Below are 57,671 nucleotides of genomic sequence, written 5' to 3' on the forward strand. Positions count from 1 at the left end.
CTTCTGAATCATCGCTTTAAATAATGCATCCAGAAAGTTATAATCTACATAAGGTTTTTCTGTAGTTGGTTCTGAAAATAAATTACATTTCACTTCTTTTTGTTTTTCTTTTGGTTTTGTTTTCTCTTTTTGCAATTTCTTTTGATAGGTAAGAAGTTGTGTCTCATTCATCTTCCCAATGTTTTTATCAATTGTATCCAAAACTTCTTTTTGTAAAGGTTGCAATTCCTTATCTTGTGTCAAACCTGTATACACTTGTCGTATATAAAAGTTTGTCGTGTTATACATATTTTTAGCATTTTGGCAAGATTCTTGAAAATAAGAATACATACGATGTCCTTTTTTAATCCAAATCTGAAGAGTTTTATAATTCATTTGATTTTCCGTTGTCATTTTTTCACCTCCTTGTTAAGGGTATTATACAAAAAAAGAACGTACGTTTCTATTTGTTTACTTGAAAATAAAATATTTTTTCGATTCACCTCACCACCTTCACATATGTTTAGAGGTGGGAGTCCTCTCATATGATAGAATTGACTTTTTCTAAAGATAATACAATAATCATGAAAGAGGTGATACGATGAAAAAGTTATGGACTGTTGTTATAAGCATGATGCTTATGATGATTCTTGTAGTAAGTGGATGTTCAAGTCAGGCGAAGCCGAAAGATAATCAGGCTACACCCACTATAAACGTTAGTGACAAAATTTTAGATGAAATGGAAGGACCACCGAAAAATGGTCATACGCTAGAGCGTCACGTTGGCAAAACAGATGAGCAGTTGAAAGAACGATTACGTACAGATAATGTATCTGCTGCAAGTACATATTATGACAAGGAAACAGCAACAAAAGCGGTAAAAGATACGATAAAGCAGCATGAAAAAGAAATTGAAAAGTGGTTAAAAGAGTCGAAGGAAAACCGTCTTGTATTGAATACGAAGCATAACTTTGCAGTTGGAAAAACGGTATTAAAAAAGAATATGCAAGTAAAGGATGGCCTTCGTAATACAGTGACTGTGTTGCAAAAAGATAAAGGAAGTCAGCTTGGCTTTAAAATTGTTACTTCTTATCCTTCTGAGAAATAAGAAAGGCGGGGAATTTATGTATTCAACATTTCAATATTTTCTTAGAGCGTACTGTACATTAAGTATATATGAAGAAGAAATGACTCATCTTATGCAACAATTTAAAGAGCAAGAAGAACAAGAAACGCAGGAAAAATTATTACAAGAATTTGTTCAAATAGAGCAAAGAGCAGATTGGAAGAAAGTACAGCAAGAAGTTGAACAGTATGGAAATCGTATGTGGAAAATAGAAGAAGTAAAAGGGCATATCAGTAATTTTATTTCTATATTACAAAACAAAAAGGCGTGAATTACGACGCCTTTTTGTATGTGCTTTTTGAAATTTGACCGCTCGAGAGCACTTGCCCATTTTGGGTTACCTTTTTATATGTTACAGCCACAATGCTTTTATCAGTTTCACTTATCACTTTCGAAGAAACCTCTACATTCTTTCCTGTATTTGTACCGAAAATACGAGTAGTTACACTACTGCCGTTTGTGACTGCTTGAATATAAATATATTTCCCCGTATTATTTTTAAATTTTAAATCAGGGCCGTAGTCAGCAACAGCTGCATCTTGGCCAAGAGGTAAGTAATGGACTGGTAAGGAATGATTACTTCGATCTACAACTCCTAAATCAGCGCGTAATACGGCACCGTATAATGTGCTACTTACTTGGCAAACACCACCCCCGGCACTTTGCTCTACTTTTCCGTTTACATATACAGCTGCCGATTTATAACCATGTGCTGCATCTGTTATACCAACGCGGCCGTTAAAACTAAATGTCTCATCAGGCTTAACAAATACTCCTGTTAATGTATTAACAGCACGCTGTACATTAAACGTTTGACTTGAGTTTCTTCCAGCTAGAGGAGTAGAGTATTCAGCAATTACTTCTTGAATCCCCATATTTTTTACATCTTCTGTTGAGCGTTCTGGTTTCACAGCTGTAATGGGAACTTGAATATCTTGTTTATTTGTTTTAACGGCTTCTGTTGTGAGAGTTTTTAATTTCTCCTTATCAACTTTTTCACCATCTTTACTTTCGCTAATAGCAATGGTTGTGCCAGAGATAGATAAGTCGGCATCAACAGGATCTACTAAAGAATCATTATATTTTTCCTTAATAAACGCATCATATTTTGCTGTATTTATAGAAGGCTCTAACTTATAGTCGCGCTTTACCTCACCTGTTTCAGCTTGTTTTCGCATGTTATAACGATTAGTAATATTGCCCTTTTGTTCTTTGAAAATTTTATTTGCAATATCTGTACTGTTATATTCAATTCCTAGCTCTTGCCAAGTATATGTATGTTTTTCGTCCTTTAAGACATAGTTCACAGATTTTTGATTTAACTCATCAATTTTTTGTTGAATGATTTTTTGAACATCTGCTTTCGTTTTTCCGTCTATGGAAACTCCTTCAAATGTTGTGTGGGGTAAAGCGTATGTATCTAACTGATGATTCAATTTGGACACATATTGATAAGCACTAACACTACCAGCACAAAGAAGGACTCCACCAGCAATTGCAGAACCAATAATCAAATTGCGTAATTTCATTCATTTCCCTCCGAAAAGAAGATTTTAAAATTAATATTATTTCTAACGTATAAATGATAAAAGTAGTAATTCTTATACATTAGTATACTATTAATTTTATTACATGTGTAACATTTCGATAAAAAACGTTACATTTTTGTAATATAATTACCTATAATTACATGTATATAGGTTAAAAACTAAAATCCCTTTTTTATCCCGTAAAATCCCGATTGGTGAGAGCTTTCCATCAGTGGAGATAAAAAGGCTCTCCACTGATGGAAGTTTCACTTTATAGGAGGGCAAGAGCATCTGGCTGTGCATAGGGGCGGTTATGAAGTATTCTGCATAGCAGCTACAGAAATTTTATCTGTATTATTAAAAACAAAAAAACAGCTGTGATAAACAGCTGTTTTTCTTCTTATAATTTCTTATGATCTAATTTACCTGTAACACCAAGATGGGTTTGTAGTTCCTTCGTAATATCATGAACGCTCTTTTCATCAGGAACGTAATAGTATATACCATCAACGTATTTGTCTTCGCCTTTTACTTGCAATTTATCAATCTTTAAGCTAGAATCCATTGAATTTTTCGTAATTGCCATCATATCGTCGAAAATTAAATTTGTTTTTAAATCATGATCGACTGCATCAAGTAAGTTGCCGAGTTTATTAATCGAATTTACAGATAATGCTTTTTTAGCAATTGCTTCTAAAACAAGTTGTTGACGTTGACCGCGCATATAATCACTATCAATATGACGTGTTCTTGCTAAGGCAAGCGATTGTTCACCATTTAAGTGTTGGTAACCTTTTTCAAGGTGAATAGCACCTTGATTGTCTTTACTGTCTTGTTCAGTAAATGCAACTGGTACGTCTACATCAATACCGCCAAGAGAATCAACAATTTTTATAAATGATTTAAAGTTAAATTTTACGTAATAATCAACAGGAACATCTAAAAAGCGTTCTACTGTATTAATTGTACTATCCACGCCACCAAATACGTGTGCGTGTGTAATTTTATCTTCTTTCTTTCTCGATGGAATATATACGCGAGAATCACGAGGAATGCTTAATAGTTTCACAGATTTATCGTTTTTATTAATCGTTGCAAGTAACAATGCATCTGTACGAGTTGCACCTCCGTATTCTTTTGCTCGTGTATCACTTTCATCGACACCCATAATTAAGACCGAAATATTATCATTCATCGGTTTTACTGCTTTTTCGCGTTTGTCTGATTTATCGCCGCGACCTAATTCTGAGTAAGCCCCATTAGCAACAGCCTGTGCTTTATTATATATATGGAAGCAATAGCTGCCTCCTCCAATAATCAAAAGGAATAAAGGAACGAGAACAAACCATAATACACGCTTTTTCTTAGAGCGTTTTTGTAATGCTCTATTTATCGTTTCTAAATCAGGTTTCATTAATATTTCTCCTTTAAACAATCAATTCATATATTTTCTTATAATTTAAAAAAACACACACTTTATATTTTACATAAATATAATGAGTTTTCACTATAAATTTTTAATTGACATGAAAATGAAATATATGAAACATATCGTTTTATAAAGATATTTTGAGTTTTTTTTACAAAAAAACAGATGCCTTTATGATGATAAGGCATCTGTTTAAGAATAATCGTATACAAAAAATAAACGAAAAAAAAGATTAAAATTTTTCCAAGTTTAAATCATAACACTAACAATAGTCGCGGATAGAATGCTGACTAAGGTTGCACCGTATAGGAGTTTTAAACCGAATCTGGCAACGACATTTCCTTGTTCCTCATGTAAACCTTTTACTGCGCCTGAAATAATTCCAATAGAAGAGAAGTTTGCAAAAGAGACAAGAAAGACGGAAATAATCCCGACAGTACGAGGGGAGAGTGTACTCGCAAGTTTACCTAAATCCATCATAGCTACAAATTCATTTGTAATAAGTTTTGTTGCCATAATACTACCGGCCGGGACAATTTCTGAGGCAGGTACACCAATAATGAAGGCGATTGGAGAAAAGACATATCCGAGCAGTTGTTGAAATGTAACACCAAAAACAATTGCAAATAAACCGTTAATAGCGCTTATAAGAGAAACGAAACCAATTAGCATTGCCCCAACGACGATCGCGACGCGAAATCCATCTAAAATGTACTCTCCTAGCATTTCAAAGAAAGTTTGCTTTTCTTCTTTAATTTCTAAAATATCTTCTTCATCTTTTACATCGTATGGATTAATAATTAATACAATAATAAACCCACTAAATAAATTTAAGACAAGCGCAGTAACAACATACTTTGGTTCAATCATCGTCATATAGGCGCCAACGATGGACATGGATACTGTTGACATTGCAGAAGCACACAGTGTGTACAGACGATGCTTTGGAATTTGTCCGAGTTGTTTTTTCAAGGTAATAAAAACCTCGGATTGTCCGACAATAGCTGAGGCAACAGCATTGTAGGATTCTAATTTACCAAGGCCATTTATTTTACTAAGGAAAAAACCGATCCAACGAATGATGAGTGGTAAAATTTTAAAGTGTTGTAAGATACCAATTAAGACAGAGATAAATACAATTGGCAGTAAAACACTTAAAAAGAAGGACATTTCGCCTTTGTTTAATAAGCCGCCGAATACAAAGGTTACACCTGCCGCAGCATATTTTAATAACTCATTAAATAAATTTGAAACGGCTGTAATGAGGATTAGACCGACCTGCGTATTTAATAGTAGAAACGTTAAAATTAATTGTACAATAAGCATGAGAATGATTGGTTTGAACTTAATGTGTTTTCGATTATTACTTGCTATAAAAGCAAGAAAAAATATAACAATGAGTCCAAGACCAAATGTGAAAAATTTCATAGTAACCCTCCTTATAGGTAACTTTGTATATAGGTTTTTCATTTCAAAGGAGAATATACAAGAAAGGGAAAGAGAAGATGAATATTACTGCTGTTCACCACGTTGCAATTATTTGTTCCAATTATGAAGTATCAAAAAAATTTTATACAGAAGTACTCGGTTTTCAAGTCTTGCGCGAAGTATATCGAGAAGAGAGAGCGTCCTATAAGTTGGATTTGTGTGTGGGGGATACATATCAAATTGAACTATTTTCATTTCCTAATCCGCCAAAGCGAGCAAGCTTTCCTGAAGCAGTTGGACTAAGACACTTAGCATTTTCTGTTTCATCTATAGAAGATGCTGCTTCATATTTGCAGCAGCACGGTATACAAACGGAAAGCATTCGAATTGATGAGATAACTGGAAAACGTTTTGTGTTTTTCCAAGATCCAGATGGCTTGCCTATTGAATTGTATGAGAAATAAAATAAAACTCCCATCAGTGGGAGTTTTTCTTTGTCCCAAGCAGGATAAAAATTTGTGAAATTTATACAGGTTTTCTTGTGAGAAAATGAGAGAAATTAAGGATAGCTAAACTTATCTTACGGGAGGTGTAACTTTAGCTGCCTACAGCTAAGGGAGATATTTGGAAATAGGGAATTTAATATTAGTTGTCGCTTTAATTGCATTAACAGGTTTTTTCGTTGCAATTGAATTTGCGATTGTGAAAGTACGCAGTAGCCGCATTGATCAACTTGTAGGAGAGAAAAAGCGGGGAGCGGTAGCGGCGAAAAAAGTGATTTCTCATTTGGATGAGTATTTGTCAGCGTGCCAGTTTGGGATTACCATTACAGCACTGGGACTGGGGTGGTTAGGTGAACCAACTGTAAAACATGTATTAGAGCCTATATTGATTACACTTCATATCTCTCCTCCAATTGCGAATACTGTATCTTTTATTATTGCATTTGCAGTTATTACGTTTTTTCATGTTGTAGTTGGAGAATTGGCACCAAAAACATTTGCAATTCAAAAAGCAGAGCAAGTCAGTCTCATGTTTTCAAAGCCACTGATTTATTTTTATCGCATTATGTATCCATTTATTTGGGCATTAAATCATGCAGCTCGTTTTGTAGCAGGTTTATTTGGTTTAGAACCGGCTTCTGAACATGAAGTAGCACATTCAGAGGAAGAGCTCCGCCTCATTTTATCAGAGAGTTATGAAAGCGGAGAAATTAATCAAGCAGAGTTTAAATATGTAAATAATATTTTTGAATTTGACAATCGCCTTGCCAAAGAAATTATGGTGCCGCGGACAGAGATTGTTGGATTATATGCAGAAGATGTATTTGAAACACATATTGAAATTATTCGGCAAGAAAAATATACAAGATATCCAGTATTTGGTGAAGATAAAGATGAAGTAATTGGAATGGTGAATGTGAAAGATTTCTTTATTCGCTATATGGATGGAGAGAGACAAGAAGCAAAATCAATCACGACATATACAAGGTCGGTTATTGAAGTAATGGAAAACATACCTATACATGATTTATTGCTCAGCATGCAAAAAAAACGGATTCCGCTTGCCATTTTATATGATGAATACGGCGGAACAGCAGGACTCGTTACGCTTGAAGATATTCTAGAAGAGATTGTGGGAGAAATTCGCGATGAATATGATGAGGATGAACATCCGCCTATTCAACATATTAGCGACAATTGTAAAATCGTTGACGGAAAAGTGTTAATAAGTGAGATTAATGATTTGTTCGGCTTACATTTAAATGAACAAGATGTTGACACAATTGGGGGATGGTTAATGATGCAAGGACAACCAATTGCAGAAGGAGATAGGACTGTTGTTGGTGAATGGACATTTACGATTCTTGAAAAAGATATGCATCAAATTAAGCGAGTAGAGATTAAAAAAATGGAGAAAAAAGGCTGATGAACGAGTCATCAGCCTTTTATATTAGAAAATATTAAACACTGCGTTAAGTTGAAGTAAGCTAATAATGAATAAGAAGATTAAGCTATATTTCATTGTTGTTTTAAATAGCTCTGATTCTTTACCAACGATTCCAACTGCTGCGCAAGCTACAGCAACTGATTGTGGTGATACCATTTTTGCCATTGTACCGCCTACTACGTTTAAGGCAACGAGAGTAGAAGGAACGATATCTAATTGAGCAGCTGTAACTGCTTGAAGGGGCGCAAATAGAGAGCCGCTTGATACGACTGAACCAGTTAAGAATACGCCGATCCAACCTAAGATTGGAGACAGAATTGGGAATGCATCTCCAGTAGATGATAAAGCTAATCCAAGAGTTGAAGACATACCAGAATAGTTTGTTACATATGCTAATGCAATTACACTACAGATTGTATAAATTGGTGTTTTTAACTCTTTTAATGTTTCAATAGCTAATTCTTTTATTAACTTACCGTTTACACGGAATACAAGTAAAGATACGATAATTGCAAGTACAATTGCAGTAGTTGTTGATGAGAATACATCTAATTTAAAGACTGCTGGAAATGGTGTATTTGCTTTAACGATTGGCGCTGTTTTCATTACGTGATTGTGCAGGCCAGGTACTTGAAGATTCCATACTAAGTTACTTAATGCACCATTTGGAGCGAATAAAGCTTTGATTGCTTTTAAGTTAAAAATTGTTACAAATGCAGTTAAGAATACAAATGGTGACCAAGCGTATAAAATTTGTTTCATAGTATAACTATGTTTTTCTTGTTTATTTGGTTTATCTTGTGCTGAAGATTTTGGTTGCCACACACGTAAGAATAATGCTAATGCAATCATGCTAACTACAGCTGCGAAAATATCAGTAAGTTCTGCACCAAGGAAATATGTTACAACGAACTGAGTAAGAGCGAAAGAACCGCCGCTTACAAGAATACCTTGCCAAGTTTCTTTAATTCCTTTGAAACCATCAACGATTGCAACAAGTAAGAATGGTAAGATGAAACTAATAAATGGTAAAATTCCAACTGCATGACGGCCAACAGTTAATGCGTCAAGTTGTGTTAATTGAGCGGGTACTGTAACTGGAATACCCATTGCACCCATCGCACCGCCGGCAATGTTAGCAACTAAGCAGATACCTGCTGCTTTTAATGGATCAAATCCCATACCTACAAGCAGTGCTGCTGTAATAGCAACTGGTACACCAAAACCTGCTGCACCTTCTAAGAAAGCTCCGAAAGAATAAGCAATCAATAATACTTGAAGACGAGGATCGCTTGTAATGCTAGAAATACTATCACGAATGACGTTAAATTGTTCAGTTTTTACAGTTAGTTTGTAAAGGAAAATTGCTGCGATAACAATTGTACAAATTGGGTAAAATCCAGCTACTACACCAAATGCAGCGGAGGATACCGCCATAGTTGCTGGCATTTTATAGACAAATATAGAAAGAATGATAGCTAAAATCACACTATAAAATCCAGATATGTATCCTTTCATCTTAAAGACTGTTAAGCATAGTACAAAAAATAAAATTGGAATTGCGGCTACAAGTGCTGATAGCCAAATATTGTGTAAGGGGTCATAAACTTGTGTCCATGTATTCATAATTGCGACATCTCCTATATATAATATGTGAATTTATTCACATTTAATGTGAAATGTTTCACAAATAAATTACATGTTTAGTATATCCTCGTTAAACACTATTGTCAATGTGAAAATAGTATTATTGTTTCGTAGAATCCGTAATTGTAAAAGTTCCGCAGAAATAAAGGGGGGATATATAGTAAAGAGTATGATGTTGTTTATCCCGCATTAACGGGCAGTAATACTCCCGCCTCAAAATTCAGCAAAAGCAAAGAAGTTAGGTGGGAGATAAACTGCCCGTAAAAGCCCGATTGGTTCAACTAATAATCAGTGGGGGATGAAGAAAACCCCCACTGATTAAAGTTTCACTTTATAAATCCTTGTATCATTTTTAGCTCGCTACTATAAATTTTTGGGATTTGAATAATTAATCATAAACATTATTATGGATACAAAAAAAATATAACAAAAATGTTGAGAAATTTATTTTCGAAAGGAAGGAATTCCCTAGCAGATACTTTGCTTTTTTTCTAAGCAGTATAGTATAATGTTCAAATATCCAAAGAGAGTTTTCTCTCTATAATAAAGGAGGAATGTGGTTTTTATTATAGGAAGTAATTGAATATAGAATGGGATAACGAAATAGAAATATAAAAAATAAATATGTATAAATATAAAAAAAATGAGGGGAAAATATGTGTCAAAATCAATTCGATTGTCGTATTTCAGAAGATGATGTACAAATGTTACGAGCACTAGCTCATCCGCTTCGTCTTCGTCTTGTAATGGAGCTGATGCAGCGTGGAATTTGTAATGTAACACAATTGCAGGAAGTATTAGAAATTCCGCAATCTACAGTATCGCAACATTTAACAAAATTAAAACAAAATAAAGTTGTACGTTTTGAAAGACGTGGCTTAGAAGTATATTATGAAGTAAACAATGAGAAAGTAAACGGGATTTTAAAAACGTTATTTTCTTAAAATTAAAATATTGTGAAAAAAATGGGTGTGTATGTATACATACCTATTTTTTTATCTTCAAATTGTGGAGAAATAAAGAGAAGAGGTTACATGGGATAAAATTCATCCAGACACGGCAATATAAAAAAGAATGTAATAAACAATAAGGAGGGAACAATGATGGATATAAAACGAGTAAAACAAATTTTATCATCATCAAGTAGAATTGACGTTACATATCAAGGTGTGCCTGTTTGGATCGAAAGCTGTGATGAGACAAGTAGGATTGCTAATGTACACGATATAAAAACACCAGATGAAACAGTTCAAGTAGATATCACTGCATTAGAGGAGCATTAAAAAAAGCGGAGAAATTTCTCCGCTTTTTTTCTTTATTCCATCATATGTGCAATTTTTTTAGAGAACATAAGAAGTACTACGCCTAATACAATAACGATAATACCGATGCTTGCAAATACTTCTAAGTAACCTAAAGATTGTGTGAAGGAAGCTAGTGCCCCAGCTAGGTAGTTTGCCATACCAGAACCTGCTAACCATACTCCCATTAATAGAGATGCTAATTTTACAGGAGCAATTGCACTTACCATTGATAGACCGATTGGTGATAAGAATAACTCACCAATTGTATGGAATAAATATGTGAAGACGATGAATAATAAATTCGCTTTCGTAGCAATATGTGCTTCATCGCTTCCAGTTTTCAGAACAGCTAATGTTAAAACAAGATAACCAATTCCTAGTAAAATCATACCAAGTGCCATTTTTGTTGGAACTTTTAAGTCGCCATTTTTTGTTTTAGATAATTTCATCCATAACATTGACACAAATGGTGCTAATATTACGATAAATGCTGGGTTAACGGATTGGAACCAAGATGTTGGAATTTCCCATCCGAAAATTGTACGATCAACAAAAGTATTTGTATATAGTGTTAACGAACTACCTGCTTGTTCAAAACCTGCCCAGAAGAAGACAACGAAGCAAGTTAAAATGACAATTGCCCAAGTACGGTTCTTTTCTTGTTTCGTTAAAGGTTTTTTCTCGATAGCTTGTGCATTTTTGTCTTTTGATTTTTTACCTACAACTGTTGTTCCCGCATCACCAAGGTAACGAGGAGCTAATAGATTAAAGAAAATCTGACCGATAATCATACCGATACAAGCAGCTAAGAATCCATATTTATAACCCATGACCATAACGCCATTAGAGCTTGTTTTAAAGAAATCTTCTGCTAGGAAACCACAAATAAGTGGTGCAAAGAAAGCTCCTACATTGATACCCATGTAGAAGATTGTGAAAGCACTGTCACGGCGCTTATCATTTTCACCGTAAAGTTCACCTAGTAGAGTAGAGATGTTTGGTTTGAAGAATCCATTACCAATAACTAATAATCCTAATCCTAAAAATAGTCCAGTTTTTGTATTCATTGAAAATAGAACAAAGTTACCAAGTGCCATGATAATACCGCCAATAGTAATGGCAAGGCGTCTTGGGATAAAGTGGTCAGTTAACCATCCACCAGCAATTGGTGTGAAATATACTAAAGCTGTGAAAATTCCATATAATTGTACTGCAAAAGCCTTATCAAATCCAAGACCTCCGCTTACAACAGTAGTTGTTAAATAAAGAACTAAAAGACCGCGCATTCCGTAGTAGCTAAATCTTTCCCACATTTCTGTCAAGAACAACAAATACAATCCCGGAGGATGTTTCTTTGGTGATTGTTGTTCTCCAGCTTTGTCTAACTTTACAGCTGCATCCATTTTCATTCCTCCTAATCTTGATCAACGGATATTTATGTAATCATTTTAATTTACAAAATATTTAGAAGTCAATAGTATTATATGGGAATAGAATAAAATAATTTTGTAAATTCTATAAAAACATCTTCCGTCATCGTATTTTTCCCCTGAAAAGATTAAAATAAGCGTTTTCAAGTGTATTATTTCTCGCTTAAATAGAATGTAAAATAATACAATAATCAGAAAATTTTAACTAAATAAATTTTTCTGATATACTGAACTCTTCTCGGAGATACTTTTAGAATATAACATATTATGAATAAGAATACAAAGTAAAAAACAACTCTATATTACGAGAGTTGTTTTTTATTAGGAAGAAATTGAGAGTTTAAAAGTACAATTTTAACTTTGCAAAGTGTTGTCCATACTTTGCAATATTAGGCTAGTAGCCATTATACCGTCAGCCGTACTCCAAATTTCGTCATCAATTTTATCTCGCTACTTTTGGGAGGTAATCCCCCCACTGATGGAAGTTTCTTTTTTGTATAAATTACCATTTTTTGTGTTGTTTATATTCTTAAATAAAGGATCGTTGATGTGCTTTTTCCATATAAATTCATTTTAATTTTTCGATATCACTTCTATGCACGGCCAGATACTCTCGTCTCCCTTCTAAAAAAAGGAGTTTTTGTGTCATTTTTAAAAACTGTAGTAACTATTCAGCTATATATTTCATTTAGAGGTTTGATAAGGGGGATAATTCCACTGAAAATACACTTACCTTATAGAAAGTTATTTTTATTTTTCAGCACATAGATTACTGCCATGAAGTTTCACTTTATTTTGTGCAAGAAAATAATAGAAACAAAGGAATGCGCAGTCTACGCGTATATTCTTCTTCGCTTTGAAAATTCAGAAGTTCTGGTGTTGCTTCGCGTAAACTAGTGATCGTAAAACCAGCTTTTTGTAAAGATAGGAAGTATTGTTCAATTGTTCGGTGGTATTTAACAACTTGTTCATGAATCCACGGCTCGACGCGTTTGCCAGTTTTAAAATAGTCATCAACAAGCCAGCTTGTTCGTTTTCCAGTGGCTTGTAAGCTTTCAAATGCAGAGGTGATAACTGGATGTTGAACACTAAAGGCAAAAGTCCCGCCAGGTTTTAGCGTTTGATAAATCTGTTTGAATGTATCATCAATATGTTCAATATAGTGAAGGACGAGTCTAGATGTAACGATGTCAAAAGTAGAAGGTGGATATGTATAGTCTTTGAGGTTTAAAAGATGGACAATGCCATTTGTATTTTGTAATTTCTTCTTAGCTTCTTCATACATACGATGTGAGCCTTCAATTCCAGTATAAGATTGACAGCCTTTCTGTAATAGCTCTACTCCAAATTGTGCATCACCGCAGCCAAGATCAAGAACACTTTTATCTTTTATGTGGCCAAGCAACTGTAAGAGAGCGGGCTTTTCAATCGTGTCGTTTGGGTTATCAGTTCGATGCCTACGTTTCATATATTGTTCAAAAAATAGGTCCTCATTGTAAACGTCAGATTCTGTATAAGACATTGTATCCTCTCCTTGAAAGCGTTTTTTTAAATTGTAACAAAATCCAAATAATAATAATAGATTTCTGTCATTATATAAGATATAATCTGTAGATGTAAGCGTTTACTTTAAGCTATTTCGCTATAACAATTTTCCAAAATGTGTTAAGCTGATAGAGGGAGTATTATGGTAATACTGTCTTTATATGAACGATAGGGAGGTTTCACGATGTCTAGCAAAACACTTGACAATTTTTTAGTAGAAAACCTAGAGGATTTAAAATCAAAGGGGCTTTATAACGTTATTGATCCGCTTGAAAGTTCGAATGGACCAATCATTACAATTGGCGGACAAGAATATATTAATCTATCTTCAAATAATTATCTTGGATTAGCAACAGACGAGCGTTTAAAAGAAGCGGCAATCGGTGCAATTCATAAATATGGTGTTGGTGCAGGGGCTGTTCGTACAATTAACGGTACACTTGATTTGCATATCAAATTAGAAGAAACTATTGCGAAATTTAAACATACAGAAGCAGCAATTGCATATCAGTCTGGCTTTAACTGTAATATGGCAGCGATTTCAGCTGTTATGGATAAAAATGATGCAATTCTCTCTGATGAATTAAACCATGCATCTATTATTGATGGTTCTCGTTTATCAAGAGCAAAAATTATTGTTTATAAACATTCCGATATGGAAGATTTACGTAAAAAAGCGATCGAAGCAAAAGAATCAGGTCTTTACAATAAATTAATGGTTATTACAGATGGTGTATTCTCAATGGATGGCGATATAGCAAAACTACCAGAAATCGTTGAAATTGCAGAAGAACTAGATTTAATGACGTATGTTGATGATGCACACGGTTCTGGCGTACTTGGAAAAGGTGCTGGTACGGTGAAACATTTTGGGCTATCTGATAAAGTCGATTTCCAAATTGGTACATTATCGAAAGCAATCGGTGTTATTGGTGGATATGTTGCTGGTAAGAAAAACTTAATCGATTGGTTAAAAGTGCGCTCGCGTCCATTCTTATTCTCAACAGCGTTAACACCAGCTGATGCAGCTGCTTGTATGAGATCAATTGAAATCTTAATGGAAAGCACTGAGCTGCATGACCGTTTATGGGAAAATGGTCGCTATTTGAAAAAAGGCTTAAAAGAGCTTGGTTTTAACATTGGAGAAAGTGAAACACCAATTACGCCTTGTATTATTGGTGATGAAGTCTTAACACAACAATTTAGTAAACGTCTAAACGAAGAGGGCGTATACGCAAAATCAATTGTGTTCCCAACTGTAGCAAAAGGAACAGGACGTGTTCGTAATATGCCAACAGCAGCACATACGAAAGAAATGCTTGATGAAGCAATTCGCACGTACGAAAAAGTTGGAAAAGAAATGGGCATTATTTAACACATGTACATCTAAGAAAGCTTACTAATGAGGAGTGGGGAAAATGAAAAAAATTCTAGTAACCGGTTCTTTAGGTCAAATTGGTTCTGAACTTGTAATGAAACTTCGTGATGTATACGGTGCATCAAACGTTGTTGCGACAGATATTCGTGAAACAGATAGCGAAGTTGTAAAGTCTGGCCCATTTGAAATTTTAGATGTAACTGACGGTCAAAAATTACATGATATTGCAAAGCGTAATGAAGTTGATACAATCATTCACTTGGCAGCGTTACTTTCTGCAACGGCAGAAAAAAATCCGCTATTTGCTTGGAACTTAAATATGGGTGGCCTTGTAAATGCATTAGAAGCGGCACGCGAATTAAACTGTAAGTTTTTCACGCCAAGCTCAATTGGTGCATTCGGTCCAACAACGCCAAAAGATAATACACCGCAAGACACCATTCAGCGTCCAACTACGATGTACGGGGTAAACAAAGTATCTGGAGAGCTATTATGTGATTACTACAATCATAAGTTTGGTGTAGATACGCGCGGCGTTCGCTTCCCAGGTTTAATTTCATACGTTGCACCTCCTGGAGGAGGAACAACTGACTATGCAGTTGAAATTTACTATGAAGCAATTAAAAAAGGTGCGTACACTTCTTACATTGGAGAAGGAACATACATGGATATGATGTACATGCCAGATGCATTACAAGCGATCGTTTCTTTAATGGAAGCAGATCCAAGTAAGTTGAAACATCGTAATGCATTTAACATTACAGCAATGAGCTTCGAGCCAGAACAAATTGCAGCATCTATTCGTAAACACATTCCAACATTTACGATGGATTACGCTGTTGATCCAGCTCGTCAAACAATCGCAGATAGCTGGCCAAACTCAATTGATGCAACAGCAGCAAAAGAAGAGTGGGGCTTCAAAGCAGACTACGATTTAGACAAAATGACAGCTGACATGCTTGAAAAATTAAAAAAAAAATTAGCAACTGAGCTAGTTATTAGCTAATAGAAAAAGAGTCGATTGGATCGGCTCTTTTTTTAGTTGACCTAACTTCATTCGGTTTCGGGGTATTGCCTTTCTGTTTCTTCAAATTGTTTTTCATATTCGTTGCTAAATGCTTTATGTGTTTTTTGATCTTTATCCCAAGGATTTGATTTTCCTAATTTTTTATTAGAGGCAGAACCGTAAGGCCCTTCAGGAAACTCCTCAGGAATGATATATTGATGTCTAGCCTCAGCAGTAGTAACATCCGTATATTGTTCATCCATTTTGGAAGAGAACCATCCTTTCACATCTACTTGATTCTTAATATGCCCAAAAAATTTTATTTTTTATCGGCGCTTTTTTAAATATATCGGCGACTTTTCATCATATATCGGCGTAAATGAAAATATATGGGCGCTTCGACACAGAATAAAGATTCTTCGGCACGAAACGACCAAAAAACCGGAGCTGCACCCAGCTCCGGTTTTTATTCAATCGTCTTCAGTAGTAATTTCTTCAATAACGGTTTAATCTTCAAGCGTAAATCTTCCGCATGATTCGCTACTAAAAAGTGGTGGTTATAAATATTTTTCATGAGCTGATACGTCGCTTCTTTAGCTTCGCCTTCTTCGATAAAGATTCCGATGACTTCCATGCCGCTTTTACGAGCTAGTTTTACAGCTTCGTGTGTATCTAAAATACCATCTTGTTGATAGTCTAATGCAGACGGTTCGCCATCTGTAAAGACGAGCAAAAATTTATGCTTTTCCGGACGTTTCGCCAGTTTTTCGGAAACGATACGAATAATATATCCATCACGGTTATCTTCTTCTTCACGAAGTTGCATGACTTCTGGACCAATGCTTGGCAGCGTTGAGTTTTGATAGGTTACGACTTCATGAATGAAGTTTGGTTTGTTTTCGGGTGTGGCGCTAGAAGCATCTTCCCAAAATCCGCTAATGGCGTGCGGGATTTTTAATGATTTTAAAGCTTCATGGAACAGAACAACGCTTTTTTTCGTTTCTTCCATTTTGTTATACATTGAGCCAGAACAGTCAACTAACAGGTGAAAGACAACGTCAAGCTCTTGTGATTCTTGGCCTTTTTTATAAAACATACGCGGTTGTTTTTCTGTATAAATACGTAAGAACTTTTTACGAAGTCTTCCATAGTATTTATCAGCGTTGGCGTTTGTTTTGTTTTCAATTGTTTTTTCGATAATTTTCTTTAGTTCTTTTACATCTTTATTTACGACAGATTTTATCGCTTGATAGTCTTTCTTCTCATCAGGCTGCGGCTTGCGAGCTTCTTTAAAAGTATGCGATGCGCCGGCGTTATACTTACCGTATGCACCTTCACTTTGGCTCGAAGCATGAGATGCTCTCGTATCTTCAGCGTCGGCACCGTCGAAATTCGACTGCGTACTTTTTTGGGAAGTACCTTGTACGGAACCGAGTGCTTGATCACCATCTTCAGACTCACGAGCTGTATCACCCATCATATTTGTTTTTGTACCGCTTTCTAATTCAAAGCGTAAGAAGTTCTCGTTTTCATTGTTTTTATTTTCACGATGCCATGTAGAGAAGCTCTCATCAATTTTATTTTTATTATCATCGTCATCTACGATTTGGGTATCATCGTTTGCTAATTCATCTACTCGTTCTTCAATTTTGTCAAAAATGACAGAAGTATTGAGCGGCGCCAGGCCAAAGTAGTTATTAATCATATCATGTTCTAAAAGCTCTTCTAAACGATAGCGAATTTTTTCAACAACATACATCGTATCTTCCGTTGCACTTGTTTGGAATGTTTCGTGTAAAATTGCTTCAATCTGTTCAAAGTAGTCGTTATTAAACATTTCGTATTTGTCGCTCGTTACTGTTAAGTAACATAAACAAATGAGCATATCAGCATGATAATTACGGATCCGGTTAATTTCGTATTGTGAACTGAAATAATTTCGATACATTTCTTTTCGGCGCGCAAAAATTGGTTTTGTACCAGGACGCTCGCGTTTCACAATTTCTTCCACTCGTAAATCTTCTAATAGAACGAAAAGCTGTGTTAAAAAATTTTTAAGCGGTGATTGCTGTAATTCTTTTGCATAGCTACGAATAAGTTGCATATCGGAATGATGCTTGTTGCCAAGCGCTTTTAAATATACTTCACTTTTTAAGCCGATTACTTTATCCGTTTCGCTTCGATCATCCCAAAAGTGACTGATGACAATTTTATTTTCGATCTCGTCATAATATGCTTTATATCCATATTCTAAATATGCATTTTCTTCTTTTAGAAGGGCGTACATTAAGTTTTCCATTTGCAGAAACAGAGACGCATCGATTTTTTTGTCACTAAAAATTTGTCTCATGAATTATCCCTCAAAGAAATAGCTTTCTGCTAATTCACGCACCGTCATTTGTTCCGTCTCATCGCTTAATTTTGCAATAATACTTCGTTCAATTGCACGCATTACTGGAATATATACACTTAAATCACAGGCATCGATAATACCACGAATACTTGCTGCTTCTTCACTGACACGACCATCGCGAGCAAGGGGCATTAAGTCACTTGCAAATGCGACAAACTTTTCGATTGTTGCTGCATTCTTTAATTTTGATTCAGCTAATAACAGTTCTTTTAATGTTTCACCTTGAATATAAGGAACTTCAATAATAACGAAACGGTTTTTTAACGCCTCATTTAGTTCGCTCGTTCCAACATACCCTTCGTTAATTGCAGCAATTACACGATATTCATCATTGCCATACACAACTTCTTGTGTGAAAGGGTTTGTAATCATTTTTCGGTAATCGAGTGCACCGTGAAGAAGTGGCAACGTTTCTGGCTTTGCCATGTTAATTTCATCGATATAAAGGAAGTGACCATTTTTCATTGCTTTCATCAATGGGCCATCCACGAAAGTAACTTCAGAGGCACCGTCTTTTGTTGTTAATGTGTTGTATCCTAAAATTCCTTCTACATCTAAATCAACAGAGCAGTTAATGCTATGCATTGGCTTTTGGAATAAATAAGATAGTGTTTCAGCAAGAACGGTTTTACCGCTTCCTGTAGGACCTTTTAATAGAACGTTTTTGCCAAGAAGTAATGCAGTAATTGCATCTTCAATAATGCTATTATCTGCTGCTTTATACATTTTTGTTCCAATTAAAGTAGCAGCATTGCCAGCTGCTTGTTTATTTGTTTCATGAATATTTACAAGTTGCTCTTTTAATCCATCATGTATATGAAATTGTTCTAACATGTATTTCCCACCTAACATTATTTTCATCAAGTAAACAATCCTTCTTATGATAACGTGTTTTCATAAGTGACGCAAAGAAAAAACATCTTCCAATTTGGGAGATGTTTCCTTATTTTGCTATTCGTGGGCAGTAAGACCCCCGCCTCAAAATTTAGAGAGAAGCAAAAGAAGATAGATGGGGGATAAAGCCCCCGCACTGATGGAAGTTTCCCTTTATAAAAGCGGTGAAATAAGTCGCATTAGTGATTCTAGCATTCTTTTTCGAAGGCTTCTATTTTGAAATACTTCCCAGCGAATTTCTGTAGAGTCTTTAAAATCTTGTTCGAAGTCACGTTTAATATCAAGGACAGCCTGGGAGTTATATAACATCGCGATTAATTCATAATTCAGTTCAAAACTACGAATGTCCATATTTGCTGTGCCAATTGTGGCGATCTCATCATCAATTAACACAATTTTGGCGTGCATAAACCCATCTTTATAGCGATAAATCGAAACACCAGCTTCTAATAACGGGGCAAAGTAAGATTGCGAAGCTTGATCACTTATCACGCTATCGCTTATGCCAGGATATAGAATACGGATATCAATTCCAGCGATCGCACTTAAACGTAGTAATGTTAATGTTTCTTGATCAGGAATAAAATAGGGCGTTGCAATCCAAATGGAACGTTTTGCTGATGTCATTGCCGCTAACAGGGCATTTCGAATCGTTTTGTCATTTGCACTTGGACCACTTGCGACAATTTGGACAGCACCTTCTGTCTGTACGGTCCATCCTGGGAAGTACTCTTTCTTCATAAACGGTTCCCAAGAATAGCTATTTAATCCACTGCGTGCGTATAACCAATCTTCTAGAAAGATTGCTTGTAGTTTGTACAATGCCTTCCCTTCAAGTTTTAAATGACTATCTCGCCAAATTGGAAATTTCTTCGAACGACCAAGATATTCATCTCCAACATTCAATCCACCTGTAAATCCAATTTTTCCGTCAACAATAACAATTTTTCGGTGATTTCGGTAATTGACCGTTTCGATTAACCATGGAGAAAGGACAGGGTCGAATTCTACTACTTCAATTCCTGCGTCCTTCATCGGTTGCAAAAAGGTGCTTCGTAACGGATAGCTTCCGAGGTCATCAAATAAAAAGCGGACAATGACACCTTCTTTCGCTTTTTCAATTAAAGCATCCCGGATCTTTGTTCCAATTTCATCAGCTCGATAAATGTAATATTGAATATGAATGTGATGTTTGGCTTCTTGAATGGAGGACAAAATCTCTGTAAATGTTTCATCGCCATTTGTTAGCAATGTTGCTCTAGTTTCATCAGCAATAGGTCCCCCGCCAAATTTTTGAATGATCGTAGTCAAATGGGCAGAGTGTTCATTTAGAGACGATGGGATTTCTTGTTCCAATCGTTTTCCTTCTAAAATTTCACGGAACAACTTTCTTTGCTCTTCAGCACGATGTAAATGTTTTACTCGGCGCCATCTGCTTCGGCCAAATAATGCATACAAAAATACGCCAAAAATAGGGAGAATCGCTAATACTAAAAACCAAGCTAACGTACTTTGCGGGGAGCGATTTTCAATAAAGATGACGAAAGCAATACCGACAGCTGTAATAAAGAATACTACTCCAGCGAAGGCATATAACGATATAGATGATCTGTTTAAAACAAATAGTAAAATAGTTGAAATTGCAACAACGAATAGAAATTGAAGAACACGGTTTTTCATTGGTCGGAATGTCACCTTTTTCTGATTAGTTATATCCTTATTATAAAATGTTTTCTTTACATTAAACAAATTAGAAATTGAGATTTTCTCCGCATAGGAGCAGACTGGTTTCCTGTTTTAGTTAGAAAAAAGAAATAGAATTCAAAAACACTAGCTCTGTAAAGAGCTAGTGTTTTTGAGTTTAACTGATTTTTGTATCTGGTTTATTATCAATCGTATTTTTCATAATCAGTGGATAAAGAATGAGTCCAACTACAAATAATCCGATTCCTAGTAAGAAAGTTTTCATATCAGATGTTCCTGTTTTAACAACCCAAATGGAATAGATAAGAGCAAGTACTGTGATGACTCCGTCCAATTTGCGAGAGCCTTGCATGTTGTTATATGTTTCACCAGTAATAATAAGTTTTAATTGATATAATGTTGAAACAAGATATGGAATTAAATAAGCAAGCGTAGCGACAACAATTGCAAAGGTATACGCTTCTGATACGCTCCCAGAAATAGTAGAGAATAAGAATACTTGTGTCATGATATTTGTTAATAACAATGAGTTTGTTGGACTTCCTTTTTTATTTGTTTTTCCAAAGAAAGCAGGGAATAGTCCGCTTTTCGCTGCTTGATATGGAACTTCTGCACTTACAACGATCCAACCTACTGTAGAACCGAATAGAGAGACAAGTGCTAGAAATGCCATAATGTATGCACCTTTATTACCAATAGCCATACTTAATGCATCAACCAATGGTTTTTGAGATCCTTTTAACACATCTTGCGGAAGAGCACCCATTGTTAACAATGTAATTGCTACATAAATAAGAAGAGCAATTACTAATCCGAAAATCGTTGCTTTTTTTACATCGCGCTGTGATTTTGCACGGTTTGAAAGCATAACAGCTGATTCAATACCAATAAACGCCCAAAGTGTTGAGATAGCAGCAGCATTGATTTGCCCGCCTAATGGAATAGATTTTCCAGCCTCATTCATAAACGTTTGCCCATCACCGAAATTCGCTGCATTAAAGATGAATAATGTAATGATAATAAACATCGTAAAGCCAATAATTTTTGCAACAGTTGCAAGTAAATTCATATTACCAGCACGATCAATGTTTTGAGAAAGAATATATTGAATACCCCATAGCATAATACTACATACAGCGAATGTTAAGGCTTTTCCTAGTTCTAACGAGAAACCATTTGTCGTGAACAAAATTTGTTTACTTTGCAGCACTGGGAAAAACGTAGATAAATATCCTGCAAATGAAATAATAACAGAAGCTGTTGCCGCCCAGTATCCCCACGCCATGCTATAACCAGCAACTTTACCATACTTTGGTGATTTGAACATTGCTTGCGCATAACTTTGCGGACCTGCTTTTAAATTTGGCTTTCGCATTGCTAAGTTTCCGAACACGAGCGCAATCATAAATACACCAAGCCCGGTAATTGTCCATGCAAGCGTGGACCCCATTGGTCCTGATACTTGTGCTAAATTTGCCGGAAGCATAAATACGCCGCCACCAACCATATTTCCAACAACGAATGCTGTTAAAACCCATAAACCCCATTTTTTTGTGTCCATGATGTCTAACTCCTTTTGATGATAGTTTTTTTGTTTTATCCCGCATTAACGGGCAGTAATACTCCCACCTCAAAATTCAGCGAAAGCAAAGAAGTTAGGTGGGAGATAAACTGCCCGTAAAAGCCCGATTGGTTCAACTAATAATCAGTGGGGGATGAAGAAAACCCCCACTGATTAAAGTTTCACTTTATGATTTTTTGTACCTAGTGTTTTTGGGAAATAAAAAAGAGCCATGTAGATAAAAAATACCTACATGGCTCTTTGCCTAACGTAGGTACAACGGGAATAACCCTTGTACCTACGCGTGAATTTTTCCGCTAGGTTTCAAGGGTTTACGTATGATGATGATGTTTTTGTGCAAATGTAACTACAGTTGTATAAGTAAGCATAGCTCTTTGCTCCCTCTCTCCTCTGATTTTGAAGTAAGTATACTACATGTTTTTTAGAAAGGGAAGAGAAAAAAGATATTTTTTATAAAGATTCATTTTTGTGATTAAATATCCATACTGGTTTGGGTGATTTACTGTGAGATATGAAAAATATTATTTAGAATTTTTTGTAAAAATATGTAGTAAAAAGGATAGATGTGGTAATCTTAGGGGGATGGTTTGTTAAAGGGAGTGGGAGCTTGCCGTATGTCGTACATATTTTAAGCATTATTATGATTTGCGTAGGGGGAATCAGTGTATATCGCTCCGTAAAATATAAAGGGTACGGAGCTTATTTTAAAATAAAAAAACTGAAAATTCCGTTTTGGATTATTACGTTAGGGGTAGCGCTTTTTGTGATGAGTATGGGCATTTATACACTCATATTGGAAGGGAAATGGTAAGAGGGATTAAGACATAAAAAACCTTTCTTTTAGGAGGGTGAGAGAGTCTAGTCACGCATAGAAACAATCAGGGCCTTTTCCTACCACGTGCAAGGTTTAAAACAAAAGGGGCAATCAGCAACTTATATAGTTGTATTTTTTCATTATTAGAATTGAAAAGAAGTAGAATGTTCTGCTTCTTTTTTTATTTTTCCGGCAGTGATTTTAAGAATCATGGCGAATTATGTAGAGAGGAAGGGAGTGCTCATATGGAATTAACAGTTGAAAAAGTGTTTACAAAAGAAATTTTACAAGAAGCAGCAAAGCGCTTCGGTGTAACTGTTGCGGAAGAACCATTAGGAGACTTTGAAAATTATATTTTTCGTGCCGAGGGAGAAGACCAAACACCGTATGTTTTACGTTTGACACATTCATCTCATCGTACATATAAGCAAATTGAGGCCGAATTAGATTTTCTAGCATATCTCGGGAAAAACGGTGCAAAGGTAGCAGCGCCGCATCAATCAAAAAACGCTCTATTTGTAGAAAGTCTACAAGCAACTGATGGAACTTCTTTTTATGTTTCACTTTTTGACTATGCAAATGGAGAAAGAGTGAAAGATGTAGATTCTACTGTTTGGAATGATACGCTATTTTACGCTTGGGCAAAAGCAATTGGTCAGTTACATCGACTTACGATGGATTATCCAAAGACGGAGAATCGCGTTACGTGGTTGGATGATGAAATTACCATTATTGATATGTTACAGGAAGACAAGGAATTGCAGGGAATTGCGTATGAAGTTGTAGCAGAAATTCAAAAATTACCTGTGACAAATCGTACATTTGGATTAATACACGGCGATATTCATCATGGGAATTTTCACTATGAAAATGGAGAGTTAACCATTTTTGATTTTGATGATGCCACGTACAATTATTTTGCACATGATCTTGCTATGGTTGTATATTATTCTGTCTTACGAAAAGATTGGACAGAAGAAGAAAAGGAAAAATTTTCTCGTCACCAGTTGCAAGTATTGAAAGAAGGATATGAGACAGAGCATACTCTTGATGATTCTGTATATGATTCGATACCGCTTTTCATGCGCCTTCGTGATGTTGCTTTATATGGAACGATCATGAAAAAGTTTAACGGTAAAGAAATGCCAGAGCATTTTCAAACATTAACAAATGCAATTTATAAGAGAATAATTGCGAAAAAAGCAATTGTTGAATGGTAAGGAAAATGTGAACTGACCTAAAACGCTATTTTAGTGTTTTAGGTCGTTTTTTTATCATATAAATATAAATCGAAAAACCCCTCTTTTTTGAGGTAGGCGAGAGCATCTGGCCGCGCATAGTAGCGGTCATGGATTTTTTTGCCACATGCAAGGTTTAAAACAAAAGGAGAAAGCAAGTAGCGGCTTAAATGTTGAAAGATCAAATTGAACTTGAGTACATATGCTCGTACTCTTTTTTTATCCAATATTATTTTGTGTTTTTATACAAAAATATGTTTATTTTCTCAAAATAATATTGTATTTCACAAGGTGTATATTTTATACTTTTTATATATTCTGAAAATTCTTTATAAAAGGAGGAGGATCTGTGGAAGCTTTCGTCAATTGGTTAAATGGTATTGTTTGGAGTCCTGCACTTGTTTATTTATGTTTAGGGGTAGGTTTATATTTCTCAGTTCGAACGAGATTTTTGCAAGTTCGATATGTAGGTGAAATGGTAAAGCTTACGTTTCAAGGGGAAAAGTCAGAAGCAGGTGTTTCTTCATTCCAGGCGTTAGCGCTTTCTTTATCGGGGCGAGTTGGAACAGGAAATATTGCCGGGGTGGCGACTGCGATTGCCTTCGGTGGACCAGGAGCCGTCTTTTGGATGTGGCTTGTGGCCTTTTTAGGAGCTGGTTCTGCTTATGTAGAATCAACACTTGCACAAATTTATAAGACAAAATATAAAGGACAATTCCGCGGCGGTCCGGCGTATTACATTGAAAAGGGACTGGGAATAAAATGGTATGCGATTATTTTCGTTATGGCGACAATTCTCGCGACAGGAATGTTGCTTCCTGGTGTACAGGCAAACAGTATTGCAGTGAGCTTGGAAACAGCTTTTGGTATTAATACGTCTGTATCGGGAGCAATATTAGTTGTTGTATTAGGCCTTATCATTTTTGGCGGTGTAAAGCGTATCGTTAATGTAGCGCAAGTTGTTGTACCGTTTATGGCGATTGGGTATATTCTCGTAGCTTGTTTAATTGTTGGGATGAACATTGAAAGGTTACCGGATGCTTTTATGCTTATTATAAAAAGTGCATTTGCATTAGAATCTGCATTTGGAGGAATTATTGGTTTAGCAATCTCTTGGGGTGTAAAACGCGGCATTTATTCAAATGAAGCGGGGCAAGGAACAGGCCCTCACGCAGCTGCAGCTGCAGAAGTATCTCACCCTGTAAAGCAAGGACTTGTACAGGCATTTTCTGTTTACATTGATACATTATTCGTGTGCTCCGCAACGGCATTTATGATGATTATCACGGGAATGTATAACGTATTTAATGTAAGCGGAAAAGGGTTTCTTGTGAATAATTTGAACGGTGCAGAACCAGGCCCTGGGTATACACAAGCAGCTGTTGAATCTGTGTTCCCTGGATTTGGAAGCGGTTTTGTTGCAATTTCTCTCTTCTTCTTTGCATTTACAACGATTATGGCATACTACTACATTGCGGAAACAAATATTGCCTATTTAAATCGTGAGAAAGATCGCCCTTGGATGATACTAATATTGAAGTTTATCTTCTTAGCGGTCGTATTTTACGGATGTGTGAAAACGGCAGCAACGGCATGGGCCCTTGGGGATATTGGTGTTGGTATTATGGCATGGGTAAATATTATTGCAATTATATTATTGCAAAAGCCAGCACTGTTAGCACTAAAAGACTATGAGAAGCAGAAGAAAGAAGGAAAAGATCCTGTATTTGATCCTCGGGAACTCGGTATTAAAAATGCTGATTTCTGGGAACATGAATATAGAAAAGATAAACAAGAAGAAGTTTCCTAAAAGGAATGGCCCGCTCTATGCAGTATATCGGCGCTTTTCACGATATATCGACCACTTTTTAGAATATATCGGCGCTTTTCACAATATATCGGCGCTTCGACACGATTTAAAGACACTTCGACGATATTCGACACACAAGTAGTCGATTCGCTGAGCTGAATCATACCAAAAATTGAAAAGAAGCTGTCCAAAAGTAAAACTTTTGGACAGCTTCTTTTTTTGTCTAAAAGATTACTAGTTATTTTTTTGGGTGTTTTCGAATATAAAAAACTATACAGGCCTTTTGATATGTAAAGGAGGGGAGTAGATTGATTGTTTTTCGTGATGTTAACAAGTATTACGGCAACTTTCAGGTTTTAAAAAATATTAATTTACAAATTGAAAAAGGAGAAGTTGTCGTGGTCGTTGGGCCGTCGGGGTCAGGGAAAAGTACGTTGCTGCGCTGCATGAATCAACTAGAGATGATCACGAATGGTGAATTGATTGTAAATGGCGTGAACATACATGAGGGAAAGAAAGATATAAATCAATTAAGACGAAGCATCGGTATGGTATTTCAACATTTTCATTTATATCCTCATAAAACGGTGCTTCAAAATATTACATTTGCCCCGATAAAAGTACTCAAAAAGCCGAAAGAAGAAGCAGAAAAAATTGCGATGTTTTATTTAGAAAAAGTAGGGATTACAGATAAAGCAAATGCCTATCCGCACCAACTATCAGGCGGGCAGCAACAGCGCGTTGCCATTGCAAGGGGACTAGCAATGAAGCCGGAGATTATGCTGTTTGATGAACCGACTTCAGCACTTGATCCTGAAATGATTGGTGAGGTACTTGATGTTATGAAAACATTAGCAAAAGAAGGCATGACGATGGTTGTTGTTACGCATGAGATGGGATTTGCCCGCGAGGTAGCTGATCGCATTTTATTTATGGACAAGGGTGAAATTGTGGAAGAGGCTTCGCCTGCTGATTTCTTTGTAAATCCAAAACAAGAACGAGCCCGATTATTTTTAAGTCGGGTGCTGAATCGTTAAAGGAGGAATTTGATGATTAAAATGAAAAAGTGGTTTACGCTTATTGTTTTTGCCTGTTTATTCGTATTGATTGTAGCTGGGTGCGAAAGTAAGAAAGAAAAAGAAGCTGTAAAAAATGAAAAAGAAACTGTTGTTGATCAAATTAAGAAACGTGGGAAGTTAGTTGTCGGTGTGAAGAATGATACGAATCTATTTGGATTAAAGAACCCGGCAACAGGAAAGGTAGAAGGATTTGATATTGATGTTGCGAGAGCGCTTGCGAAAAAAATTTTAGGTGATGAGAATAAATTAGAATTAAAAGAAGTTACTTCGAAAACGCGCATCCCAATGCTAAAAAATGGCGATATCGATGCGATTATAGCAACAATGACAATTACTGAGGAACGCAAAAAAGAAGTTGATTTCTCAGATGTGTATTTTAAAGCTGGGCAATCTTTACTTGTGAAAAAAGGAAGTGGAATTAAAGATATAGCTGATGTGAAAAAAGGGGTAAAGGTGTTAGCGGTAAAAGGTTCTACTTCTACGAATAATATTCGTGCTAAAGCACCGGAAGCGACTGTACTTGAATTTGAAAATTATAGCGAAGCATTTACGGCATTGAAGGCAGGGCAAGGTGATGTTTTAACAACAGATAATGCGATTTTATACGGTATGGAAAAGCAAGACGCAAACTATGAAGTAGTTGGGAAAAAATTCACGGACGAACCGTATGGCATTGCGGTGAGAAAAGGAGAAACGGAACTTACGAAAGTAATTAATGAGTTACTAAAAGAGATGCAAGCAAACGGTGAATACAATAAATTGTATGAAAAGTGGATTGGGAAAAAGCCTGAGTAAAACGACAAATATAGGATACAAGAGGATGAGAAATAATCATCCTCTTGCTATGAATAAAGAGGGGGAGAGTTTGTGCAAGGTTTTTCGATTCTCTCAAATAATCTAGATTTGTATTTAGAAGGATTTAAATATACGGTGCTGTCTAGTCTTATTGCGTTAATTGGTAGTTTTATTCTTGGCATTATCATCGCAGTGATGCGAATTGCGCCATTTCGGTTTCTAAATTGGATTGGGGCAACATATGTGGAGTTTATTCGGAATATCCCTTTAGTTTTAATTACATTTGCTTTTTATTTTGCTTTTCCAGTGATCGGCGTTACATTAAGTGGCTTTGTTGCTGGTACAACTGCACTTACGATATATACGGCGGCTTTTATTACAGAGGCAATTCGTGCGGGGATTTTATCAGTTCCGAAAGGGCAGATGGAAGCAGCTCGTTCTTCTGGTTTAACATATGTACAAGCGATGTATTATATTATTTTGCCACAAGCAATAAAAATTGTGATTCCGCCGCTAGGTAATCAATTTCTCAATTTAGTGAAGAACTCTTCTATATTAGGGATTATCGCTGGGGCGGATTTAATGTACCAAGGTGATTTAATCTCTACGAGAACATTTGTCACATTTGATGTATACATCTTTGTCGGGATGTTTTATTTACTTTTAACTGTTCCGATTAGCATGGGTGTTCGCTTTTTAGAGAAACACTTGGCGAAAGGAGCTGTGTAGATGGATTTTCGCGGTGCTTATACAGGAGATCACATTGTTTTTTTATTAAAAGGACTACTTGTTACGTTAGAAATCGCTCTTATTGCAATCTTCCTTAGTTTTATCATTGGTAGCGTTATCGGTACGCTCAGATATGCGAAAATACCAGTTGTATCCACAATACTTGCTTGTATTGTGGAAATCATTCGTAATTTACCGCTGCTATTAATTATTTTCTTTACATATTTTGCGCTCCCAGAAGCTGGATTGAAATTAGAAATTACAACAGCGGCCGTTGTGGCATTGACGATATTTGAAGCTGCGATGATATCAGAAATTGTTCGCAGTGGTTTATTCTCAATTGAGAAAGGGCAAATTGAAGCAGCGCGTGCGTCTGGATTATCGTATGTACAAACGCTTCAGCACATTATTTTACCGCAAGCGCTGCGGCGGATGGTGCCGCCGCTTGTCAGCCAATTTATATCCCTTTTAAAAGATACATCGTTAGCAGTCGTCATTTCATTGCCAGAATTAATGCATAATGCCCAAATTATTAATGGGCAAAATGTAAACTATATGATTCCTACAATTCTTCTCGTCGCCTGTATGTATTTCGTTGTGAATTATAGTTTGTCTCTTTTTTCGAGACGATTAGAAAGTAGATAACTCTTGCATTGTATTTTATGCAAGAGTTATTTTTTTAGAAAAGTTTTAATTTTATATAGAAATTGTAAACGCTTTATTGTATATTTTATATTATCAGAAATTTTAAAATATAGAGGGGTATGTTAGGGGAGGAAGAAGATGAATCAGACAACGAATGAGCAATTACATCGCACAATGAAGAGTAGACATTTATTTATGATTGCACTTGGGGGAGTAATCGGAACAGGTTTCTTTCTCGGATCAGGATATACAATTAATCAAGCAGGACCAGGAGGAGCGATCCTTTCTTATTTAGTCGGCGGTTTTATTATGTATTTAACGATGCTTTGCCTTGGTGAATTAACAGTTGCTATGCCCGTTTCGGGATCATTTCAAAAATATGCGACGAAATTTATCGGACCTGGAACAGGATTTATGATTGGCTGGCTATATTGGTTAGGCTGGGCTGTAACGGTAGGGTTAGAGTTAACGTCAATTGGTCTAATGATGAAAAGATGGTTCCCAGATGTAAACGTTTGGGTATGGTGCCTTGTGTTCGGAGGACTTTTATTCATTTCAAATGCAGTATCAGCAAAAAGCTATGCAGAATTAGAATTTTGGTTTTCGAGTATTAAAGTAATTACCATTATTGCATTTATTCTTCTTGGGGGAAGCGCATTGCTTGGATTTTTACCATACGATGGAAAAGCAGCAGCACCGCTTTTTTCTAATTTTGTACAAGATGGTGGGTTATTTCCACATGGAATTGGAGCTGTGTTGCTCACAATGATCACAGTAAACTTCTCTTTCCAAGGAACAGAGTTAATTGGGATTGCAGCAGGTGAAAGTAAGGAGCCGGAAAAAACAATTCCACGTGCGATTCGTAATACAGTATGGAGAATTATGCTGTTCTTTATTTTAACAATGACGATTTTAGTAGGATTAATCTCTTGGAAAGAAGCAGGAGTGATTGAAAGTCCGTTTGTTGTAGTCTTTGATAAAATTGGTATCCCATATGCAGCGGATATTATGAACTTTGTTATTATTACGGCTTTATTATCGGTAGCAAACTCTGGATTATATGCAGCAACACGTATTCTATGGTCACTATCAAATGAGGGAATGGCACCACTTTCTTTTAAGAAGGTGAATAAAAGAGGGGTTCCGATTACAGCATTAGTTGTGACGATGATTGTTGCAGCGTTATCGTTATTAACAAGTGTATTCGCGGAAAGTACTGTATACATGTATTTGCTATCGATTGCGGGATTATCAGCGGTATCAAGTTGGATTATTATCGCATTTTCACAAATTCGATTTAGACAACAATATGTAAAGAGCGGCGGCAAATTAGAAGATTTAAAATATAAGACACCATTATATCCAATTGTTCCAATTGCAGCGCTTGTTTTAAACAGCGTTGTTGTAGTTAGTTTAGCGTTCATCCCAGAACAACGCATGGCATTATATTGCGGCATTCCATTTATTATTTTTTGCTACATATATTATTATATAAATAAAAAAAGGCAGCAAAAGGTGCAAGTGGAAATGGGGAATACATATGCAACTAATAGTGAAGCGTGATGAAATTACAGCGGATCTTCCATATGGTGAATTGCGAATTGGAAAAGAGAATGGATATACACCATTAGAACTTTTAATTGCTTCGATTGCAGGGTGCAGCGCCATTGTATTTCGAACGATTTTAGAAAAAAAACGTATTACGTATCATGAATTTACAATGGAAACGGAAATTAAAAGAAGTGAGACAGTATCAAAACCAGTAGAGAGTGCTCACTTACACTATAAAATAAAAGCAGAAGGAATTACGCAAGAACAGTTAGAAAAGGCGTTAGAACTTGCGATGAAAAATTGTACAATTGTCCAATCTGTAAAAGGCAGCATCGAAATTATTGAAACAATTGAATTGATTTCATAAAGAAGTAAAGACTACCATTTCTGTGTTTTGTATATATAGAAATGGTAGTCTTTTTACATATATATTGCTAAGTATATCCAACATGATCTCCACTTGCTTGCTCCCTCTGTTTAAAACATGGCACGTGGCAGAAAAAGGCCCTGACCGCTCCAATGCACAGCCAGAAGCTCTCGCCCCCCTAAAAAAAAGAGGTTTTTATGTTATTTTTTGTATTGATATAACATGATTTTTCTCAATATTTTTATCAAAAAAAGAAAGAAACAAAATCATTGACATTATTAATTACAAAGTTTAATATTTAAAGATGTTAAATATTTAGTGGTTGAAATAAGGGGTGGAAAATATGCAAAATGATATGACTCATATAGATAAAATTCAAGCTCTTGCATTTTCTATTGGAAAGAAATTACAAACAGAATTATTAGAGAAATTACAGTCATCTGGATTAACACCACCGCAATTTTATATTTTAAAAATTTTAGATCGTTATGGTGCATCAAGAGCAACAACATTAGCGAAGAAAATGTATGTGAAACCGAGTGCAATTACAGTAATGATTGATCGTTTAATCGATCACGATTTGGTTTCGCGTTATCATGATGAAAATGATCGTCGCGTTGTTGTAATTGAGTTAACGTCAAAGGGGAAAGCTGTTCTAGAAGAGGCAATGATTGCTCGTAATCAACATATTGCTAAGTATTTTTCCGAATTAGAAGTACAAGAGAGAGAAGACTTGTTACGATTATTTGAAAAACTAGAAGCAATTATTTGTCAATCATCAGAGAAGAAAGAGACAAACTAAAGAGAGTTGAGGAGATTACATGGAACAACAAGAAAATCAAAATAGAACTTTGTTGTTAACTGGCTTAGTTATCGCTATGTTATTTGCTGCATTAGACGGAACAATCGTTGGTACAGCAATGCCGCGTATTGTCGGTGAACTTGGTGGATTAAGTTTAATGACATGGTTAACAACAGCATATATGTTATCATCAACAACGGTTGTACCAATCGCCGGTAAATTAGCCGATTTATTAGGTCGCCGCACTGTATATATGACAGGATTAATCGTCTTCATGATTGGTTCTGCGCTTTGTGGTATGGCAAATGGTATGACAGAACTAATTATTTTCCGTGGTATTCAAGGTCTTGGCGGCGGTATTATGATGCCGATGGCTATGATTATCATTGGGGATATGTTTACAGGAAAAGAACGTGCGAAATGGCAAGGGATTTTTGGAGCACTTTATGGTCTTGCTTCTGTCATTGGTCCGCAAGTTGGTGGCTGGATTGTTGATTCAATGAACTGGAGATGGGTATTCTACATTAACTTACCAGTTGGGATTTTAGCAACAATCCTTATCGCAATGGGCTTAAAAGGGAAGAAACAAACAGGGCCAATCCAAATTGACATCGCTGGTATTTTCACGATGATCGTCGGTGTTGTGAGCTTATTATTAGCATTAACATTTGGTGGAAAAGACTACGCTTGGGATTCTTGGCAAATCATTGGGTTATTTGCGCTTGCGGTGATTGGTCTTATAAGCTTTGTGAAGGTAGAGAAAAAAGCGAAAGAACCGATTTTACCTGTCCATTTCTTTAAAAATCGTACATTTACAGTATTAAATGCAATTGGTTTCTTTATGAGTATTGGAATGTTCGGAGCAATCATGTTTGTTCCATTCTTTATGCAAGGTATTGTCGGTGTAAGTGCCGCTGAATCAGGAACGATTATGACACCAATGATGATCACGATGATTATCACGAGTATTATTGGGGGTCAGCTTGTATTAAAAGTTGGAGTGAAACCACAAATTATTACTGGAATGCTGATTATGGCTGGCGGATTTGGGATGTTAACGACAATGGATATGCATACAAGTAAGCTTGTTGCAACGTCGTATATGATGATTATTGGCTTCGGAATGGGTCTTGTCATGCCAACTTTAACATTAGCATTACAAGAAAGCTTCCCGAAAAAAGATCTTGGAGTTGTAACTTCATCAAGTCAATTCTTCCGTCAAATCGGTGGTACATTTGGGATTACGATTTTAGGTTCCATTATGAATAACACATCTGGTACAGTATTAACAGATAAGTTAGTGCCTGTACTGAATACGTTCCCACCACAAGCAGGAGAAATGGTCACGAAGTTTAAAGATATGATTCACACAGATCCACAAGGGTTATATTCAATGTTATTTAGTCCAGAAGCATTGAAGAAAATCCCAGAACCAATTGCAAATAGCATTGTGCCTGTATTAAAGGCATCATTATTAGATTCTCTTCATCATGTATTTATAACTGGTTTAGTATTTATTCTAGTTGGTGCTGTATTTACATTGTTCTTGAAGAAAATTAAGCTTTCTGATCGTAAAAAGGCAGCAAAAGAACCGAAGAGTGAAACAGATGAGAAAGAAGCAATGGTATCTTAATCATTATAAAGAAGAGCATCGCCTGTAGAGGCGATGCTTTTTACATATAATCGCAATTTCTATTGGTGAGGGAGTGAGTTTTTATATTAAAAAAATAAAGAATTTAGGCGTTATCTTGTCAGTTGCAAATAATTGACGGATTTTCATGAATACGTTATATTATTTGTGTAAACGGTTACATATGATAGAAAAGGAAAAAAATGTACGATAAAGGTAAAACGAGCATGATTAGTCAAGTACGGTGGCGCGTTCTCTATAGAAAAAGTGTTCTTGTCTAATTATCTCTAACATCGTAACTCCATTCTTTCCAGAAGTAGCCCGATCGGTGGAAGCTGTAGCTCATAAAGTGAAACTTTAATCAGTGGGGGCTTGAAAAAAGCCCTGGTTGTCTAGCAGCGTTCTTTCGTAGACTCCGCTTGTAGGCTGCATATCCAAGAATGATTTACTCTGTAACAGTTCTGATTGGAAAGGAACGATCAACCACATGCCTTCTTATATAAGAAGTTGCTAATACCTACAAGCATTGGCGAAGGGAAACTACATCCTAATATGGATGGGTAAAACATGTGTGTATTTGCCAAGAGTTATTTAAGGCTATGCCTAAGCGAAAGAAGTCACCTTACCGCTGGGCTCTTGCCCGTCACGCACTTGAAGATGGGGACTTCTTTCGGAAATACGTTAAAAGTACCGGTTATAGCAATTGATCGTATTGTAGCATGGAATGAGTGGATTGCATTCGGTACAGTAAGGAGGAAAAGAGATTGCCGAATATTACAGTAGTTGGCAGCATTTCCATGGATTTAGTTGCCGTCTCAACAAAACGTCCCAAAGCTGGTGAAACAGTAATTGGGGAAGCATTTCATACTGCTCCAGGTGGAAAGGGCGCAAATCAAGCCGTAGCCGCCGCGCGCTTAGGTGCGAATGTTGCGATGGTTGGAGCAATTGGCGATGATAATTATGGAAAGCTTGTTCAAAGAAATTTAGAGAATGAGCATATTTTTATCAATCAAGTGAAAACGGTTACGGGTGAAACGACAGGTATTGCTCATATCGTACTGGCTGAGGATGATAATAGTATTGTTGTTGTACAAGGGGCAAATCGCCTTGTAGATGAGCAACTTGTAAATCGTGCAAAAGATTTTCTTGTAAAGGCGGATATGGTTGTATTACAATTAGAAATTCCACTTGAAACAGTAAAATATGTGCTAACGACTTGTGAAGAACATCAAATTCCAGTTATTTTAAATCCAGCTCCAGCGCAAAGATTGCCAGAGGAAGTGTTACAAAAAGCAACGTACATTACACCAAATGAGCATGAATGTCGAATTGTTCTAGATGACTTTACATCACCAATTGAATCATTGCTTGAAAAGTACCCCAATAAATTGTTAATGACTGAAGGGAAAAACGGTGTTCGATTCCATAATGGCACAGAAATTGTTCATGTACCGAGCATTTCTGTTGAAGTTGTCGATACGACAGGGGCTGGAGATACATTTAACGGTGCATTAGCAGTTGCGATTGTAGAAGGAGAAGAATTGCAAAAAGCGATTCATTTTGCAAACATTGCAGCCGGGATTTCTGTAACAAAATTAGGAGCTCAAGGTGGTATGCCATTAAGAGATAAATTACGAGAAGTGCAGATAATTGTAGGATGGTAAAGTTTCAATTATGGTATAGTGAACTGTCACATGTATTTGAAATTATGACTTTTAGCGTAATTTTAACTTAGAGGTATTGACTTATCAGTAGGTTCTATTTTAGCATTATGACGTACACTTATTGCTGGTATGAATTTATTGTTTGCAATAGGAGTGAGGTTGCTTGCTGATTCTATAATAATGATAGTAAACGGTGGCATCATTGAGGAGGAAAAGTAGCAATTTTATCGACAATGATGTTTTTAGGAGGATTACGTTCAATTTTATGGACAGACGTCTGACCACTTGTCTTAGTAATCATTTATGTTTTTATGGAATGTCAGAAGCGTTTGCGAATATTACCGTAAAATGAATAGTAGTAGATATACAAAATCTTGTTTAACAAGCAATATGTAATCGGTATCATTTGAACGGATTTCAATGCAGTTACATCGGTAGTAAGTGTGGCAAAGGAAAATAGTAAAAATTATTTTGTTTGAATTAGACAGTATTAAGAAAAGATAAAAACATACTTACATTTAGAAAGGAAGAAAAAACATGAAATTTTTTATTGATACAGCAAACATTAGCGAAATTAAAGAGGCAAACGACCTTGGCGTATTAGCAGGTGTGACAACGAATCCATCTCTTGTAGCAAAAGAAGGCGTAGATTTCCATGAGCGCATTCGCGAAATTTGCAGTGTAGTATCAGGACCTGTAAGTGCAGAGGTTATTAGCCTAGAAGCAGATAAAATGATTGAAGAAGGAAAAGAATTAGCAAAAATCGCACCAAACGTTGTTGTAAAAGTACCAATGACAACAGAAGGTTTAAAAGCGGTAAAAGCATTCTCTGATTTAGGAATTCGTACAAACGTAACATTAGTATTCTCAGCAGTACAAGCATTACTTGCAGCACGTGCTGGTGCAACGTATGTATCTCCATTCTTAGGTCGCTTAGATGATATCGGTCATAACGGCATGGACTTAATTCGTCAAATCGCTGATATCTTCGCGATTCATGGTATCCCAACAGAAATTATTGCAGCATCTGTACGTCACTCTGTTCACGTAACAGACGCAGCATTAAACGGTGCACATATCGCAACAATTCCAGCAAACGTTATCGCTTCATTAGTGAAGCACCCATTAACAGATCAAGGAATTGAGAAATTCTTAGCAGACTGGGAAAAAACACAAGGATAATAATATAAAAAAAGTGGTTCAACGGATACGTTGAACCACTTTTTTTTTTGTAAGTGCCACTGATATATCAGCTCCTCAACGATATTCGACATGTAGGATGTACTAGAGGGAGCTGACAAAAATCTATTTTGTATAAGTAGAGGGTTTATATATGGTGATTATTTGAATATAATAAATATTAAAATTAAAAAAGAATACGAAGTGGGAAAGAAAACACCGTTTCGAATTTTTTGCATTTGTAGGGACTACATTTCTATCGGGAAATTAAAATAGAGTTATAGCTTGGGGATAAATATTTTATCGAATTGTACAGAAAGAAAAAATATTTCCGGGGGAATTGTCGAAGGATATTCTGTTTATGAATAGTAACAACAGCTATCATTGTCAGCAAAGTGATTATCTCAATATGCTTTTTAAAATGAAAAACATAGAAGATAAATCACAATAAAAAGGTCTGCAACAGATCGTTGCAGACCTTTTTATTGTGATGCTACGATTCGTTTCTTACTATTTAATATTAGAATGAATTAAATTAATTACAGGAGGTACAAACATGAATATCGGAGAGAAGATAAAACATTTAAGACTAATAAATAAAATGACGCAAGAAGATGTAGCCAACCAATTATTTATTTCAAGACAAGTTATATCTAAATGGGAACTTGGAAATAGTCTTCCGAATTTAACCAATTTATTAGCCTTAAGCAAACTATTTAATGTTTCAATTGATTCTTTATTAAAGGAGGATTCAAATTTGCAAAATCAAATAATAAAACAAAGTAATTACAAAAGATATTTGATGATGACCTATGTATACATATATTCTTTATTAACTATTATTGTAATACTTTGTTGTTTTGTTTCTGTTTTACTTATAACAAAAGACATAAAAACATCAGATCTAAAAGTGATTCATTCACACTTTTATAAAGAAAGCGATAAAACAGAAACTCTATATATTTATAGTGAGTTAAAACCTTTTTTCTCTAATTATTCAGGGGATTATGGCTTCAAAATAAAAGAACATGAAATAGATATTCATGCTAATCGAAATTCAATTCCTTTTAAAAATAAAAATGTTTTATTTTCTATTAAAAAAGATATATCTCATGGAATAGATTGGGAAGAAAAGGATGTTTACATTGTAGACGAAAACAATAACAAAATACTTATATATAACCATAAAAATAAACAACTGTATTATCAAAAAAAAGTGACGGAGTAGGTGATTAAAATGAAAAACGTTTATAAGTATATTTTTATAGTAACTACATTTATTCTTAATGTAATTAGTTGTTTACTTATTGCAAATACCTTATTTACAAATGTAGTGTTTTCTACCGTATTTGTGTTTTTTGCTATTTTATTCCAATCAACTACAATTCTATTTATTATATATATGATTAGGAATGATAAGTCTAAAAAAATAAAAGTAATATTATATATTTTTTTAACACTAGATATACTTATCTTTTTATTCTTACTATTCACGGTATATATATTGGTAACATTTGGATTATTGAAACATTATTAATATCTTTCCTGATCTACCCAATTTTTCTATAGGGGCAGCATCACCTGCCTATTAACTTAAGGGATTCATTGTTCTAAAAACAAAAAAATCGATTTCTTCATAGTCAACTATGAAGAAATCGATTTTTCGTTTTGGGGATACTCCAAAATATTAGCTTGATGGCGATAGGGGCTATCCCATCATTGTCTTCTTTAATCTTCCTCGTACATAAATTGTTGAAGCAAAGGTAAACAAGAAAGCTGTTCCAATTATAAAGCTTACGCTTGGTGAGGCGCCGATTGCTCCAATTGTAAATGAACCGGCAACAACCCCTAATGAGAAGAATGCATAAAATAATCCAAATGCTTTTCCGCGATTATCTTCTGTTGTATTTTCAACAAGTAAGGCATTAATAGAAGGAAAGAGAATAGCAAATCCAATTCCGTAAATCATCATGACAATAAAAAGCATGCCCTTTGATGTAAATATACCAAGCAATGAAAGTGCAAATGCCATCACTGCAATACCGATAACCATCATTTTTTGACGATTAAAGAGATCGTATATACGATTTGTTGGTAGTAAGAAGAAAAGGATGGCAGTAATTCCAAAGCTACTCAGCATCATTCCTGTTGTTGATGTTTTTAGTCCTAATGCTTCTATTTTTACCGGCAACATATATGTGACAATTCCTTGTGAAAACATTAAGGTGAAGGCACCGATATATGCTTGTAATAATGGTTCAAATTTTAATAATTCAAGCAGATCTTCTTTGTTCATCATTTGCATCCGTGACGATTTTGTTCTTGTTATATGGTTTGGAAGCAAGAAAAGTGAGATTATTGCACCAAGTATCATTAAGATGGAAATTGTAATGAAGACCCAGTGTATACCAGCTTTCGCTTTCATAATCCCACTGAAAGCAGGACCGATAATAGCGGCTGTTCCAACAGCTGCACCAGATAAAGCCATTGCTTTCCCTTGTTTTTTTGATTTTGTCTGTTTGGATAAGAAAGTGAAAGCAGCTGGTATTAAAAAGCCATCACTAAAACCGTGCAGAAAACGAACGACAATCAGCTGTTCTCCACTTTGAACAAAGACATACAATAAAACTATGAGACTTGTAATACCCATGCTAATATAAAGAACTTTTTTTGCTCCATATTTATCAACAGATGCACCCGCAATAATATTGCCAATCATATTAGCAAACGAGTACATTCCAACGACAAGACCAATAATAAGAGGAGTTCCCCCAAGGTTTTGTGCATATGTACTCATAATGGGTAATTGTGAAAATGTATCGAAAAATGCGATGATAACAATAAAATAAATAAAGTATTTCAATTCTTTCACCTCTCTTGTGCTATTATGACATAATGATAATTTTCTCCGCAATGAAATTGATTGGTATGTTTGGAAATTTACGCATTGGATTATAGAGAAGGGAAGACATTAGAAGACAATAGATTTTACATGTCTTCACTATACTTATATCAATCTATTTAAATTTTTCAACATACAAGTCGCTGTTAGATCACTTCTATGTATGGCCAGATGCTCTAGCCCGCTAAAAAAAAGAGAGTTTTTAATTTGTATGTAAGGAGATTATCTCATGAGTTATTTACAAATTGGAGGTGGGGAATATTTGCCGCTTACAATAATAAAACAGAAGCCATTCGTAAAAATGACTTCTGTCGTTCAAAACTTTTTGTGGAATACCATTATCAAACGGTTGAATTCGTTTCATAATTTAAATTCAAAAAAGTTTTTTGCTAAAAACTCAAGTTTATCAACAATTTTTATTTATTTTTTGATAAAATGTTGCGTCCAAATATGTTCCTGTTCCACATAGCCAACACCTATATAAGTAAAATCACCATTTAAAATATTCGCACGATGCCCCGAGCTGTGCATCCAAGCGTCCATAACTTCTTCTGGTGTTTGTTGCCTTTTAGCAATATTTTCACCTGCTGCGGAATAAGAAATACCAAAACGTGTCATCATGTCAAATGGCGAATTATAAACTGGACTATTATGATCAAAATAATTATTTTTCAACATATCCTCTGATTTTATACGTGCTACTTTACTAAGCTCTGTATCTATCTGTAATGGAGATAATCCCGCTTTCGCTCGTTCCACATTAACTAGCTCCGCAACACGTTTTTCAAACGCATTTAGTACATGACTTTTATTCTCTTGTTTTTTAGCTTCTTCTTGCTTTCTAGCTTCTTCTTGCTTTCTAGCTTCTTCTTGCTTTCTAGCTTCTTCTTGCTTTCTAGCCTCTTCTTGCTTTCTAGCCTCTTCTTGCTTTCTAGCCTCTTCTTGCTTTTTAGCCTCTTCTTGCTTTCTAGCTTCTTCTTGCTTTCTAGCTTCTTCTTGCTTTCTAGCTTCTTCTTGCTTTCTAGCTTCTTCTTGCTTTCTAGCTTCGTCCTGCTTATCAGCGTCGTTCTGCTTATCAGCGTCGTTCTGCTTATCAGCGTCGTTCTGCTTATCGGCGTCGCTCTGCTTATCGGCGTCGCTCTGCTTATCAGCTTCATTCTGCTTATCAGCGTCGTTCTGCTTATCAGCTTCATTCTGCTTTTTAGCTTCTTCCTGCTTTTTAGCTTCTTCCTGCTTTTCAGCTTCTTCCCGCTTTTCGGCTTCCAGCTTTTCGGCTTCCAGCTCTTTGGCTTCCAGCTCTTTAGCTTCCAGCTCTTTGGCTTCCAGCTCTTCGGCTTTCAGCTTTTCGGCTTTCAGCTTTTCGGCTTCCCACTTTTCGGTTTCTAGCCTTTCAGCTTCTTCTTGCTTTCTAGCTTCTTCTTGCTTTCTAGCTTCTTCCTGCTTTTTAGCGTCGTTCTGCTTATCAGCTTCATTCTGCTTATCAGCTTCATTCTGCTTTCTAGCTTCTTCCTGCTTTCTAGCTTCTTCCTGCTTTCTAGCTTCTTCTTGCTTTTTAGCTTCGTCTTGCTTTTCAGCTTCCTGCTTTTCAGCTTCCTGCTTTTCAGCTTCCTGCTTTTCAGCTTCCCGCTTTTCAGCTTCCCGCTTTTCAGCTTCCCGCTTTTCGGCTTCCAGCTTATTAGCTTCGTCTTGCTTTTCTTTTTCCTGTGCCTCACTAACTTCTGCTGGTTGTATTAAATTATTCATGTTGTTTAAATCGCGATTGTTGTCCGTTTGTTCTAGCTTAACGAAAGTAGATTCCTTCTGTACTTCGGTAGAAAAAACTTCTTCATCTGAATCGCTATCGTCCTCATTTTGAGGTGAATCACTAGTGTGATCTGTCTCAATTGATTGTTTCGGAATATTACTTTCATTTTCTGAATTCGGAGGATTCTCATTTTGTGATTGGTTAGAAATATTATTTTTAACGTCTACTTTAGAAGAATCACTCTTACTTGGTTGTTCAGAATCTTTATTCTCATGTACATCCGCTACATCATCATGAGACTTTTTCGAACTTGTTTTCTTGTTTTGACAACTAACGCATAGGAATACTGCAACCAACACAACAGTTAGCAAGAATATTAAGCGTTTTTGTTGTTTATTTACTGACATAAACTACTCCCAACACTCAAATTTGAGCTTTCCTTTTTGTGCACAATATTTAACATAATAAAATCGTCAAAAAAAGTCTAGCATTTTCAAAAAGAAAGGAAAACTTACGTGATTTCACTAAAAATAAAGTGAAACTTTAATCAGTAAAGGTCTTGCTGCCCGCGAATTAAGAAAGAAATATGTATATAAATGTAATTTCAGTTCTTTTCAAAAAAGAAAACTTTCCACCAAGGTCTTTTCTTTGATTTTGCTATTTCTCTTTTTACATTTTGCATCTCTCTAAGTAATTGTGTTAATGTACGATCTCTTTCTGCTATTGCGATACGTTCTTTTTGTTCTAAATGTTCATTTAATTTTTGCTGTAGCTTACTTATCTCGTTGCTTTGTTTTTGAAGCATCCTCATAAGATCTTGATGAGCATTATTTTCTTTTTTCAAATTTTGGTGTATTTCTAATAATAGAGGGTCATCATTACATGTATTCCTCTTAACTACCATTGTCGTGGGATTGCTATAAGCTTTGGTCAAAATCATTTTGATTTCTTCTTTATTCTTTCCTTTTTTATACCATTGTCTAATCTCTTGTAGTGTAGAAATACATGTTTCATGAAAAAGATAAACTTCTTCTTCTTTACGCATAATTAAACATGATTGATAATCCTCTACATAGCGTTTTGCCGTTTGAATAGGTATAGATGTATTTCGAGCAATTTCTCGAAGTGTAAGCCATTTCTCCATGCCTTCTCACCTTTTCAATTAATTTATTACATAACATAAGTATAGATTATATCATTTATTCATAATGTTAGTAATAAACGAATGGGGAGTTACAGCACTCTTTATAAAATATGTGGAAAAAGGAAACTACTCAGTCACTCTATGAAAAACCGACAGAAAAGCCTTTTTTTAATGGTCAAGAGGGACTGGCTATGTATAGGAGCGGTCAGGGCCTTTTTCTGCTACGTGCAAAGTTTTAAAACAAAGAAAGGCAGAAAGGTGTAGGTCCGTTTTGATCTTCATGATAGCAATCTATATGTTGAAAAATGAAAGTAACTTTCTATAGGTAATAAGGGCGTATTTTCACTAGAATAATACCTCTTATCAAACTTCTAAATGAAATGTATGGCTGAGTAGTTACGAAAAAAGTTTCTTCGGTGAGAAGGAACTTTTTTCTTTAGAAGAGGAAATTTTTATTTTCTTTCCAATATATATAGGAAATATATGGGAGGGGGAAGCGATGTGGATCGTAGAACGTTTCAAGGACTTTCAATGCCATGCGCATTTCTTAATGAAGATGCATTAGAGAGAAATATTCAATCTATTATTCAGCTTCATAAAGGAAAACGTATTAGAATTGCGAGCAAATCATTACGTTCTGTTTCAGTGATGAAGAAAATTTTACAATCACATTCTTGTTTTCAAGGAATTATGTGTTACTCACCAGCGGAGGTTCTGTTTTTAATTGAACAGGGATTTGATGATTTATTGCTCGGATATCCAGTTTGGGATGAAGAGGCTTTGAAGAAAATAAGTATACTTACAAAACAAGGGTACAAGATTACTTGCATGGTAGATTGCGAAGAGCATATTTTGTATTTGGAGCATATTGCTTTGCAAGTAGAGGGAATGTTTCGTATTTGTTTTGATATTGATATGAGCAGTCGTTTTCTTGGCTTTCATTTTGGAGTAAAACGGTCTCCGTTGCGCATTGCAGAACAAGTATTACAAGTGGCTAATAGAGTTTTACAATCATCCTGTTTGAAAATAGATGGTGTTATGGGTTATGAAGCACAGATAGCAGGTGTAGGGGATCATGTACCAAAACAAACATTACAAAACAAAGTAGTTTCTTATTTAAAAAGACGGTCTGTAAGAGAAGTTACAAAAAGACGAGGGTTCATTGTACAAGCATTAGAGCAAAAAGGAATTTCATTACGCTTTGTAAATGGCGGAGGAACAGGGAGTATAAAGACAACCGTTCAAGATGAGTCTGTTACGGAAATTACGGTTGGGTCTGCTTTTTATTCTCCAGTGCTTTTTGATTATTATAAAGACATTGCATTTGAGCCAGCAGTTGGATTTGTATTACCGATTGTCCGCCAGCCAGAACCTCATGTTTATACCTGTTTAGGTGGAGGGTATATTGCATCGGGAATGACTGGAAAGGATAAGCAACCGCAGCCGTATATGCCAAACGGAGCAAAATTACTTCCATTAGAAGGAGCAGGTGAAGTGCAAACACCTGTTTACTATGATGGAACAGAACAATTAAGAATTGGCGAGGGGATTGTGTTTCGGCATAGTAAAGCAGGGGAGCTATGTGAAAGGTTTTCTTCTTTATATCGCATTTCTGCTGGTGAAGTAGTAGGAGAATATCAAACATATCGGGGGGACGGACAATGCTTTCTATAAGGGGCCAGAAGTGGCGGAATTGGACAGGGAATGTACAAGGAGTGCCGCAGTATACGATGTATCCGAAAAGCATTGAAGAGGTTGCTGAGGCTGTGAAATTTGCAAAAGAAGTTGGAAAGCGTATTCGTGTGGTTGGTTCAGGTCATTCATTCACATCACTTGTTCAGACAGATGAGATTTTAATTTCTTTGGATGAATTACAAGGGATGATCGAGATTAATTCACAGACATTAATCGTAGAAGTGTGGGCAGGTACAAAGTTATATCAGTTAGGTGAAATATTACAAGAGAACGGATATGCACAAGAGAATTTAGGGGATATTGATGCACAGTCTATTGCTGGGGCAATTAGTACAGGAACGCATGGAACGGGGATTTCATTTGGCAATTTAGCAACACAAGTTGTGGAAGTAACAGCTGTCCTTGCATCAGGAGAAGTGATTACGTGTTCTGAAAAAGAATATCCACAATATTGGAAGGGGTTTCAATTGTCACTTGGCATGCTGGGGATTATTGTGAAAGTTAAATTAAAAGTCATTCCAGCATATTCACTTGCTTATGAAAGTAAAAAAGAATCATTTGCTACTGTTATGAGTAAATTGGAAGAATATAAGAAAAATCGTCATTTTGAGTTTTTTATCTTTCCGTATGCTGACGATGTTCAAGTGAAAATTACAAACGTAACGGAGGAAATAGGAGGAGAACTAAAGTGGCATAAACTCAAAACAGCTTTAATAGAAAATATGGCTTTTTCATTGTTATCAGAGAGTTGCCGCTTTTTTCCTTCTATTAGTAAGAGTGTTAGTCAATTATCCGCAAAGGGAGTACCCAATACGAAAATCATAGGTCCGAGTTATAAGGTGTTTGCAACTGCTCGCAATGTCCGTTTCTATGAGATGGAGTATAGTATTCCGGCAGAATCTATGAAAGAGGCAGTAGAAGAAATTTATGATCTCATTTACGAAAAAAATTTTCAAGTACATTTTCCCATTGAATGTCGCTATGCAAAAGAAGATGATATTTGGTTGAGTCCGTCATATGGAAGAAATTCTGCGTATATTGCAGTTCATATGTACAGAGGGATGCAATACACATCTTATTTTCAAGAAGTCGAACGTATTTTTCAAAAGTATGAAGGGCGTCCGCATTGGGGGAAAATGCATACAATGACATATGATATGTTGCAACAAGTATATCCTAAATTGCATCATTTTTTAGAGGCGAGGCAAACAGTAGATCCTACAGCAATGTTTTTAAATCCGTATTTAGCGAAAGTATTTTCGTTACATATGGAATAAAGCCATACAAACTCCTTTCTTTTAGGGGAGAAGAGAGCATCTGACCGCGTATAGAAACGGTCAGTTTTTTTTTTCGCCTTAAAATAAAAGGAGAAGGCATATATAAATGGTTTAATAATGTAGCTGAGCTGCATTGGATTTGGAAGAAAGAATATACGGTTGAATTTGCTGCTGCCATGTAATTGCAGTAGCTTTCTTTTTATAAGTTAGCCATTCCTGGTAGTCCTCTTGCGTTTTCCATAACGTGCGAATGAAGAATTCTGTATGATCTCTATCATGTTTTGTATAGGAGACTTCTATATTAATAAAACCTAGCGTATTAGGCGATGGGTAATATTGTTGTAATGCTGTAAGTACTTGTTTTTCACAATTTCTTTTTATATAAAGCATGTTTGTCACAATAAACATAGCGGCCACCTCTTTTTTAAGATAATAAAGTAATAAGGTAAGTATCGTTTTTCTTTAGTCATAACATCTTAAAGATTCACCCCTAGTAAGTCATTGCTTACATGAATGGCTCCTCCGTTCCAAATGGATTCAGCAAAAAGTGTTTATATAAAATATAATACTATTCAGAAAAGTTTGCGTAAATGTAAGGAAGACGACAATTTTTTACAAAAAATAAATAGGGATGCAAAATGATAAAAAATATGAACTTATCAATTCAGTTTTTTTATATTAAAATTAAAACACTATTTTTAAATATATTAATAAAAAATGGAATATCTAATATATTTATTACAAGTTTTCTGTTAATAGTAATATTTTTCCACTAAAAATAAACTGTATTTAATACGTTTGTAAACAAACTGTAAAATAAATCATGTATAAATGTAAGAGAAGGGAGTCGGATTATGAACTATTTTAAGCGTATCAGTAGTCTTGTATTAGCTGGATTTATTTGTTTCACTAGTACAGTTGCTGTAAAAGCTGAGTCAAACGACGAGAAATTAAACAACATGCAGCAGCAATTGCAAAATAATAACAATGACATTCAGCAAAAGGAACAAGAAAAACAGGCTGTAATGAAAGACATTGAAGGAATTCAAAAAGAATTATCAGATTTAAATAATACAATTACAAAAAATAAACAAGAACAAGATGCGATTCAGCGTAAAATTGATGAAACGCATAAACAAATTGAGCAAAAAGTGAAAGAGATTATTAGTTTAGAAAACAAAGTACTTATGCGTAAAGATATTATGAGAAAGCGTATAATCTCTGTTCAAGACAGCCCAAATGTAAGTTTAGTAGTAGAAGTAATTGTAGATTCAAAGAACATTGCAGATTTCTTGCAACGTATGACTGCAGTTTCTACAATTATGGATGCAGATAAAGAGATTCTTCGTTTACAAGAACAAGATCTTCGTCAAATTGAAGCCGATAAAAAGATAGTTGATGAAAAAGAAAAATCTTTAGAAGGCGATAAACAAAAATTGGCAAAAGTACAAGCTGATTTACAAGACAATTTAAAGAAACGTCAAGAACACCTACAATCTGTACAAGCGAAGTATAATCAAATTTCTAGTCAGCTTACACTTGCTGCACAAGAAAAAGCAAAGATTGAAGCAGATATGAAGGGTGTACAAGATACAATTGCTCGTGAACAACAAGCAGCTGCAGAGCGTGAAAGAGCTGCAAAAGAAGCACAAGCATCGCAAGCACCACAAGCACCACAAGTAAGTGACAAGCCTTCAGATAGACGAGATACACCAGATGTGCCTACTAAAGGCGGTCGTGAAATTTTTGTAGAGGCTACGGCTTACACAAATGACCCAAGTGAAAATGGGGCAAAGCCAGGAGAACATGTATACACTAGATGGGGACACTATGATTTAACTGCTAATCCAAATTTAAAAGTAATTGCTGTTGATCCAAAGGTTATTCCATTAGGCTCACGTGTACGGGTTCAAGGATATGGAGAAGCTATTGCTGCTGATACTGGTGGTGCAATTCAAGGATATCGTATTGATGTTTTCGTACCGGATAAAGGGGCTTCTAGCGCTTGGGGTAGAAGACAAGTTCGTGTTACTATTTTAGATTAAAGTAAAAATCTACTTTGCAAAAGCAAAGTAGATTTTTTTTATAATTAAATGTTAAGTTAGTTTTACATTTTGTAAAGCTTAGCATACAATAATGGTAAGAGGTGGTAAAAATGACCATTTACAATCGAGTAAAAGAATTACGAGCCCGTTTTCATTTTTCACAAAGTATATTGGCTGAAAAGGTGGGGGTAACGAGACAAACGATCGCTGCTATTGAAAAGGGGGATTATGTCCCGTCATTATTATTAGCGCTTATGATTTGTGATGTATTTGGTATGCAGATGGAAGAGGTATTTGTACTGCAAAAGGGGGCGGAAGAAAATGAATAGAATTGGTCTTTCTTATGTAATAAATATGGGTATACTTGTTCTAGTGGGTTGGTGGGGAATTGAATATTTCCATATGGCTACCGGCTTTGCAAACTCTATACGTAACGAAAAGCAAACGTTGAATGTGGTGATGGATCTAACGCCCACTGTATTAATCTGCATTGTGGGGATAGGATTATTAATTGGTTACAAAATACAAAAAAAGAAATATAAGAAATTATCATTTTGGACATTTCCGTTATTAGTTCCAAGTGAAGATGAGAGAGAAGAATTATTGACTGCAAAAGCGTGTCTCAATACACTTCTTTCATTATGGTGTATTATACCTTTCGCAGTTGTCGCGTTAGCTTTTTATCCACTATTCAATCAAAACATTCCAGAATATCCACTATACGTATTATTTTTCATTTCGCTAATTACAACTACAGTATTTCATATTTCTTTATATCGTAATAAGGTTGTGTAAAAGGTGTGCCAAAGAGCACATCTTTTTTTTGAGAATATAGGGGATTTTTCTGTGTTTTTACAAAAGTTTAATGAAATGCTATAGGGAGAGTTTACAAATCCTTTTTACAATAGAAGAAGTATTGAAATTGGGGGGATTAGAGAATGAGAAAGGCTTTGCTCTGTGGAGGAATTATAGCAAGTGTATTATGGACAGGCAATCATGTAAACGCAGAAAAAATCAATCAAGAAACGAAACAATTTGCCGATAAAATAGAAAGTTTACCAAAAGGGAGTATTTCAAATCCAGCATTTCGTGGGCAAATAGAGGAAATGGTAAATAAATTTATTCGTAATAAGCATAAGAATACAAAAATAGAAAGAACGGCTATTTTTTCAATGCCAAGCAAAAAAGCAGAAATCGCGGTATCTTCACCAGATGGTAAGACGTTAGTTGTAACAGAAGCAGACTTAGGACAAATTAGCATCCTTTCAATTGAAAATTTACAAGATATTCAACTGAAAGGGACAGTGAGTTTGAAAGGAATTCATTCCGAAGCAGAGGTGACGAGTACAACAGTTACACCAGATGGTAAGTATGCATTCGTTGCTTTTCGTACCGGGGATAACTTGTATAATGCGCATAGAGGAAAGATAGCAGTTATAGAATTATCATCCAAAAATATTGTGAAAATATACGAGGTGGGTGTAGGGCCAGATTCTATTGCTTTATCAAAAGATGGGACAAAGCTTGTAGTTTGTAATGAGGATGAAGAAGGAGATCCAAATGACGGAAATGAAGTCAATATGAAAAAAACAAAGCGACCGGGTACAATTTCTATCATCACGTTCCCTAATGGAGATGTATTGAAAGGAATTCACCATGAGCTATCAATTGATATAAGTCAGATTGGAAATGGAACAGTGTACAAGCATGATCCGCAGCCAGAGTATGTGGCAATTAGTCCAAATGGAGAAAAAGCGGCTGTTACATTACAGGAAAATAATGCAGTTGCTATTGTTAATTTGCAAGGACAAAACATTGAAACGATATTTGGCCTTGGAACAACAAAGCATAAAGCAGACTTGCAAAATGATGGTGTTGTTTCTTTTCAAGATGAACTGATTGCAAGACCAGAACCAGATGGTATAACGTGGGATCAATCGGGGCGTTTTGTAATTACTGCTAATGAAGGAGACCTAGGGAAAAATGAATTTAAAGATGGTGTGAAATCAGGTGGACGCAATATATCTGTATGGAGTCAAAACGGTTCGCTTGTATATGATAGTATGAATCTTATTGATGAAAAAGTGGCAGCTAAAGGTTTATATTCAGATAGTCGTAGTAATAGCCGAGGTAGTGAAGTAGAAAATGTTGCGACAGGAATAATACAAGAAAGTCCGATTATGGCTGTGGCTGCTGAAAGGGCAAATGCAGTACTCTTTTTTGATATAACAATCCCGATGTTCCCTGTTTATATTGGTCTTGTTCCTTCAGGAGGAAAAGCACCGGAAGGGATTCATAAGATTAGCAACCGTAATATATTTGTAAGTGCAGATGAAGCAGATGGAACATTGAGCTTTTATTGTTTGCAAAAATGATAATCATGGCACTTCCTAATAAGGAGTGCCATTTCCTTTGTCTTGTACATGTCACTTGTATATCTAGCATTCTTACTTTATCATTTTATATAAGGAAAATTTTGTGAAGGAAAGGAACTGGAGTATGAATAAGAAAAAGATTTATAGTATATTAGCACTTCTTTTATTTATTGTGGGTGGCGTTTTAATTGCCAAACCATTTTATGATGGTTACAAAGCTGGAAAGATGCAAGACGAAAACATACAAGCTATTAAGAAAATGAAGTATGAAAAACAAGAAACGAAATTTGTTGATGCTTCTAAAATAAATCAACCGGACTTAGAGGATGTGGCAAATGCTACATTAGATAAGAAACAAGTGATTGGGCGTATGTCGATTCCGAGTATTGGATTAGAACTACCAATTTTAAATGGTTCAACAGAGAGAAATTTATTATCAGGCGCAACAACAGTAAAAGAGAAACAAGAGATGGGAAAAGGGAACTATGCATTAGCAGGACATAACATGTCGAAAAAAGGTGTGTTATTTAGCGATATTTCGAAACTGAAAAAGAATGATAAAGTATATTTATATGATAGTGAAAATGAATATGAATATGCGGTAGAACAAGTAACGGAAGTCACACCGGATAAATGGGAAGTCGTTGAAGATCAAGGAAAAAATGAAGTAACTCTTATTACATGTACATCTGTACTTGATAATTCCAAGCGATATGTAGTATCTGGGAATTTGGTGCAAACGAAAAAAATAAATAATTAAAAAAAGATGAGGGGCATCCCCTCATCTTTTTTAGTCCATCCATTTTGCTAATTTTTTGGAAAGTAATAGTAAGATACATCCTAAGAAAATAGCGACAGCTCCAATAATAGCAAATACTTCTGAATAACCTAATGAAGTTGTAAAGTTTGCTAACTGTCCACCTAAAATATTCGCGACACCTGTACTTGCTAACCAAACGCCCATTAATAAAGATGCGAGTTTGATAGGAGCAAGTGCACTTACCATTGAAAGTCCGACTGGAGATAAGAATAATTCCCCTAATGTATGGAATAGGTAAGTAAAGACGATAAAGAGTAAGTTTGCTTTTTCTGTAATTTGTTGTTCATTACTTCCTGTTTTTAACGTAGCAACAACAAGAACCATATAACCAATTCCAAGTAAGATCATCCCAAGAGCCATTTTTGTTGGGACTTTTAAATCACCACGTTTTGTAGAAGCAAGCTTTGTCCAAAATGCAGAAACAATCGGTGCTAATAAAATAATGAACAATGGGTTTACAGACTGAAACCAAGATGTTGGAATTTCCCAACCGAATATAGAACGGTCTACAAAGCTATTTGTATATAATGTTAAAGAACTACCAGCTTGTTCAAATCCAGCCCAGAAGAAAACAACAAAACACGTTATAATGATAATCACAGCTGTATGCTGTTTCTCTTTTTTCGTTAATGGTGTATTGCCAGCTGTTTTGTTTCCTGTTCCTGTTTGTAACGCTGCTGTCGGTTTTTTACCAATATCACCAAGAAAACGATTTGATAATGTTACAAATAAAATTTGTCCGATAATCATCCCGATAGATGCAGCCAAAAATCCATAGCGGAAACCGTAATGCATAACGCCATCTACTGTTGTTTTAAACAAATCTTCTGATAAATATCCGCAAACGAGTGGAGCGAGGAATGAACCGACGTTAATTCCCATATAGAAAATTGTAAAAGCACCATCGCGGCGCGAATCGTTTTCTGCATATAATTCTCCGACAAGAGTGGAGATATTTGGTTTGAAGAAACCGTTCCCGATAATAATGAACGCTAATCCGAGGTATAGTCCTAATTGGCTTTGCAGTGCAAATAACGTAATGTTACCAATTGCAATTGTTATACCGCCAAGTGTAATTGCTAATCGTCTACCAAGATAACGATCGGTTAAAAATCCGCCAATTAATGGGGTGAAATAACAAGCCCCTGTATAAAATCCGTAAATTGTAAGTGCCCAGCTCTTACTAAAACCAAGCCCACCGTTTATTAAGGCAGTTGTTAAATATAATGTTAATAATCCTCGTAATCCGTAATAGCTAAATCGTTCCCACATTTCTGTGAAAAAGAGTAAGTACAAACCTGGAGGATGCTTCTTTTTTGGCTGTTGTTTTTTATCTAACTGTAGCGCAGATTCCATATGTAATTCCTCCTAACATAAAAAACAAAGTAAATAGTTTTAGATGATTAATAGTTTACTTTATTAACTTTTTAAAGTCAATAAAGGTCTATTTTTTGTAAAAAATTATTCACAGATAATGTGGGGGAGAATAAACTTTGAAACAGTGCTTTCTTCCGTTATCGCCCGTTCTTTGCAATATATCGGTGATTCGACACAATTTAAAGACAATTCGACAATAATTAACATACAAGTAGTCGATCTACTGAGCTGAATCATACTAAAAAATGAAAGGAGCTATCCAAAAAGTTTCACTTTTTGGATAGCTCCTTAATATATAAGAATAATACTTTTGGGCAGCCCTATTCTTTTTATTTAATAGCAGATGTTCCAACTACAACCGTTTCACTTGCTTTTACAGTCGTGTTTTGACGAAGGCGTAATGTAGCTTGCCCTGTTGTATAAGGAGCAATTTGTACATTTACTACCTTTTCAGCGACACCTTGGCTATTTGTCGTAAAGGAAAATGCATTACTATAACCGTAAGAAGAAGGCCATAGGCCGTTTTCATTTTGAACTTTTGCTACTTGTGTGCCACCACTTGTATAAATACCTAAAGAGTAATTATTGTAAGTAGTGTTTGGTAATAAATGATTTGCTTGTATTTTTATTTGAAATACACCGCTGTTTGGAAGAATGCTAGGGTGAATAAAGTTATAATCTTTTGTTGAGACGTTTCCATCATTATTATTATTGCTATTATTATAGCCGTAAGAGCCAGACTTAAATGTACTTGAATTAAACCATTGATATCCTTGGTTAGGGGCACCCCATGGTTCTGGTTGCGGCTCAGTTGATGCACTTGGTTGTTCAAATGTTTTTAATGCTGTTGGTGTGTCTAGCTGTAATCCGCTTACTTGGTTTAAACTAGTATATGTTTCTTTTGTAGAGAGCCATTTTACAACATTTGTTAATAAAGTAGCGTCGCTTTCTTCTTTATATCCATCATATGTTTTTTTAGACTGTCCCGTATCTTCACGAACATATTTTGGCGTTGCGTCTTCAACTGGCGAAGAGTCACCGATAAAGGCTGCTTTTCCTAAACCAACTTTTGCGACTGCAACGAAAGGACCTTCAGCGATGCCGCCGCCGTTATATACACCGCTATCAACAGCGTTATTCCACTTAGGTAAACTTTCTGGTAAGTAGACAATTCCTTTTGCTACATTTGGGTTTACAATTGCAATTGTAGATCCCGCATGCATGGCAACAGATGAAACACCCGTAGTAATTCCGAATGATTGATCAGGTGCTACAATTTTATTTGCAGAAACATCACCAATTGCATTGTAGCGAAAGCGTACGCCAAAGTTGTTTGCTAGCCAGTCAGAACTTTCTACACCTTGCATAGCTTGTGAAGATGTTTCTTCAGAAGACATCCCTTTTGCTGGATTTTCCCATGCTCCGCGGCGATACCCGTTGAAAACTTCTGAGGAATCCCAGCGATTTTTATTGCGGTCTGCATTATAATGATCGGCTATAAAAAAGATACTTCCGCCATTTTTCACATATTGCAGCATCGCATCTTGTTCTGATTTTTTATACGGAATATTTGCTTCTGGAACGATAAATACGTTGTAATCTTTTAAGTCATCATACGTAATAGGTGTTGATTTACGTAGCTCCTTTACAAAGTAGCCTTTGTTTGCAATGCCATTTCCGAAATCAGAAAATCCGCCATCAATAACCCAATCAGCTGTTCCTGCCGTTTGAGCATGTGTATTATCAAATAATACTTTTTTCCCAGCGTTTTCGTTCACAATTTTTGCAGCAATTTGCGGAGCTGGATCTAAAGCGCTTTCAGCAAAAGTCGTCGAACTAAATACGGTAGCCATACTTAATGTCAATCCTGTTGCGAGTGTGAGTTTCAGCCATTTTTCTTTCTTCATAATGAATCCCCCTAAAGTAAGTTAGTTTAAGTAAGAATGCGATTCGTTCAGCTAACTATCAGCTAATCATACGGATAAAAATGCCCCCTATATTAATTTAACTAAATATAACGAAAGAAAAAAGAGGGAATTAATAAATTTTTGTAAACTTATCGTGAATTTTGTTGAGAAATATTTTTACATACAGAAATAATGGAAAAAAATCCCTCCCTCAGATGAGGAAGGGATCAACATTATCCAATTTGCGAAGATGATTTCGATGATTTATCTGTTGTATGAAATCCTTTTGCATAATAAACAACTACTAAAGCGATGAGCCAAATTGGTCCAACAATTAATGCGATGCGTGTATCAGTAGAATATGCCATAATGCCTAATACTAAAGCAAGGAAAGCGAGCGTCACATAGGAGCTAAGTGGATACAATGGCATTTTATAAGTTAATTTATTTTGCGCTTCCTGTGATAATCCTTTGCGGAAACGAAGCTGCGCAACTACAATGACACCCCAAGTCCAAATTGCTCCGAACGTGGAAATACTCGTTAACCATGTAAATACTTTTGCAGGAACAACGTAGTTTAATACAACGCCTATTAACAATACGAAAGCTGTTGCTAAAATTCCTTTACTTGGGATTCCATTTTTATTTAACTGCCCAAATTTTTCTGGTGCTTGTTTTTGCTGCGCTAATGTAAATAGCATACGGCCTGTACTAAAGAGACCACCATTACAAGAAGAAAGAGCAGCTGTTAAGACAACAAAGTTAATAATTCCTGCTGCTTTCGCAATACCGATTTGTTCAAACGTTAGTACAAATGGACTTCCTTTGTCACCAATTTCATTCCATGGATAGATTGCCATCATAACGAATAAGGCACCTACATAGAAGATTAAAATGCGCCAAAAAACGTTATCAATCGCTTTAGACAATGTTTTTTTCGGATTTTCTGCTTCACCGGCTGTTACACCAATTAGTTCTACTCCTAAGTAAGCAAATAGTACCATTTGTAATGATAGAAGCAGGCCAGAAAAACCATTTGGGAACCAACCGCCGTGTGACCAAAGGTTTGAAATTCCAGTCGCTACGCCGCCGTTTCCAAAACCGAATAAAATAATGCCAGCGCCAATTATTATCATACAGATAATTGTGACAATTTTAATTAAAGCAAACCAAAACTCAAGTTCTCCATACACTTTAACCGATAAAAAGTTTAATGCGCTCATTAATACAAGAGCAATTAACGCCCAAACCCACCGCGGTGTTCCTGGGAACCAATATTCCATATAAATTCCTGCCGCTGTAATTTCAGCCATACAAGTTACAACCCATAAGAACCAATAGTTCCAACCAGTGATATAACCTGCTAGTGGGCCTAAATAGTCATGTGCATATTTACTGAATGAACCAGCAACAGGTTGTTCAATTGCCATTTCTCCAAGCGCCCGCATAATGAAAAAGATCGCAAGGCCAGCAATGATATAACCGAATAAAATGGACGGTCCTGCTAGTTTAATAGCGGAAGCTGATCCTAAAAATAGTCCAACTCCAATAGCAGACCCAAGTGACATAAGGGTAATATGACGTTGTTTTAATCCGCGGTTTAAATTATCTGCTTTGTTTGTGTGCTGCATAATAAACCTCCTGTATTTAGTAAGAAAAATATTGTATCCGCTTACAAATTTATTCAACTATTTAAAATTATAAAACATTTCTATCTGTTATGCTACAAAAATAGACAATGTTTTCTGTACTATAAAAATTGGTTTTCGTATTTTGATATCTAAGTCACTGTTACGAAAAAAACACAATGCCCAGCACTCGCTCACTCCTTGTGTTTTAAAAACATAAAAAGTGGCAGAAAAGGGCCCTGAGCGCTTCCGTAGATTTGAAATAAAGTCATACGGTTGTATCTCTTTTTATTCTACTATCACGTTTAAAAGTATTTAGTTGCAATAAAAATTTAATCGTGTTAGTGTCTTTATGGGTTAAAACCTATACATCTACAAAGGAGTTAATCTCATGATCATTCAATTCATTCGATATAGATAGTGATAGGTATAGACTACTTTAAAATCCGACTCATATTTTTTTGAAAATATGATGAGGGTTTATTTGTCTATGCCTTTTTCATTTATCTAAAAATGAATGAGGTGGCTTCTTTGTATAAAATGAACAAAAGAATGCAGAGCGCAGAATATTTAAGTAAATTTGAACATATTTTCAAGTGTCCTATTTGCGACTCAACAATGAAGGTTTTTGAGTTAAAGAGTTTAATCTGCTCAAATAACCATACATTTGATTTTACTAAACAAGGATATATCAACTTGACAACTCAACTAGTAAAAACTAAATACACTAAGGAACTTTTTGAAGCGCGAAGAAAAATTATTGCAGAGGATGGTTTTTTTGCACTATTAAGTCAGGTAATTGTTGAAAGCATAAATAAGCATGTCGCTGTTAAAAAAGAATCAATATCTGTAATTGATATGGGATGTGGCGAAGGTTCTCACCTAACTAGCATTTGTGAAATCGCTAGTTCTGCTTATAAAAAAATAGTTACAGGAGTAGGGATTGATCTTTCTAAAGAAGGTGTTTTGGTAGCCGCTAAGAACTACACTAATAAGATTTGGACTGTTGCCGACCTAGCAAATACACCATTTCAAGATAAGCAATTTGATATTATTCTGAATATCTTATCACCTTCCAATTATGCAGAATTTAATAGATTGTTAAAAGCTGATGGTTTAGTAATTAAAGTCGTTCCTGGAAGTGAATACTTAAAAGAATTAAGAGAAATTATATTCGATGGATCTGAAAAACAATCTTATTCTAATGTTGATACTGTTGAACGATTTAATGAGAACTTCCAATTGATAGATAGTTCAAGATTATGTTATACCGTGACACTTGATAATCTATCAATGCAATCGTTAGTTCAAATGACTCCTTTATTATGGGCGACCACAAAAAAACAAGTTAAATCATTCTTGGAAGGGAGTTCAGCTCAAATCACTGTTGATTTAGAAATATTAATCGGTAAGAACTAACTTTATAAAAATTTCATCCTTAACTAAAAAGAAAAACTCCATTTTGATCAATCTTTTTTTCAAAATGGAGTTTTTATATTTGTTGTTAAATAATGATTGAAGGGAAAGTTCTATTCAAACTTTATTCTCACCCTACATCTACACATGGTCAGACGCTCTTGACATCCCGAAAAGAAAGAGGGACGTCTATATATATAAATTCATTTTCATGTTTCAACATCCAAATCGTTGCTACGAAAAATATCCCATGCCTAGCACTCGCTTACTCCTTTTGTTTTAAAACATGGCAAGTAGCAGAAAAGGGCCCTGACCGCATCTACGCATGGCCAGTTTATCTCGCTCTCCCCAAAAAAAGAAAGGTTTTTGATCTTATATATATTGTCCAATAAAAAACAAAAAGCTATCAAAATCGATAGCTTTCACTTTGTTGAAAAAGTCGTTTGTCAATAAATAAACGACTTTTTCTATAAACTTTACTTCTCTATATTTGGGCTTTTTATGGTTAAAAATTACTTATTTCTGAATAAAACACCATGTTTTAACCCGAAAAATCAGTTGAACTTACAACAAGATTGTTAAAGATTCACTTGACGGATTTGTTTTTCAACAGTATGAAAGCTATCAAAATCGATAGCTTTCTTTCCATCATTACAAAATAGTAATAGCTTGTTTTCCCATTTGCTCCCATGCT

At 35.5% G+C, this 57,671-nt stretch carries 49 protein-coding genes and 2 pseudogenes (1 of these 51 running past the window's edge); 31 read left to right on the top strand and 20 right to left on the bottom strand.

Annotated elements, in window-relative coordinates:
- Window positions 1–393 (bottom strand): annotated as a pseudogene (locus BR72_RS12140) (RNA-guided endonuclease InsQ/TnpB family protein); the annotation flags it as partial.
- Window positions 394–580: 187 nt separating this feature from the next.
- Here BR72_RS12140 and BR72_RS12145 point away from each other — a divergent pair.
- Complete coding sequence (locus tag BR72_RS12145) at window positions 581–1,087, top strand: RNase A-like domain-containing lipoprotein (RefSeq protein WP_035433376.1); 507 nt, start codon at window positions 581–583, stop codon at window positions 1,085–1,087.
- Window positions 1,088–1,103: 16 nt separating this feature from the next.
- Window positions 1,104–1,376, top strand: a complete 273-nt coding sequence (locus BR72_RS12150; protein WP_035433377.1) for a hypothetical protein — start codon at window positions 1,104–1,106, stop codon at window positions 1,374–1,376.
- Window position 1,377: 1 nt separating this feature from the next.
- On the opposite strand, the gene BR72_RS12155 is transcribed toward BR72_RS12150, so the two are convergent.
- The 3 genes from BR72_RS12155 to BR72_RS12165 form a co-directional block, all read right to left on the bottom strand.
- Window positions 1,378–2,634 (bottom strand): VanW family protein, encoded by a 1,257-nt coding sequence (locus BR72_RS12155; protein WP_035433378.1) that lies wholly within the window; start codon window positions 2,632–2,634, stop codon window positions 1,378–1,380.
- A 400-nt stretch (window positions 2,635–3,034) separates the two neighbouring features.
- On the bottom strand, window positions 3,035–4,048 hold the full coding sequence (locus BR72_RS12160) for an LCP family glycopolymer transferase (RefSeq protein ID WP_035433379.1): 1,014 nt from the start codon (window positions 4,046–4,048) through the stop codon (window positions 3,035–3,037).
- 264 nt (window positions 4,049–4,312) lie between these two features.
- Window positions 4,313–5,491 carry a NupC/NupG family nucleoside CNT transporter gene (locus BR72_RS12165; RefSeq protein ID WP_035433380.1) on the bottom strand — a complete coding sequence of 393 codons (1,179 nt, stop codon included), beginning with the start codon at window positions 5,489–5,491 and terminating at the stop codon, window positions 4,313–4,315.
- A 77-nt stretch (window positions 5,492–5,568) separates the two neighbouring features.
- Here BR72_RS12165 and gloA2 point away from each other — a divergent pair, with 77 nt between their 5' ends.
- Together gloA2 and BR72_RS12175 are read left to right on the top strand one after the other, a co-directional pair.
- A complete protein-coding gene (gene gloA2, locus BR72_RS12170) occupies window positions 5,569–5,955 on the top strand; it encodes an SMU1112c/YaeR family gloxylase I-like metalloprotein (protein ID WP_035433381.1) in 387 nt (128 codons plus the stop codon).
- Window positions 5,956–6,115: 160 nt separating this feature from the next.
- Complete coding sequence (locus BR72_RS12175) at window positions 6,116–7,420, top strand: hemolysin family protein (RefSeq protein WP_035433382.1); 1,305 nt, start codon at window positions 6,116–6,118, stop codon at window positions 7,418–7,420.
- A 24-nt stretch (window positions 7,421–7,444) separates the two neighbouring features.
- Here BR72_RS12175 and BR72_RS12180 read toward each other — a convergent pair whose 3' ends face one another.
- Window positions 7,445–9,067, bottom strand: a complete 1,623-nt coding sequence (locus BR72_RS12180; RefSeq protein WP_035433383.1) for a lactate permease LctP family transporter — start codon at window positions 9,065–9,067, stop codon at window positions 7,445–7,447.
- Window positions 9,068–9,744: 677 nt separating this feature from the next.
- Here BR72_RS12180 and BR72_RS12185 point away from each other — a divergent pair.
- Window positions 9,745–10,032, top strand: coding sequence for an ArsR/SmtB family transcription factor (locus BR72_RS12185; protein ID WP_035433384.1), 288 nt, complete (start codon window positions 9,745–9,747; stop codon window positions 10,030–10,032).
- Between the two features lie 159 nt (window positions 10,033–10,191).
- Window positions 10,192–10,371 carry an acid-soluble spore protein H gene (locus BR72_RS12190; RefSeq protein ID WP_035433385.1) on the top strand — a complete coding sequence of 60 codons (180 nt, stop codon included), beginning with the start codon at window positions 10,192–10,194 and terminating at the stop codon, window positions 10,369–10,371.
- 32 nt (window positions 10,372–10,403) lie between these two features.
- Here BR72_RS12190 and BR72_RS12195 read toward each other — a convergent pair whose 3' ends face one another.
- Window positions 10,404–11,795: a peptide MFS transporter gene (locus tag BR72_RS12195; RefSeq protein WP_035433386.1), complete on the bottom strand. Its 1,392-nt coding sequence runs from the start codon at window positions 11,793–11,795 to the stop codon at window positions 10,404–10,406.
- A gap of 817 nt (window positions 11,796–12,612) precedes the next feature.
- Window positions 12,613–13,344 (bottom strand): class I SAM-dependent DNA methyltransferase, encoded by a 732-nt coding sequence (locus tag BR72_RS12200; protein WP_035433387.1) that lies wholly within the window; start codon window positions 13,342–13,344, stop codon window positions 12,613–12,615.
- A gap of 207 nt (window positions 13,345–13,551) precedes the next feature.
- Between BR72_RS12200 and BR72_RS12205 the strand changes: the two genes are divergently transcribed.
- Window positions 13,552–14,742 carry a glycine C-acetyltransferase gene (locus BR72_RS12205; protein ID WP_035433389.1) on the top strand — a complete coding sequence of 397 codons (1,191 nt, stop codon included), beginning with the start codon at window positions 13,552–13,554 and terminating at the stop codon, window positions 14,740–14,742.
- A gap of 43 nt (window positions 14,743–14,785) precedes the next feature.
- Window positions 14,786–15,751: an L-threonine 3-dehydrogenase gene (locus BR72_RS12210; protein ID WP_035433390.1), complete on the top strand. Its 966-nt coding sequence runs from the start codon at window positions 14,786–14,788 to the stop codon at window positions 15,749–15,751.
- 47 nt (window positions 15,752–15,798) lie between these two features.
- Here BR72_RS12210 and BR72_RS12215 read toward each other — a convergent pair whose 3' ends face one another.
- The 5 genes from BR72_RS12215 to BR72_RS12235 form a co-directional block, all read right to left on the bottom strand.
- Window positions 15,799–16,014: a hypothetical protein gene (locus BR72_RS12215; protein ID WP_035433391.1), complete on the bottom strand. Its 216-nt coding sequence runs from the start codon at window positions 16,012–16,014 to the stop codon at window positions 15,799–15,801.
- Window positions 16,015–16,217: 203 nt separating this feature from the next.
- Window positions 16,218–18,101 carry a vWA domain-containing protein gene (locus BR72_RS12220; protein WP_035433392.1) on the bottom strand — a complete coding sequence of 628 codons (1,884 nt, stop codon included), beginning with the start codon at window positions 18,099–18,101 and terminating at the stop codon, window positions 16,218–16,220.
- Window positions 18,102–18,104: 3 nt separating this feature from the next.
- Window positions 18,105–18,998 carry an ATP-binding protein gene (locus tag BR72_RS12225; RefSeq protein ID WP_035433393.1) on the bottom strand — a complete coding sequence of 298 codons (894 nt, stop codon included), beginning with the start codon at window positions 18,996–18,998 and terminating at the stop codon, window positions 18,105–18,107.
- Window positions 18,999–19,211: 213 nt separating this feature from the next.
- Complete coding sequence (locus BR72_RS12230; protein WP_035433394.1) at window positions 19,212–20,738, bottom strand: cardiolipin synthase; 1,527 nt, start codon at window positions 20,736–20,738, stop codon at window positions 19,212–19,214.
- 181 nt (window positions 20,739–20,919) lie between these two features.
- Window positions 20,920–22,323 (bottom strand): amino acid permease, encoded by a 1,404-nt coding sequence (locus BR72_RS12235; RefSeq protein ID WP_035433395.1) that lies wholly within the window; start codon window positions 22,321–22,323, stop codon window positions 20,920–20,922.
- A gap of 628 nt (window positions 22,324–22,951) precedes the next feature.
- Here BR72_RS12235 and BR72_RS12240 point away from each other — a divergent pair.
- The 15 genes from BR72_RS12240 (at window position 22,952) to BR72_RS12305 (ending at window position 37,875) form a co-directional block, all read left to right on the top strand.
- On the top strand, window positions 22,952–23,155 hold the full coding sequence (locus tag BR72_RS12240; RefSeq protein ID WP_035433396.1) for a hypothetical protein: 204 nt from the start codon (window positions 22,952–22,954) through the stop codon (window positions 23,153–23,155).
- 248 nt (window positions 23,156–23,403) lie between these two features.
- The gene (locus tag BR72_RS12245) at window positions 23,404–24,378 is read left to right on the top strand and encodes a phosphotransferase enzyme family protein (RefSeq protein ID WP_035433397.1); all 975 of its coding nucleotides are present in this window, start codon (window positions 23,404–23,406) and stop codon (window positions 24,376–24,378) included.
- Between the two features lie 367 nt (window positions 24,379–24,745).
- The gene (locus BR72_RS12250; RefSeq protein ID WP_035433398.1) at window positions 24,746–26,206 is read left to right on the top strand and encodes an alanine/glycine:cation symporter family protein; all 1,461 of its coding nucleotides are present in this window, start codon (window positions 24,746–24,748) and stop codon (window positions 26,204–26,206) included.
- A gap of 308 nt (window positions 26,207–26,514) precedes the next feature.
- A complete protein-coding gene (locus tag BR72_RS12255; RefSeq protein WP_035433399.1) occupies window positions 26,515–27,243 on the top strand; it encodes an amino acid ABC transporter ATP-binding protein in 729 nt (242 codons plus the stop codon).
- Window positions 27,244–27,255: 12 nt separating this feature from the next.
- Window positions 27,256–28,080, top strand: coding sequence for a glutamate ABC transporter substrate-binding protein (locus tag BR72_RS12260; RefSeq protein ID WP_035433400.1), 825 nt, complete (start codon window positions 27,256–27,258; stop codon window positions 28,078–28,080).
- 72 nt (window positions 28,081–28,152) lie between these two features.
- Entirely contained in the window at window positions 28,153–28,809 is a 657-nt protein-coding gene (locus BR72_RS12265; RefSeq protein ID WP_035433401.1) for an amino acid ABC transporter permease, read from the top strand.
- Window positions 28,810–29,454: an amino acid ABC transporter permease gene (locus BR72_RS12270; protein ID WP_035433402.1), complete on the top strand. Its 645-nt coding sequence runs from the start codon at window positions 28,810–28,812 to the stop codon at window positions 29,452–29,454.
- Window positions 29,455–29,592: 138 nt separating this feature from the next.
- Window positions 29,593–31,017: an amino acid permease gene (locus BR72_RS12275; protein ID WP_035433403.1), complete on the top strand. Its 1,425-nt coding sequence runs from the start codon at window positions 29,593–29,595 to the stop codon at window positions 31,015–31,017.
- On the top strand, window positions 30,995–31,372 hold the full coding sequence (locus BR72_RS12280) for an OsmC family protein (RefSeq protein ID WP_035433404.1): 378 nt from the start codon (window positions 30,995–30,997) through the stop codon (window positions 31,370–31,372). The genes BR72_RS12275 and BR72_RS12280 overlap by 23 nt, the downstream gene beginning before the upstream one ends.
- A 343-nt stretch (window positions 31,373–31,715) precedes the next feature.
- Window positions 31,716–32,174: a MarR family winged helix-turn-helix transcriptional regulator gene (locus tag BR72_RS12285; RefSeq protein ID WP_035433405.1), complete on the top strand. Its 459-nt coding sequence runs from the start codon at window positions 31,716–31,718 to the stop codon at window positions 32,172–32,174.
- Between the two features lie 19 nt (window positions 32,175–32,193).
- Complete coding sequence (locus tag BR72_RS12290; RefSeq protein ID WP_035433406.1) at window positions 32,194–33,807, top strand: MDR family MFS transporter; 1,614 nt, start codon at window positions 32,194–32,196, stop codon at window positions 33,805–33,807.
- A 564-nt stretch (window positions 33,808–34,371) separates the two neighbouring features.
- Window positions 34,372–34,587: a hypothetical protein gene (locus BR72_RS27105; RefSeq protein ID WP_231559715.1), complete on the top strand. Its 216-nt coding sequence runs from the start codon at window positions 34,372–34,374 to the stop codon at window positions 34,585–34,587.
- Entirely contained in the window at window positions 34,569–35,468 is a 900-nt protein-coding gene (gene rbsK / locus BR72_RS12295) for a ribokinase (RefSeq protein ID WP_035433407.1), read from the top strand. Before BR72_RS27105 ends, rbsK begins: the two co-directional genes overlap by 19 nt.
- 537 nt (window positions 35,469–36,005) lie before the next feature.
- Window positions 36,006–36,650: a fructose-6-phosphate aldolase gene (gene fsa / locus BR72_RS12300; RefSeq protein ID WP_035433408.1), complete on the top strand. Its 645-nt coding sequence runs from the start codon at window positions 36,006–36,008 to the stop codon at window positions 36,648–36,650.
- A 553-nt stretch (window positions 36,651–37,203) separates the two neighbouring features.
- Complete coding sequence (locus tag BR72_RS12305) at window positions 37,204–37,875, top strand: helix-turn-helix domain-containing protein (protein WP_035433409.1); 672 nt, start codon at window positions 37,204–37,206, stop codon at window positions 37,873–37,875.
- 480 nt (window positions 37,876–38,355) lie between these two features.
- Here BR72_RS12305 and BR72_RS12315 read toward each other — a convergent pair whose 3' ends face one another.
- The 3 genes and pseudogenes from BR72_RS12315 to BR72_RS12335 form a co-directional block, all read right to left on the bottom strand.
- Window positions 38,356–39,510, bottom strand: coding sequence for an MFS transporter (locus BR72_RS12315; protein ID WP_035433411.1), 1,155 nt, complete (start codon window positions 39,508–39,510; stop codon window positions 38,356–38,358).
- A 459-nt stretch (window positions 39,511–39,969) separates the two neighbouring features.
- A pseudogene (locus BR72_RS27110) lies at window positions 39,970–40,347 on the bottom strand (CAP domain-containing protein); the annotation flags it as partial.
- Window positions 40,348–41,897: 1,550 nt separating this feature from the next.
- Window positions 41,898–42,437 carry a DUF3967 domain-containing protein gene (locus BR72_RS12335; protein WP_035433412.1) on the bottom strand — a complete coding sequence of 180 codons (540 nt, stop codon included), beginning with the start codon at window positions 42,435–42,437 and terminating at the stop codon, window positions 41,898–41,900.
- A gap of 501 nt (window positions 42,438–42,938) precedes the next feature.
- On the opposite strand from BR72_RS12335, the gene BR72_RS12340 reads away from it, so the two are divergent.
- Both BR72_RS12340 and BR72_RS12345 read left to right on the top strand, forming a co-directional pair.
- Entirely contained in the window at window positions 42,939–44,111 is a 1,173-nt protein-coding gene (locus tag BR72_RS12340) for an amino acid deaminase/aldolase (protein ID WP_035433413.1), read from the top strand.
- Window positions 44,099–45,409, top strand: coding sequence for a D-arabinono-1,4-lactone oxidase (locus tag BR72_RS12345; protein ID WP_035433414.1), 1,311 nt, complete (start codon window positions 44,099–44,101; stop codon window positions 45,407–45,409). Before BR72_RS12340 ends, BR72_RS12345 begins: the two co-directional genes overlap by 13 nt.
- A gap of 111 nt (window positions 45,410–45,520) precedes the next feature.
- On the opposite strand, the gene BR72_RS12350 is transcribed toward BR72_RS12345, so the two are convergent.
- A complete protein-coding gene (locus BR72_RS12350) occupies window positions 45,521–45,817 on the bottom strand; it encodes an antibiotic biosynthesis monooxygenase (protein WP_035433415.1) in 297 nt (98 codons plus the stop codon).
- Window positions 45,818–46,263: 446 nt separating this feature from the next.
- On the opposite strand from BR72_RS12350, the gene BR72_RS12355 reads away from it, so the two are divergent.
- From BR72_RS12355 to BR72_RS12375, 5 genes are all read left to right on the top strand, one after another.
- Window positions 46,264–47,454, top strand: a complete 1,191-nt coding sequence (locus tag BR72_RS12355; protein WP_035433416.1) for a 3D domain-containing protein — start codon at window positions 46,264–46,266, stop codon at window positions 47,452–47,454.
- Window positions 47,455–47,564: 110 nt separating this feature from the next.
- Window positions 47,565–47,783, top strand: coding sequence for a helix-turn-helix transcriptional regulator (locus tag BR72_RS12360; protein ID WP_035433417.1), 219 nt, complete (start codon window positions 47,565–47,567; stop codon window positions 47,781–47,783).
- Window positions 47,776–48,249, top strand: a complete 474-nt coding sequence (locus BR72_RS12365) for a hypothetical protein (RefSeq protein ID WP_035433418.1) — start codon at window positions 47,776–47,778, stop codon at window positions 48,247–48,249. The genes BR72_RS12360 and BR72_RS12365 overlap by 8 nt, the downstream gene beginning before the upstream one ends.
- 143 nt (window positions 48,250–48,392) lie before the next feature.
- On the top strand, window positions 48,393–49,829 hold the full coding sequence (locus BR72_RS12370) for a choice-of-anchor I domain-containing protein (protein WP_035433419.1): 1,437 nt from the start codon (window positions 48,393–48,395) through the stop codon (window positions 49,827–49,829).
- Between the two features lie 124 nt (window positions 49,830–49,953).
- Window positions 49,954–50,589, top strand: a complete 636-nt coding sequence (locus BR72_RS12375; RefSeq protein ID WP_035433420.1) for a class A sortase — start codon at window positions 49,954–49,956, stop codon at window positions 50,587–50,589.
- A gap of 30 nt (window positions 50,590–50,619) precedes the next feature.
- Here BR72_RS12375 and BR72_RS12380 read toward each other — a convergent pair whose 3' ends face one another.
- From BR72_RS12380 to BR72_RS12390, 3 genes are all read right to left on the bottom strand, one after another.
- The gene (locus BR72_RS12380; protein WP_035433421.1) at window positions 50,620–52,005 is read right to left on the bottom strand and encodes a peptide MFS transporter; all 1,386 of its coding nucleotides are present in this window, start codon (window positions 52,003–52,005) and stop codon (window positions 50,620–50,622) included.
- Between the two features lie 350 nt (window positions 52,006–52,355).
- Complete coding sequence (locus BR72_RS12385) at window positions 52,356–53,933, bottom strand: DNA-binding protein (RefSeq protein WP_035433422.1); 1,578 nt, start codon at window positions 53,931–53,933, stop codon at window positions 52,356–52,358.
- Window positions 53,934–54,166: 233 nt separating this feature from the next.
- Window positions 54,167–55,564 (bottom strand): amino acid permease, encoded by a 1,398-nt coding sequence (locus BR72_RS12390; RefSeq protein ID WP_035433423.1) that lies wholly within the window; start codon window positions 55,562–55,564, stop codon window positions 54,167–54,169.
- Between the two features lie 537 nt (window positions 55,565–56,101).
- Here BR72_RS12390 and BR72_RS12395 point away from each other — a divergent pair.
- On the top strand, window positions 56,102–56,980 hold the full coding sequence (locus tag BR72_RS12395) for a putative RNA methyltransferase (protein ID WP_035433444.1): 879 nt from the start codon (window positions 56,102–56,104) through the stop codon (window positions 56,978–56,980).
- Window positions 56,981–57,628: 648 nt separating this feature from the next.
- Here BR72_RS12395 and BR72_RS12400 read toward each other — a convergent pair.
- On the bottom strand, window positions 57,629–57,671 hold the 3' portion of the coding sequence (locus BR72_RS12400; RefSeq protein WP_035433424.1) for a C39 family peptidase. It continues 701 nt past the right edge of the window; the window shows 43 of its 744 coding nt (coding positions 702–744); its start codon lies off the right edge, out of view — the gene reads right to left on this strand; the stop codon is at window positions 57,629–57,631.

Origin of the sequence: Bacillus sp. UNC322MFChir4.1 (assembly GCF_000746135.1) — a bacterium.
Taxonomy (GTDB): Bacteria; Bacillota; Bacilli; order Bacillales; family Bacillaceae_G; genus Bacillus_A.

What these genes read in the sequence shown, in the direction of transcription:
- BR72_RS12145 (WP_035433376.1), top strand. Translation starts at nt 581, where the DNA reads ATGAAAAAGTTATGGACTGTTGTTATAAGCATGATGCTTATGATGATT.
- BR72_RS12150 (WP_035433377.1), top strand. Translation starts at nt 1,104, where the DNA reads ATGTATTCAACATTTCAATATTTTCTTAGAGCGTACTGTACATTAAGT.
- BR72_RS12155 (WP_035433378.1), bottom strand. Translation starts at nt 2,634, where the DNA reads ATGAAATTACGCAATTTGATTATTGGTTCTGCAATTGCTGGTGGAGTC.
- BR72_RS12160 (WP_035433379.1), bottom strand. Translation starts at nt 4,048, where the DNA reads ATGAAACCTGATTTAGAAACGATAAATAGAGCATTACAAAAACGCTCT.
- BR72_RS12165 (WP_035433380.1), bottom strand. Translation starts at nt 5,491, where the DNA reads ATGAAATTTTTCACATTTGGTCTTGGACTCATTGTTATATTTTTTCTT.
- gloA2 (WP_035433381.1), top strand. Translation starts at nt 5,569, where the DNA reads ATGAATATTACTGCTGTTCACCACGTTGCAATTATTTGTTCCAATTAT.
- BR72_RS12180 (WP_035433383.1), bottom strand. Translation starts at nt 9,067, where the DNA reads ATGAATACATGGACACAAGTTTATGACCCCTTACACAATATTTGGCTA.
- BR72_RS12185 (WP_035433384.1), top strand. Translation starts at nt 9,745, where the DNA reads ATGTGTCAAAATCAATTCGATTGTCGTATTTCAGAAGATGATGTACAA.
- BR72_RS12190 (WP_035433385.1), top strand. Translation starts at nt 10,192, where the DNA reads ATGGATATAAAACGAGTAAAACAAATTTTATCATCATCAAGTAGAATT.
- BR72_RS12195 (WP_035433386.1), bottom strand. Translation starts at nt 11,795, where the DNA reads ATGGATGCAGCTGTAAAGTTAGACAAAGCTGGAGAACAACAATCACCA.
- BR72_RS12200 (WP_035433387.1), bottom strand. Translation starts at nt 13,344, where the DNA reads ATGTCTTATACAGAATCTGACGTTTACAATGAGGACCTATTTTTTGAA.
- BR72_RS12205 (WP_035433389.1), top strand. Translation starts at nt 13,552, where the DNA reads ATGTCTAGCAAAACACTTGACAATTTTTTAGTAGAAAACCTAGAGGAT.
- BR72_RS12210 (WP_035433390.1), top strand. Translation starts at nt 14,786, where the DNA reads ATGAAAAAAATTCTAGTAACCGGTTCTTTAGGTCAAATTGGTTCTGAA.
- BR72_RS12215 (WP_035433391.1), bottom strand. Translation starts at nt 16,014, where the DNA reads ATGGATGAACAATATACGGATGTTACTACTGCTGAGGCTAGACATCAA.
- BR72_RS12220 (WP_035433392.1), bottom strand. Translation starts at nt 18,101, where the DNA reads ATGAGACAAATTTTTAGTGACAAAAAAATCGATGCGTCTCTGTTTCTG.
- BR72_RS12225 (WP_035433393.1), bottom strand. Translation starts at nt 18,998, where the DNA reads ATGTTAGAACAATTTCATATACATGATGGATTAAAAGAGCAACTTGTA.
- BR72_RS12230 (WP_035433394.1), bottom strand. Translation starts at nt 20,738, where the DNA reads ATGAAAAACCGTGTTCTTCAATTTCTATTCGTTGTTGCAATTTCAACT.
- BR72_RS12235 (WP_035433395.1), bottom strand. Translation starts at nt 22,323, where the DNA reads ATGGACACAAAAAAATGGGGTTTATGGGTTTTAACAGCATTCGTTGTT.
- BR72_RS12245 (WP_035433397.1), top strand. Translation starts at nt 23,404, where the DNA reads ATGGAATTAACAGTTGAAAAAGTGTTTACAAAAGAAATTTTACAAGAA.
- BR72_RS12260 (WP_035433400.1), top strand. Translation starts at nt 27,256, where the DNA reads ATGATTAAAATGAAAAAGTGGTTTACGCTTATTGTTTTTGCCTGTTTA.
- BR72_RS12270 (WP_035433402.1), top strand. Translation starts at nt 28,810, where the DNA reads ATGGATTTTCGCGGTGCTTATACAGGAGATCACATTGTTTTTTTATTA.
- BR72_RS12275 (WP_035433403.1), top strand. Translation starts at nt 29,593, where the DNA reads ATGAATCAGACAACGAATGAGCAATTACATCGCACAATGAAGAGTAGA.
- BR72_RS12280 (WP_035433404.1), top strand. Translation starts at nt 30,995, where the DNA reads ATGCAACTAATAGTGAAGCGTGATGAAATTACAGCGGATCTTCCATAT.
- BR72_RS12285 (WP_035433405.1), top strand. Translation starts at nt 31,716, where the DNA reads ATGCAAAATGATATGACTCATATAGATAAAATTCAAGCTCTTGCATTT.
- BR72_RS12290 (WP_035433406.1), top strand. Translation starts at nt 32,194, where the DNA reads ATGGAACAACAAGAAAATCAAAATAGAACTTTGTTGTTAACTGGCTTA.
- BR72_RS27105 (WP_231559715.1), top strand. Translation starts at nt 34,372, where the DNA reads ATGTGTGTATTTGCCAAGAGTTATTTAAGGCTATGCCTAAGCGAAAGA.
- fsa (WP_035433408.1), top strand. Translation starts at nt 36,006, where the DNA reads ATGAAATTTTTTATTGATACAGCAAACATTAGCGAAATTAAAGAGGCA.
- BR72_RS12305 (WP_035433409.1), top strand. Translation starts at nt 37,204, where the DNA reads ATGAATATCGGAGAGAAGATAAAACATTTAAGACTAATAAATAAAATG.
- BR72_RS12335 (WP_035433412.1), bottom strand. Translation starts at nt 42,437, where the DNA reads ATGGAGAAATGGCTTACACTTCGAGAAATTGCTCGAAATACATCTATA.
- BR72_RS12345 (WP_035433414.1), top strand. Translation starts at nt 44,099, where the DNA reads ATGCTTTCTATAAGGGGCCAGAAGTGGCGGAATTGGACAGGGAATGTA.
- BR72_RS12350 (WP_035433415.1), bottom strand. Translation starts at nt 45,817, where the DNA reads ATGTTTATTGTGACAAACATGCTTTATATAAAAAGAAATTGTGAAAAA.
- BR72_RS12355 (WP_035433416.1), top strand. Translation starts at nt 46,264, where the DNA reads ATGAACTATTTTAAGCGTATCAGTAGTCTTGTATTAGCTGGATTTATT.
- BR72_RS12360 (WP_035433417.1), top strand. Translation starts at nt 47,565, where the DNA reads ATGACCATTTACAATCGAGTAAAAGAATTACGAGCCCGTTTTCATTTT.
- BR72_RS12365 (WP_035433418.1), top strand. Translation starts at nt 47,776, where the DNA reads ATGAATAGAATTGGTCTTTCTTATGTAATAAATATGGGTATACTTGTT.
- BR72_RS12370 (WP_035433419.1), top strand. Translation starts at nt 48,393, where the DNA reads ATGAGAAAGGCTTTGCTCTGTGGAGGAATTATAGCAAGTGTATTATGG.
- BR72_RS12375 (WP_035433420.1), top strand. Translation starts at nt 49,954, where the DNA reads ATGAATAAGAAAAAGATTTATAGTATATTAGCACTTCTTTTATTTATT.
- BR72_RS12380 (WP_035433421.1), bottom strand. Translation starts at nt 52,005, where the DNA reads ATGGAATCTGCGCTACAGTTAGATAAAAAACAACAGCCAAAAAAGAAG.
- BR72_RS12385 (WP_035433422.1), bottom strand. Translation starts at nt 53,933, where the DNA reads ATGAAGAAAGAAAAATGGCTGAAACTCACACTCGCAACAGGATTGACA.
- BR72_RS12390 (WP_035433423.1), bottom strand. Translation starts at nt 55,564, where the DNA reads ATGCAGCACACAAACAAAGCAGATAATTTAAACCGCGGATTAAAACAA.
- BR72_RS12395 (WP_035433444.1), top strand. Translation starts at nt 56,102, where the DNA reads ATGAACAAAAGAATGCAGAGCGCAGAATATTTAAGTAAATTTGAACAT.